Origin of the sequence: Paenibacillus massiliensis 2301065 = DSM 16942, assembly GCF_000377505.1 — a bacterium.
In the GTDB taxonomy this organism is placed as follows: domain Bacteria; phylum Bacillota; class Bacilli; order Paenibacillales; family Paenibacillaceae; genus Paenibacillus; species Paenibacillus massiliensis.
Map to the genome: position 1 here is coordinate 57,672 of NZ_KB898192.1, position 57,671 is coordinate 115,342.

Below are 57,671 nucleotides of genomic sequence, written 5' to 3' on the forward strand. Positions count from 1 at the left end.
TATTCTGTACACTGTTGATTTTAACAGATAACTCCAATCCTGTAAGGAATATTTTGATAGCGGTCGCTGGATTTTTTTTGGACTTATACTTCCCTAACTCTGCGAAAAACTGTGCTTGTCTTTCAGCAAGAATCGGACTTTTATAATATAATCTTTTCTTCTGAACTACCTGAAACGGAATATGTGCCGAGAATCGTTCCAGTATATGATCAATCTCAAAATTAAAGCGATTGGCTGTCTTCATGATATGTCCCAGTGCAACACTAACCTCCTCAGGACGCTCCGCCACAAAGTCTGCATACTCCTCAAGTACAGCAACTTCACCGGACAACAATCGGTATAACAGCGTGTTGGCCATGGCCCATTCGTTAAACTGCTGAATGTACCATAGCGCCACCTCATCCCGCTCATGAATGCAGGCTTCCCCATTGGCATATAACGAGACATATTGCATTGCCCCTTCGAAATCTTTAAGCTCGGCACTCACCGTTCCACGCATCAGCCAACCATACAAAATATAGGAGTAATACGGTTCCTTGGGCTGCCTCTCCCCAGAAGGACGTTCATATTGGATGCATGCGACCCGAAGCATTTGTTCTGCCAGTTGGTCTACCTGCTTCCATTTTCCACCTGTCATCATGACATTGATCAGTTCTCTCAGTGCCTCCACCTGATAAGACTCCTCCAGACGGTTCACATAGTGCCCAAACACATCAGCCGCTCTCAGGTTATCTTCCACGTTATTACTCAGTGAAATCTGGAACAGGCGATACCGACAGATCGCCAATCGCTCTGAATGCTGGTATCTTTCCGCTTCACTCACGCTCGAGTACAGCAATGCCGCAGCCTCGGTATGGTTTAGATCGAATAATTTCTCAGCGACTACGAATAACAAATGTACATTCCGCAGCTTGTCCAGCAATCGGCCCACCAGTCTTTCTAGACAGTCCAGACGGTCCAGCTCTGCACACCGTAATATAAAGGGTTCAATACGACGGAAAGTAATAGAGAACTCAATGCACTCCTCTACGTACAGATCAAACAGCGCATCCTCTGGCAGTTCCATGCCTCTTGTAATCTGTTCTAGCTGGCGAAGCGAAATAGGCTTGCTCCCTTGTATCAGACGGCTTAGTGTACCTGTATTCACACCAGAGATCTGGTGAAACTTGACGTAAGAGAGGTTGTTCTTCTGTAAGTATGTATGGAGTACTTCACGAATGGTATTTCCACCTTCCACTTCAATACCTCCTCTATCCATAGTCCAAAGTATAGCTTCTCGCAGCATCCATAAAAAGGTTCTGTAAGGGATTTTTTTACTTTCTATATACTACACAATGAATACTAATTACTGCAATATAATTCACGAATTATATTACGTTATATATACGTTCTTCCTCATCTATCATAGATGGTATACCAAATATGAGGAGTTATTGTCATTGAGGATCAAGGAAGCCAGAGAAGCCGCCGGGCTTACCCAAGAAGCGCTCGTACTCAAGATCAACCATACGATGAATTGTACGTTGCGCCACTTTCAAAATATTGAGTATGGTATTGTGATCCCTAGCGTCACTTTGGCGCTATTAATAGCACATGTACTGGAAGTAGACCCACGTGAGGTAGATGAGTGGAAGTTCAAAGCTGCTCAAGCTGATTCGTAATCATACCCACGCTGACCAAATTCACATGAGATGGAACGACTACCGATTCAGGTTGTGTAGCCTGCTCGGTAGTTTTTCTCTACGAAAGTGCTAGTTCCACGACTACAAATCTTCTCGGATATACCCCCATATACCAGCCCGACTCAGGATCGATGTAATGCATCTTATCTACTTGTTCCCTTTGCTTATTTCACGAAGCAATCGAATAAGTTCACCATGCTTCCGCGCTGAGCGTGGGTTAACCACAACGGGTACCGCATACCTCTGCCTTGTCCCTGCACTTCCCAATATCCTCTTGCCACTCTCGTTCTCCTTCGGACTAGCAACGGATTTCAGCTCAAGAGTGCAGCTCCCACAGATCCATCGCTCCTGATAAGGGCTGATCTGCACCTCGGACTGACAGAACACACACTCCTGTAGCTGGTATCGACGCATCATCATGTTTCCTGTATCGGTATCTGCAAAAAACTCAATCAACGTGCTCGGCCCCATCTCCATGGATTGACGTAATTCCACAGGAATCACAATTCTACCCATCCCATCAATAGCTCTGATCATTCCAGTTCTTGTGCCCATGTCGCCCTTCTCCTCCCTTTCCTGAAATATATTGTAAGGCGTCCTGTCATTTTTATTTCCAATATACTGGAGACAAGTATCAATTATGGTAATCATAGTTATATGTCTGTTTTTTATAACCAATTGCTTTGTCATCAAGAAAAGTGTAGGAGTACATGTCCATATACAAGTCCGATATTTCTATTACATCTATTTTATGAAATGTGAGAGCTGCCATTGTTTCTGATGGAATGCTTACTGGCTTTACTATCGGCTTGTTCGGAGTGGATGGCAGATAGAAGGGCTTTGCCGGTTGGGATAACTGCAATGGGATACTAACTGGGCCTTCCCTCTGCTACCGCTGGTGCATCTGGTTGTTTTCTACCTACAAGTCAAACTCACATTGCTAGTGTTTGTGTGCTATTAATTTTGACCTAGAATCTTTGATGCACTCAGGGACATTGAAATCTGCCACGATTAATGGCCATGGCCAGAAAATTAGTAGTATGTTTATCAGAATAAATGTATATCCCAGATGAATTCTGTCCCCCTTCGGTGCGAACCCCAAGCTCACATGATTTCCCTGGGGGATTCGCACCTCAGTTTTTGTCGAAAACGAGTCGAATGTGAACAAGATTTGAACACGCTTCTAAGAAAGCAGCACTTATCCTTTTTATTTTCACGTTTATGCGTTAGAACCAGGAGTATAAACAACTTCGTTACGTTGTTTTTCGCTGTCGCACTCTACATGGGTGCGTGGATTGAAATTCAGTGTGGTCTTCAAACTTCAGAGACTCAGGATTGTCGCACTCTACATGGGTGCGTGGATTGAAATTAATGATACCATTTTAATCACCTCTATGATTTAGTCGCACTCTACATGGGTGCGTGGATTGAAATTGCGTTGTTCCACAAGTAAAGCATTCAGCGCTTGTCGCACTCTACATGGGTGCGTGGATTGAAATCAACTACACCAACACGAAGGGCGCTCCTGGACACAGTCGCACTCTACATGGGTGCGTGGATTGAAATCTTGATGTCACGGTGGGAGATATCTTAGAGCACAAAGTCGCACTCTACATGGGTGCGTGGATTGAAATTGTACGAAGTTACTCACTACCGCCGCCCCCTCTCAGTCGCACTCTACATGGGTGCGTGGATTGAAATATGGCCTTTTTGAGTAGACCAATCAGTGAATCGGGTCGCACTCTACATGGGTGCGTGGATTGAAATAAAAAACCAATCATTTAACAATCTCCGTAAGCGCGTCGCACTCTACATGGGTGCGTGGATTGAAATGTAACACTCCTAATGGTCCTGTTGTTGGCTATAACGTCGCACTCTATGTGAGTGCGTGGATTGAATACTGGAGATAGCCATACCGGATTCCATGACAATTCGAAGTCGCACTCTATGTGAATTCGTCGATTGAAATGAGTTACAGATCGTTTCCGTGGATTCATCCGGACGTCGCACTCTACTTAAGTCGCTGGATGTTCTTTACCTTAATAACACCATTAGAAGGTGTAACTTCCTATCAACTACCGAATTATTATTAAAACACGCTAGAAAAAAGGGCTTCTTCTTCCCTTTGAACTGTGACCCGTAAAATGGACACCTTGAAAAAAGTGACCTCTTACGGGTCATTTCTGTTTGAATCGGAACATTAAGAGAATTGTAAGGTAACTTTCATGGGATTAAGAGCAGGACCTTCAAAGATTTTTAGCGAAGAAGAGACAACTCAAGCCGTTACCAATGGACATTAAAAAAGATGACTCCTGATGAATTCAGAAGCCATCTGTTGGTTACCTAAGCTGAGGCTTTATTCTCACCGGGCCCACAACTAGTCTACAGTGCATGTAATGCTAAATCAGCTTTTGCTGTATACTTTATTGTTTTTACGATAATTATTCTATTTTTGCAAGACATTGATACCAAATTCAAGATCTCCACGTTGAAACCTTTTAAGATGAAATGCCATGTTGTTAACCTTACAATCATCTTACACAACGACAAGCAAAAGCCACCGAGGCTTCCAACCTATTAACGGTGGTTTTTTGCGCTATACCAGTGAATCTAGTACACTTTGACTCTATACGTATAGTTTAATTTCTTAGAGGGGTGAGCCAATATGATGAAGCCGAATGTTCAACGCTTGTTATTCTCCGGATTAAGTCTGCTGATTCTTTCCATCGTTGCCACTGCGCTAGCTTTTTACTTGGATGGCCAAAGAGGTGAAAACCTTCCGTTTTCATTGTCGCCCAATGAATCCGTATTAGTCTTTGTCATCGCTGCTTTATTTTTAGTGTATCCCGTTGTATTGCTCGCATTTGCCTTACCTTTTTTCCTGCTGAAATCCTTTCAAGTCCGCTTCTCTATTCGTGCATTGATTTATCTGATGACGGGCATAGTTGCCATGCTTATTCCTACAATTTTACACCGCTACGGCTATTTCTATCTTGGAATCGCCTTGCTCTTTGCGGGGTTGGATTTTCTGTGGTCAAAGCAAGGGAAAACGAAATAAACAAATTCTTTAGGTTGTAATTCCTTCTCTTATTTTTCCTATGTAGATGAAAGGAAAAATAAATCTGAAAGGAAGATGCAACATGGCAAACTATGAATACTATACGTGGAAACTTATCCCGGCCTCATTGAGGGAGCAAAACATTATCAAAACATCGCTTAGCAACATCAAAACAGAAACGATTTTGCGGCCAGTAAACAAGACTGCTTACGTTGGTATCAATGGCGGGTTTTTCGAAGCGACTGACGGATACAGTAGCCCTCCTACCGGAGGTGCTTCTATCGTTTATGTAGCCGGGGAAGAAAACCAAACGGTCACTTATAAGGGCCGAACATTGAGTAAGAATTACATGTCGAACACCTCAGTTAATGGGAACGAGATTTCCCGAAAGTCTGCTGTCTTTTATCGGGATATGAACGGTAACCTAAGAGCCAGACACCTTTACATTAAAAATGTAAATGAGGTGTATCAGTATTATCCGAAGTCCATGGTGGAAATGGTTATTGGCGGGAATGACTATAATTTGGAAAGCTGGGGTGGATCCTCTATTAAAGGCGAGCTAGGATACTACCTCCCAATTAATAGAACGATTTTAGCCTGGAAGAACAATGATGCCTATCTCATTGCCGGGCATGGCAGTGTACCATTTATGCGAGATATTATGGATGATCTCGGGCTTGATGCGGTTGACTCTATTATGCTGGACGGATCAGGTTCTACACAAATGCAAGTAGGTAGCCCCCTTAAGAATCCAATCGATAGTGATCGCTACGTTTATAATATGATTCGTCTTAAGAATACCTAAATAACTTGAAAACATAAGTTCTTTGAAATTGCCTAAGTGGAGCCCAATACCCACTTGGGCATTTTCTCACTACATATAAAAAAGGGAAACGCTACAAGAGCAGTTCCCAAGTTGTATATTATTTAGATCTATACTGTTTCATTAATTTCATTAGATGTTCTAGCTATTGAAAGAAAAACATGTATATTTGTGCTGAGATTCGTATGTGAAGCATTAGGCCTTAGTTAACTGAAACAGTAACAAGGGATTAATGAACATTAATATAGTATCTTGGAAAGGAAGCAAAAAAGACGGACTGTCAGCATTTTTGTAACGTACTTTTTCCCGATTATTACCGTTTAACCATTTAAAGGAGGAATGATGAATTTGAATACATTTACACGCCGAGTGTTAGCTGTAGGGATCGTTGGCCTTATGCTTGTAACGGCCTGTGGACAAGAAGCTAACACAGATACTTCTAGCACGAATCCAGAAGCCAGCAAGCCTGCAAACCAACCACCTTCAGATCCCCATACTCAGCAAGACACCTCAAACGATCCTGATCCAGAACAGCTCATTGATCCTTCTACCAAAGCGTTTAAGGAAATTACAGAAGCTGAGTTCAAACCAGAGGTATCTATTGATTTTGAAGCGTATAAAAAGAGCTTTTTTGATGAAGAGATTATTACCAAATTAAAAGAAACACTTGAAGCCGTTATTGCCCAGGATAAGGAGAAATTTCAGACACATTTGCAATCAGGGTACAATCTTGACTCACTATTTTTTGATGACAAAGATGCTCAATATATGTTTTATGATCTGGATATCCTAGAGAAATTGACAATAGACGGTCGCGAGCACATTCATGTAGGCGTTCGATATGCAAAAAAATCATCAGACGGCTCTATCTACAATACAGGAAATACCGTTTTCTTTACTAAAAACAAAGAAGGACAATGGGGGATTGCCAACATCGATTAAATCAGCTACAAGGTTTATGCCGTCTTTACTGTTACATGTCTAGATTACTTCCAAACTGCGCCTTCAATTAACCACCTAACAAGCGTCTAGGTCTAGCAGATGTTGTCGATAATGCCGCACGTGGCGGGCCGCTATCTCAGCCGGGGATACCTGAATGATCAGGGGACGGCTTCTCCCGTTTTATCATGCGTTGTAGTTTTTAGACCAATCTCCCTTACGTCATTGTCGAACGGAACTAACTCATACAAGTCACGAACATCACAACCGATGGAATCGGCAATTGATATGGCAATTTTGAGCGGCATCACCCTCTTGTTTTCAATAAAGTCGTAAACTCGTTCCGGTTTTAAGAGCAAGTCTTTTGCCAGCCATTCCGCTGACTTTCCGGATTCCATCAATCGTTCATTCAGTAAGCAACGTCCTAGTTCAAATTTCAAGAAGCGATTACCTCCCGCATAAGTTAATATTTATCCTAAGCGTTGTCCATTGTCAGTATGAATATACTTCATAAAGGGATGAAGTTCCCCGTGCGTCTGGCCAATCGGGGCTATCGTTCCCCGTTAGCGTAAGGACCTTGCTTCGTTCCAAGACTTTACTGAACGTAGAAAAAGTGAACTGTACTTGATCATTTCCAAAGACTCTCTCATCTCGTATTGGTTGAGACTTCTTTCATTAATCAGATACTCCCCAAGGAATTCCTCCTTAACAAAGAAAGAATAGCGGCTCAATGCCTACTACTCTTTACTATTCCGACCTGATCCGTTGCTAGTTCCTAGTTCAATCTAGCATGCATCTTCCAGTGACGGACAGTAATTTAGGAAAAACATTCCTTGTGTTGGGCTACTTTCGCCAGGGCATGGCCATGACAAAGAAAAGTACCACTATGGGTGCTTTTTCTTACTCTCTTTAATTGCAATAACCGCAATTACCAATATAAGTAACGCCACTGTACTTAGGATTATAAAGAAAAAATAAACACTCTGGTTCAAAAAAGTAAACACAATCACAATTAAACCAAGAACGGAAATCAGCTTATAAAACATTTTACCAATGTTCGATAATTCTGTATCATGATCAAAATAATTCTTACCCGAAACAACAAGTATTGAGAGAGCAAAAAAGATTAAGTTTATCAATGTAACCAGGCTTACTAAAGTAGTGAACAAATACAATTTAGGATCCGTAAATATAAAATCAATTAAATACTCGCGTGAATACCAGCGGCTTCTTCTAGGTGGAGGGATAACAGTACTAAGGTAGTATGTAAGCCCGCTAAGAAACAATGTAATAAAGAACTTTATAACATAGCCTTTTTTTTGAGTAATGAAATGAAAGTATTTTATAATGTAGCCTTTAATTGATTCGACCAAAAGTATTCCACGCTCCTACATCGTTTCCGTCTTATATTAGGACGTTATCAACATCTTACTCCCTTTGGATAATTCGGTCTACTACAGAATAGCCTGCCTGCCCATCCTCTCTATACGTACCCTTTGCTTTTCTCTGGCTGTTTTTATCTGAGTTCCGGCTTCCGTTTATGTCTTCTTGCCATGGCGACGCTCACCCCTTGGCTAGTGATCATATTTTGCCCCCCACTACTAGAACTCAACTTATAGTCAATATCGCAGCCCTTGGATCACTCCAAGCAAGTAACCACTTCGGTGCGAACCCCAAGCTCACATGAAATCCCTGGGGGATTCGCACCTCAGATTTTGTCGAAAACGAGTCGAATGTGAATGAATTGTGAACACGACTGTGTTTTAAATCGTCTAAATGCCTCCAATGTAATGGATATACGGTATAATAGATTCTGGATACATCGTGTTTACGCTGTTTTCCGCTGTCGCACTCTACATGAGTGCGTGGATTGAAATTTATTTTAGTATACATAATATCTAATGAAATGCCTGTCGCACTCTACATGAGTGCGTGGATTGAAATTTTCAAGATGATGCAACATTTAAGCTCAATTATAAGTCGCACTCTACATGAGTGCGTGGATTGAAATTACCTCAATATGGAATAAATAATATTAAAGTAGATTGTCGCACTCTACATGAGTGCGTGGATTGAAATTCCTAACCTAGAAAAAGCTAGTTCTGGAATGTTAAAGTCGCACTCTACATGAGTGCGTGGATTGAAATTATGCTTTGGTTACGCAATTAGCAGGAAGAAGCTTGTCGCACTCTACATGAGTGCGTGGATTGAAATTGATCGGCAACGGGGCCAGAATCAAGAGCAGTAACGTCGCACTCTACATGAGTGCGTGGATTGAAATCAGCTATGGGGCAGGAGCTTGTCAACCGTTCGCCTGTCGCACTCTACATGAGTGCGTGGATTGAAATCTTCCATGTCGAAAGCTCCCTTCATAAATTAGTTGTCGCACTCTACATGAGTGCGTGGATTGAAATACGGATAGCTCTTCGGGTCGTCGCGATCCACCATGGTCGCACTCTACATGAGTGCGTGGATTGAAATTGAGCGACTGCGCTCCCAAGACTCTCCAGTAACGGGTCGCACTCTACATGAGTGCGTGGATTGAAATACGGATAGCTCTTCGGGTCGTCGCGATCCACCATGGTCGCACTCTACATGAGTGCGTGGATTGAAATTGAGCGGCTGCGCTCCCAAGACTCTCCAGTAACGGGTCGCACTCTACATGAGTGCGTGGATTGAAATTCCACTAGTGGAGAAAAGCCAGATTACATTCCTGAGTCGCACTCTACATGAGTGCGTGGATTGAAATATTGATGTAATTGATACGGAGACTTACGAATCAAGGTCGCACTCTACATGAGTGCGTGGATTGAAATCCGGTTGCATTCGTATTACCTTTGGGCGCTCCCCTGTCGCACTCTACATGAGTGCGTGGATTGAAATCCGAGTGACCGCTACCCTGAGACTGCTCAGCACATGTCGCACTCTTCATGAGCGCGTGGTTCAATATCTCCTTTTACGTGGAAACAGATGACGAGACGATAACCGCAATCTTGGTATAGAAAGAACTTACACGCGCCGATGCAGCGGAGGGTCGGAGGATTTCTGGAGAAACGGAGTGGTCGCCTTTCAAGCCCGATTTCGACTACGCTGACTTTGATCCATTCAGGAAATCGGGCTTGAACAGCGATCGAAAGAAACCTCCGAGCCCGTAGCGATTCCCTCAGAGAACAAAGTCATTTAACAAAATCATTTAGGTAGCCTATCTCTTTTAAAGCAACAGACGCTTTACCAACCCCCTCCGTTCGTGGTATTCTGTTACCAAATAACTTGAAACGCTTTGACGGGACCAGTAAGAGTACATGCGGTGCTCAGAGAGTAAATTCCACAGGCTGAGAGAATTTACCATCCGTATCCTCCGAACCCTACCCCCGAGCGGCCTGCACAGCAGGACGTTACCTGACGTTACAGGCAGAGTCGGATGATATTCATCATCAATAAAGGTGGTACCGCGGAAGCTAGAACTTTCGTCCTTTGCATTGGCAAAGGATGAAAGTTTTTTTGTGTTATGCCCACTTTCGTATGTACTCCCTGCCTCAGTGGAACAGTATACAACATTTCAGTAAGCTAGAAGGAAGTGGTTACAATGTCTTCGCGCGTAGTGGTCAAAATTGGTAGCAGTTCCTTGACAGAACCAGAGGGTGGCTTGAATCGCGCTGCAGTCGAATTTTTTGCGGCAGAAATAACGCAGCTGCGCTCGGCTGGGCATGAGGTGCTCCTCGTCACATCCGGGGCGGTCGCAGCAGGTTTTCGGGAGATCGGCTATCCGACCCGTCCCAAGCAATTGCACGAGAAGCAAGCAGCAGCGGCTGTCGGTCAGGCATTATTAATGCAGTGCTATCAGCAAGCCTTCAGTAGACATGACATCACCACTGCCCAAATTCTGTTGACCCGAAGTGATTTTCTCATTCGCAAACGGATGAACAATGCCGGCTTGACTGTCGAAGAGCTGCTGCGGCAGCAAGTGGTCCCTATTTTCAATGAAAATGATACCGTCTCTGTCGATGAACTGAAATTCGGGGATAATGACATGCTGTCCTCGCTGGTCGCCAATCTGGTCAAAGCCGCTCACCTGGTCATCATTACGGATACCGACGGACTGTACAGTGCAGACCCCCACAAAAATCCAAATGCTGTCAAATATGAGCGGATCGGTGAAATTACAGCTGAAATTCACGCACTCGGCGGTGACTCAGGTTCATCTGTAGGTACAGGTGGCATGCGTTCCAAGATCGAAGCGGCCAAGGTGGCCACGCGCGGAGGTGTTCCCGTCTTCGTAGGCCGGGTAAAGGAGTCAGGTGATCTCATGCAGGCTGTCATGGGCAGCGGCAAGGGAACTTATTTTGATACGACACTCTCCTCCCTTCCAATGAAGAAGCAATGGCTGGGCTTCATGTCTACACCGCTCGGCTCCGTGCATGTGGATGCTGGGGCCGAGAAGGCGCTGGTATATGGCGGTCATAGCCTGCTTCCAGTCGGGGTAGTCCGGGTAGATGGTACCTTCCATGCGGGTGATGTGGTGGAGGTCGTTGGGCCGGAGGGCAAGATTCTGGGACGCGGCATTGTCAATTACGATGATAGCCAGCTGAGCAGTATCGCAGGTCTCCCCAGCGGGGAGATCGTGAGCAAGCTCGGCTCCATCCACCGCCTGGAGGTCATCCATCGGGATGAGTGGATTACATTATAGAATGAAGTATGGATTAGGTCGCAATGGCCTGCTAATTATACAAATATAAGGAGGATTACAAGATGACCGATGTATTAGGCAGTGAAGTTACCAAGAGTGAAGTATTGCACAAATCGCGGCTGGCAAAAAGCACTACAGCGACCTTGAACCTGTTGACAACAGAGCAGAAAAATCAGGCTCTATTAGCTATGGCAGACGCACTTGTGCGGGAGCATGAGGTGCTGATTGTCGCCAACCAGGAAGATCTGGAGCGCGGACGCCAGAATGGCACCTCAGAGTCCCTTCTCGACCGTCTTAAGCTGACGGAGAGCCGGATCGAGGGCATCGCAGAAGGGCTGAGACAGATTGCGGCATTGCCAGATCCTGTAGGGGAAGCAATGGATGAGTTCGAGCGTCCGAACGGCCTGCATATTCGCAAAATCCGCGTACCACTCGGGGTCATCGGCATCATCTATGAAGCCCGTCCGAATGTAACGGTGGATGCTGCCGGATTATGTCTGAAGACCGGTAACGCTGTCGTCTTGCGTGGTGGCTCCTCCGCTCTATCCTCCAACCGGAAGATTGTTGAGATTATGCATACGGCACTTGCCTCGACGGCTGTTCCGCCTGAGGCTTTACAGCTTATCGAGGACCCTAACCGCTCCTCGGTTGATGAGATGCTCAAGCTGACAGGCGTGCTGGATGTCATTATCCCGCGCGGGGGCAAAGCACTGATTGATAATGTCGTGCAAAATTCCAAGGTACCTGCAATCGAGACTGGTGCTGGCGTCTGCCACACGTATCTGGATGCCACGGCTCCTGTTGAGCTGGCTGCCAGCATTGCCTTGAACGCGAAGGTACAGCGCCCATCCGTATGCAACTCCATGGAGACACTGCTGGTGCACCGTGACTATGCTGCATCTCACCTCGGAGCGCTAGCACAACAGTTCGTCGATGCGGGTGTAGAATTGCGCGGCTGTGAACAGACAAGACAGTTTGTCCCGAATGCCCGTACAGCTACCGATGAGGATTACGCTACCGAGTATAACGATTATATTTTGAATGTGAAGGTTGTCTCTTCATTAGATGAGGCACTAGAGCATATCGCACGATTCGGTACCATGCACTCCGAATGTATAGTTACTGCGGATACGGCGATGGCGGAGCGCTTCCTGCAAGAGGTAGATGCTGCTGCGGTCTATCATAATGCTTCTACTCGTTTCACCGATGGCTTTGAATTCGGATTCGGTGCCGAGATAGGCATCAGTACACAGAAGCTGCATGCACGCGGACCTATGGGACTGCCAGCGTTGACATCAACCAAATTCATTGTTCATGGCAACGGGCAAATTCGCGAATAACAAGTACGAAGAATAGATGCTGCATGTTTCATATGTGCGGCCTCGATCTCCGTCATACAGCTTTTCACGATAGTAAGTGAAGATCAGTTGCCGAATTTGTTCTCTGGACCTGATTCCATTCTCCTATTGGACTGTACTATTGCATGGATAGCCATTACAATCGAAGGATGCAGCACTATTTTCAAAATTTAGGCAGGGGGTACCACCAATCATGTGTGAAGCATCTTCCATTAAACCACTCATTGACAGTAAAGTCGCCTTTATGGGCGCTGGATCATTAGCAGAATCACTGGTACGCGGCATGATCAGCCGCTCCGTTATTCGTCCCTCGGACATTACCATGATGAATCGCAGCAATGCCAAACGTTTGGCAGAGCTACAGGAGCGATATGGTGTAGAGACCGTTGGCGATGAGCAGGCAAAGGATGAGCTCCTGCGCACCAGTCCAGTGATTGTACTGGCAATGAAGCCTAAGGATGCTCGCGCATCGTTGCAGCATCTGGGCCCACTGCTTTCTGAGCATCAGCTCGTAATCTCGGTTATAGCGGGTCTCTCCATTCGCACGATTCAGGCCTTGCTCGGACGCAAGCAGGCGATTGCGCGAACGATGCCGAACACCTCCAGCTCGATCGGACTGGGCGCCACTGGCATTACCTTCTCCAAGGAGATTACCGATGACCAGCGCAGCCAGGTCATGATGATGTTCGAGTCCGTAGGTACCGTCAGCGTAATCCCTGAGGACAAAATGGAAATTCTGACCGGGATCTCGGGTAGCGGCCCAGCCTATGTCTACTACCTGATGGAGGCGATGATCGCCGCAGGAATTCGTGGCGGACTCTCTCCACAGCAATGCCAGGACCTGACGGTGCAGACGGTGCTTGGCGCAGCACGCATGGTTCAGCAGACTGGTGAGGAGCCTTCTGCTCTTCGTACCAAGATTATGTCGCCCAATGGCTCTACCGTAGCGGCACTTCATGCATTGGATGAGGGGGATTTCTTCGAAAATGTCATTGCAGCGGTGAACCGCTGTGCCGAGCGCTCTCGTGAAATGGGTGCCGAGCTGGAGGTGCATGAATGAGCTATTGCCAAGCTACGTACCGGGTATACGACGACCACACAGATTTTAACAAGAAGGCTCAGTCCATCGCAGTCGGCATGACTGTCGGCAGCTGGACCGAGCTACCCCAAGCACGTCGCGAGGCTATGAAGCAGCATCTGGGTGAAGTCATAAGCGTCGATATCCACGATGAAGGACCAGGGCAGCGTTATGCAGATATGACCATTGCCTATCCTGATATCAACTTCAGTCGAGACATTCCAGCGCTGCTGGTCACTGTTTTTGGCAAAATTTCAATGGATGGCCGCATTAAGCTTACGAACCTTGCTTTCTCGGATGCGTTCCTGTCGGCCTTCCGGGGACCCAAGTTCGGAATCTCCGGATTGCGCAATGAGCTCGGTGTCCATGATCGTCCCTTGTTGATGAGTATTTTCAAATCCGTGATTGGCCTCGATCTGCCTGAGCTGCGTGAGCAGTTCTACAAGCAGGCCCTTGGTGGAGTGGATCTGATCAAGGATGATGAGATCTTGTTCGAGAATGAGCTGACGCCGATTGAGAAGCGTGTAGAGGCTTGTATCCAGGCTGCGGAAGAGGCTCGCAAGGAGACGGGTAAAAAGCTGCTGTACGCTGTGAATTTGACCGGTCCGACCTCCCAGCTGCGCAAGCAGGCTCTCAAGGCCATTGATGCTGGTGCGAATGCCCTGCTCTTCAATGTGCTGTCCTATGGCTATGACGCACTGCAAGAGCTAAGTGCCGATCCGGACATTCGAATACCCATTGCTGCACATCCAGCGTTGGCGGGGGCTATGTACCCTTCACCTCACTACGGCATCTCGCCCTCCGTCCTGCTTGGTCAGCTGATGCGACTTGCGGGCGCGGATCTGGTCTTGTTCCCATCTCCGTATGGTTCAGTGACCATGCCACGTGATGAGAATATGGCTATTCGGGATGAATTGGTTCGTACGGACTTGCCTTTGCAGCCAAGCCTACCTGTTCCCTCTGCCGGGATCCATCCAGGCCTGGTGCCTCTGATTCTTCGTGACTTTGGTACGGATGTGGTCGTGAATGCCGGCGGTGGCATTCATGGACATCCGATGGGCACGGAGGCTGGTGGACAAGCCTTTGTTCAAGCGATCGCAGCTGCTGGGCAGTCGATCTCGCTCGCGGATTATGCAGAGTCACATCCAGAGCTGAAGGCTGCTCTTGAGCTATGGGGGGGAGAGCGTTGAGCCTTAAGCGCAAGCCAGTCATTTTCTGTGATTTTGACGGCACCATTACCATGAGCGACAATATTGTTGCGATCATGAAGCATTTCAGTCCTCCTGGCTACGAGCCGATCATGCAGGATATTCTGGATCGTCGCATCACGCTGCTCGAAGGGGTAAGTGCCATGTTCGCACTTATCCCCTCCTCTCGCAAGGATGAGGTCATTGATTTCGTGCTGGGTCAGGCAGGCATCCGTGAGGGATTTGACACGTTCCTGCAATATATTCGCAGTCAGGATATTGAATTTTTCGTGACGAGTGGCGGAATGGATTTCTTCATTCAGCCGCTGCTTGCGCCGTTCGATATTCCGGCCGATCATATCTACTGTAATAGTGCGGATTTTACGAAGGAAGGCATTGAGATTGTCTGGCCGCACACCTGCCAGCCACCATGCGAGAACGGCTGTGGCATGTGCAAGACAACAGTCATGCGACGTTATCCGCAGGAGCACTACACGCGTATTCTTATTGGAGATAGCCTGACTGATTTTGAAGGAGCCAAAATAGCCGATCTCGTCTATTCACGTTCAATATTGACGACCAAATGTCAGGAGCTTGGTGTTCCCCATGTTCCTTTCGAGACGTTCCATGAGATCGTGAATGATCTGACAACTAAGCTTGAGCAGGGAGTGCTGTAATATGAGTCTATCTAATGTTCCGGCTGAGGACAAAAATCGTGTGCTTGGAGAACTGGCGGATATCAAGGATCTGTTCGCTGCACGCAACTGGTTCCCTGGCACCAGCGGCAATCTGTCTATGCGTGTAGGTGAGTTCTCACCCGAGAGTTTCCATTTCGCAGTCACTGCCAGTGGCAAAGACAAATCCAAGCGTACACCAGAGGATTTCCTGATCGTAGATCAGAATGGCAAACCAGCAGAGAACACGGGTCTGAAGCCTAGTGCGGAGACACTGATTCATTGTGAAATCTACCGTCTGACGGGCTGCGGCGCTGTGTTCCACGTACACACAATCTTCAACAACCTGATCTCCGAATACTATGGGGAGCAGGGCCATGTTCCTGTACAAGGGATCGAACTCATCAAAGCTTTTAACATCTGGGAGGAGAACGCAGCCATTCAAATTCCTGTGCTCCCTAACTATGCGGACATCCCTTCTATTGCACGCCTGGTGCCGGATGTCCTGCACGCTGCCATCCCTGGCATCCTGCTACGCAATCACGGTATCTATGCCTGGGGGCGTGATGCCTTTGAAGCGAAGAAGCATTTGGAGGCCTTCGAGTTCCTCTTTGAGATTGCTTATCGCCGTCTACTACTTGAAAAGTAAGTCATCAAGCTCCATAATACCCAGCCCGCCGAGAGGCCATGTGCTCAACATGCTCTCGGCGGGTTATTTTCATGATGCAGAATTTTAGCTTTATAGCCCCTTTCTATATAGCTTTATAGCCCTGTATCTAGCTTGCTGTGCTCTTTGTGCTCAGTTCACTCTGAACCACGCACTCTCTCTAGCTTAATACATATACTTACTACTTTGTCCGAGGCTATCTTTACTAATTCTAGCTTCTGCTCCTACAGTACTCATAGGTACTCTCTCCTACTCCCTCACCCAACTTATGGATCGACTAACCACTTCTCAGAGAGCTTATAGACTCCTTCTGACTGATCAAGAGAATGAACGGTTACGTCTCGTTGTAGGTCTTATTACTGAACATTGCAAAAAAGGGGGTGCAGCAGCATGAATGATCGAGAAATTTTTGAGATGTACAAAGAGCATGTATATTATTTCTGCTACTATTTGTTGAAAAATCAGGCAGATGCAGAGGATGTATCCCAGGAGGTCTTCATAAAAGTCATTCTGGCTGATCGAACAAACGTGCGAAATATGAAATCATGGATTCTGCGTATTGCGGCCAATGAGTGTAACCGTGTTATGAAAAGGCGCCAAACGGGCTGGATGAAGGAGATTCGCAACTATTTGCTCTCCAGAACTCAGCATTCCAATCAAGTGGAGGATCAACTGGAGCATAGAGAAACCAAGCAAGCACTTCAAGGCTTATACAGTCAACTGCCGGATAAGCTCAGAATGGTCGTCATTCTGCGATATTTGAATGAATTGACCGTGCCAGAGATTTCCCAGGTCATGAATATACCCGAAGGAACCGTAAAATCAAGGTTATTCAAAGGTCTGAAATTGCTGAATCGTATGGCTGATTCCCAACTAAAGGAGATGATTACGAATGAGTCCATTTACCAAAAAGGATGAACAAGTGCCTCAGCCGGATTACGATCTGATGTGGGCAGCCATAGAAAAAGCAGCATACAAGCGACAACAAAACCCAAATACCGATCCAGCAGCCCGCCCTCAGCGTGGAAAGCTTGTTCCAGTCAGTCTGGTATTTTCTTGTGCTCTACTTATTGCCATCCCAGCATTCGCTGGTGTAGCGATCAATTGGGATAAAATTGGCGGTCGTAGCGTAACCAATGCCTTAAATCATGGGGTTGGACAGCAATATGATCTTGAGTCGTCAAGTTCAGGAGTTACCATGCATTTGAACGGGGTTGTAACGGATGGAGACAAAATGAAAATGCTCGTATCCTTGGATACTCCTGATGAGCTGACCTCTTACACTGGATTTTCCACCGAGAGCAATACCTTAACTAGCCAATCCAGTGACAAGACCAAGGTAACTGATTCTTTATATTACGACCCTGACAGTAAAAAGCTGATTGGTATCTATGAAGCACCCGATACACTACAGGATGATACAAGAGACTATCGGTTCGAAGCACAGAATCTCGTATTCTATGTTGAGCGGGAGATTCCTTTACAAGCCCGACCACAGTCTGGGGATACGTTCCATACGGGTGCCACGCAGTACCCTACTATTCAGGTCGAGTCAATCCGGCATACCTCTAGCCAGACGGTCATTCGATATAAGGTTGCTGCGGAGCCATCTGACTCAGGACGAGGTGCCCCTCAGTTGGTTGTAGGAATGGACGGTCAGGAGAAGACGGCCATCCCCACCTATATGCCTAACACAGGATCGGACGTATATATCGAGCAAGTATTCGAGCTATCCGAAGCAGAGTGGAAGCGCTCGGATGTTCGTTTTACTTTTATAGAAGAAGCGCGCCGGATTGCCGGGACTTGGACATTTGATTTTGAGGCAGATGGTAAAAAAGCAAGTGAGGCTATGTATACGAAGAAGCTACAGACTAGCCCTGAATTCCTGGCAAAGACAGGTCTTACTTTAAAGGAGCTAGTAGTTACACCACTAAATATACAAATCCATATAGACCAAGAGGATTCGCTAAAGAAAGGAATCGTGCATTATAACACGGCTCAGTTGGTTATAGGTGATAGAATCATCACCGGCTCGATTGTAAGGGGGGGTTCCGGAAGCAATCAGCATATATTACAATTTGAATCCCCAGAATGGTACAAGGATTGGTCGGCTGTTCCTATGCAGCTTCAATTGAAGGACGCTGTCATTGAGAAACGGGATACCTCAAAGAATTGGGCTACGCTGAACACGCCGACGGCAGAAAAACAGTTCACTACAATAGATGTGGACGGCATTGAAATTCAATTTGCGTACTACATTGATGGCGAGGAATTGATTGTGGAGTCCTCCTCCCATTCTCCTAGCTTCAAGAGGGTTAGTCAGACTACGTTACGCATAGAAGGTACAGAAGTAGTGCCTGAGATCCTTCCTAGAGGCATGGTACCTGCTGAAATATTCATAGATCACTACAAAAATGTGCCATTGGACGAGAAAATTGAATTGAACCCTGGAATCTACAGATACAGCGACCCAAGCCGGGATACGGAATTAGACCTTAAATATAATTAGGCAGTCAATAGTGTAGCTTAACGATAAAGAATCAGGATCTTGTCCTCACCGTGAGGACGTACCTGATTCTTTATCCCTTTTCTTACGAACTTACGACAAAATAGACTCGTCTGAAGGCCCACGGCACTTAAAGGCAAAAACAAGCATAAACGCAGCTAAAATGGAACAGATCAAGTACATCGTAGAATAAGAGAACAAGTCTGCTATCGGTCCCAGGAGCACTCCACCCATGGACACACCTAAATCAGCCATTGCAATAAATAAGCCTATTAAAATATTTCGATTCACTTGAGGTAACACGAAACTCAAATATGTAGTTAAGGTTGGATAGATCAGGGCTTGAGCCACCCCTAAAAAGAACGCACCCACATAAAACAATAAAGCACCCGCGATGTTTGAAAGGCTTATACATTCTACACCTATGGCAAGAATCAGCATGATTCCCATCATAAAAGATGAATGCCATTTTCCGTCCGATGGAATCTTTTTCCTTAGGACAAATCGAGTAATTACAATGGTTCCTGCCTGAAGCATAAGGAAGATCGCCGCACTACCTTTATGAATTTGCCCCGCATATAGCGGTATAAAAGTGGTTACCGCCCCAAATACAAGAGAAGCAGTAAACATGATAACACTGCATCGAAACAAATGAGGATTTTTGATCAATTGGCTATAGGACGACAGCATCCCCGTTCCTAAGCTCTGTTCTTTCTTAGCCAGTTCGGCTTCCTTTGGTCCAACCTTGGTACTAAAACCCGTGATCCCAGTAAGTACAGCTATGCTAATCATCGCCATTGCAAAGTAGTCTATGTTCTCTACCCTCCACATACCTACCGCGAGCAACGGTCCAAAAACTCCAGGCATGGACGCACACAGTGAATACATGGATATGCCTTCAGAACGTTCTTTTTCCGGTAACTCTTCTATGATTCCAAGCTGTAGCGACATGGAGAAAAAGGCAGTACATACTCCTTGCAGTACCCGAGCAAAGAAATATCCTCCAAGACCCGCAAAGGTATAAATGAGCAGAGCTAGACCATTAATGACTAAGATGACGCGCAGTACCTTAATCGGCCCATAGCGCTGAATCACTTGGCCTGCCCAAGGTCGAAAGACCATGGTTGTCAGCAAATACGCTCCCATAACAATTCCTATTGTTGTATTGGTAGCGCCTAAGGAATCACCTTTTAAAGGTATGATCACATTCAGGATTGAATTGGCGCTGAAGTACAACAGTGTCAGCAAATAAAGTCGTAGAAACGGTAATGATAGTGCTCCCTTCACTACAAGGTCCCCTTCCTTATCGATACCATTACAGTGGGAAATAACTATACGTCATGCCAGTACCTTTCGCAAAAGCTCTTTGGCGTACAGAGACTGGACATGCTTCAATTCAGAGGTTGCGACCACCTCTTCGATTCGACCATTGCGGATAATCATGATACGATCACATAGGTAAGCAGCGGCCTGAATATCATGGGTGATGAAGATATATCCCATCGCATAGGTCTCCCTTAAACGCTTCAGCAATTCCAATACCTGCATTTGGACTGAACCATCCAGGGAGCTTATAGCTTCGTCGAGTAGAATACATTCCGGTTCGGTGATGATTGCTCTTGCAATACATACTCGCTGCGCCTCACCACCGGATAACTCATGCGGGAATTTGGCCAGGTAAGAATCATCTAATCCAACTTGATGTAGCACCTTACCCATATCTTCAGACTGTAGAGAGCTCCCCGTAATGCTCAAAGGCTCAAGTAGCACTTGCTTTACCGTGTAAAAGGGGTTCATGGAAGAGGTATAATCCTGAAAGACAGCGCTGATGGCTCCACGCCTTGTTCTGCGATCTGTAACAGATTTACCCCCAAAAGAGATCATGCCGTTATCCGGCTTTTCGATACCAAGCAGCAATCTCCCAAGTGTGGATTTTCCGCTACCACTTTCACCAATGATGCCAAGGCATTCGCCTTTTTCCCATTCGAGGTTCATATCAAATAGCACCTGATGTTGCGTTCTGCGTAACAGACCGTTCTGCCGATATGATTTATTCACATTCTTAACCTTTAGCATGCTCTGCACCTCCCCCCATCAATTGGTTGTAATGCAGATTAAGCGCCTTCTTGGAGGACACAAGGTAACGGGTATATGGATGGCCCGCTCCAGCAAAAATATCTTCTACTGAGCCCTGCTCCACAATCTCCCCGTCTTTCATCACCATCACGTCATCTGCAATCCGTCTAACCACGCCTAGATCATGTGATACAAAAATCATCGAGCTGCCGAATCGTACACGAAGCCGCACGAACTGCTCCACAACTTCGTAAGCCGTTACAGCATCCAGTGCCGTCGTTGGCTCATCGGCAATGATGACATCAGGCTCAAGCACAATGGCAAGAGCGATCATCACCCGCTGAAGCATCCCTCCTGACAATTCATGCGGATAGCGACGCATAACCACACTCGGCTCCTTAAGGCCCACACTTGACATGGCAACGGCAATGCTGTTCACCATCTCGCTACGCCGCCAATTAAAATGGACGGACAGGATCTCGAACAGATAGGCTCCAATCGATCTGGAAGGATCAAATGCACTCATGCCATTCTGCATGATCATACAAAGCCTTCTTCCCCTGTATTGGCGTAATTCCTTCGTAGAAAGTTCCGACAAATCAACTCCATTCAGTACAATCCGTCCCGACTGGCGAATTCCGGGTCGATTAAGTCTTGTCAGCGCCTTGCATGTCAGTGATTTTCCACTGCCACTCTCCCCGACAATAGCCAAGCATTGCCCCTGGACGAGGCGGAAAGAACTGTCGGGAACGAGCACTTGTCCCGTTCTGTCATCCCATATTTTCAAATGCTCGACCTCAAGCACAGTTGTCATAGAATCAGGCCACCTCTTTCTTTTGCAATCCTGCTAAGATCCCGCCCGATCGCACTTTAATATGCCTTCCTCCCGTCATCAGCTTCGGATCAAGCGCTTTCTGCAGAGAATCCGAAAGAAAGTTAACCGCTGACACGACAAGGATAATGGCTACGCCTGGAGCAACCATCAACTCAGGACGAATGAACATAACTGCTCTAGCTTCATTCATCATCATGCCCCACTCCGCATGAGGAGCCTGAATACCTAGGCCTAGAAAGGACAGTCCTGATATTTGCAATATCATGGATCCAAATGCGCTACTGGCAATCACAGCAATATCCGGCAATGCCACGGGTGCAATATGTCGAACCATAATACGAAAGTTGCCTGAACCCATGACTTTAGCAAACTTAATATAATCGGCGTCGGCAAATTGCATGACTGAAGTTCGAATAACGCGTGCAAACCAAGCCCATTTCATCAGCACAAATGCCACTAAGATATTAGTTAGCCCGGCTCCCATCATGCCGATGATCGCAAGTGTCATGACATAGCCTGGGAACGAAAGCATGATATCACATACCCGCATCAATAAAGCATCTGTTCTTCCCTTGAAGTAACCTGCGACAAATCCGATGATGATACCAATACTTGCTGAGGCGGCAAGGGCAGCGAGTACCCACAGCACGCTAGGACGTATGCCATAGATCAGGCGCGAAAGAATGCACCGACCCAGATGATCGTTACCTAGCCAATACTGCCAAGATGCTCCAGCGAATCGCAGATCCATATTTACCTCGTTAGGCGCATGTGGAGCTATGAACGGTGCACATGCCCCTATAAGCAGCGTGGCTCCTATGAAAACAAGCGAGAGAGCCGCTAGCCTGTCCTTCATTAATCGTACAAGCAGCTTCATTTAGAACTCCCTCCTTAGCTGAGGATTCATTACGGCATTAATCAAGTCTGACACTGTATTGAACAGCACAAAAGCAACAGCAAGTATCAGCACATACGCTTGGATGATCGGAAAATCTCTACCAAGTATCGAATTGACAGTGAGCGTACCCAGACCAGGCCAGGCAAAAATATTCTCGACAACAACAGTGCTGCCCAATATGACCGGAATCGCGAGACCAAACACGGACACCGCAACCTGTAATGAGTTCCGTAGCACTTGCAGGGTTATGCGGTACTCCGACAATCCGTTGGCTCTACCATACAAAACGTAATCTTCATTGAGATTGCTGAGCATGGAACTCCGAATCGTGCGGAAGTAGATACCTGCGTAGCCGATGACGATCACTGCAACTGGCAAAATAAAGCTGCTATAGGATTCCATTCCATTCGTAGGCAATAAGTCAAGCTTAACAGCAAAATACCATATCATGAGTGAGGCCAACCAATAAGCTGGCATAGATGTAAGCAGGAAGGAGAGACCCCTCACTGAAAAATCCAGCCATTTACCTTCCCTTAAGGCACATGCCACACCAAGTCCAAGTGATAAGATAATAATGATGAGCGAAGATACGATGGTTAGCTGTAGCGTGTTAAATAATGCTGGGCCCAGCAACGACCACACTGGCTTGCCCGTTACGTAAGAGTTGCCGAAATCCAGTTGCAGACAATTTTGCAGCCAATCCCAATATTGCACTAGAAACGGACGATCCATTCCAAGTTCCGTTCTTGTCTTCGCAATCAGCTCTTCGGTTATTGTCGGCACGCCTTGTGCATGTAGAACGACCTCAACCGGATCCATTGGTGATAATTGATTAAGCAAGAACGTTAGAAATGAAATGACCACAAGCAATGGAAATGCAACGGCTATGCGTTTAACGATATATTCAGCCATAATTCCTGATTTTCACCTCACATTCATGTATGCTCTACAGCTGCAGCTTATTTAAAGCTGAATTTCTCAAAAGGAAGTTCAAATTGTGTTTGCTTGAAAGAAATCCCTTGCAACTCCGAAGGCGCAACTACCGTAACGCTCCCGTTGGTGAGCGGAATAAACACGGCTTCTTCATGGACAGTCGTAAGAATATCCTTATAGAGCTGTTTCCTTGTCTCCTCATCCGAAGAGATCATGACCTCATCAATTTGTCGATACAATTCCTCCGCCTGTGGAATACCACTCGTCGTATAGCGATAGGATGATTCCGCTGCAAATGCAGTAATCGTACTTTGCGGATCATAAGCGAGGCCCCAAGTCTGATTAAATAGAAGATCATACTCGCCCGTCGATCTCCGGTTTGCAATGGAAGTCGACTCTTCCCCGAACAGTTCCAGATTCATACCGATTTTGAGTGCTTCACTCTGTAGCAGCTCCGACTGCGCCTTTTGCGAGGATGAGTTAATATCGTAATACAGCTTCATGGACAATGGCTTGCCGTCCTTCATTCTTAATTCTGCTCCACTCATATTCCCCCAGCCTGCCTCTGTCAAAAGCGCAGCAGCCTTATCGGGATCGTATTCTCTCTTTGGAAGCCCAATATCTGCATAATTAACATTGGATGAGAACAATGTATCTGCGGGAGTTTCCGTGCCACTGAATATGGTGCGTGCGATCGTCTCGCGGTCAATAAGGTGCCATATGGCTTCCCGTACCGCTTTTTCATGGATTGGACTATCCTTATGACTACTGTTGGCCACAATCATTTTCGTGTTCATCGGCTCGCTACGAACGATTTGATAAGCTCCCGAATCGACAAGACGCTGCATCGCATCCACAGCAACGCTATCGGTACCTCGGTCATCCGTGAAGACAAAATTAACCTCGCCTTTCTGCAAAGCCAGTAATGTCGTCTCTCCTGCAGGTAGTACCTTGGCTGTAATCGTCTTCAGCTTTGGCGCTCCACCCCAGTATTCTTGATTCGCCGAGAAACGAGCAAATTGTTCCGTCACATGCTCAACAAGCTTATAGGGACCCGTACCGTGATATCCCGCTACGCCATCTTTTGTCTCTCCGTTAAGGAAATCCTTTGGTGAGAGAAAAACGTATGGGCGTGTCATTGATAACTCAAGCAACGTCGGATAGTATCCTTCCTTCAAAGTTAGCTGAACAGTATGCTCATCAATGACAGCAACTTGATCCAGCTTGGTAGATAGCTTGACCCAAGCGTGCTTGTCTGCGTTCCGCTGGACGGCTTCAATGTTTTGCTTAACAGCTTCGGCATTAAAAGGCTCTCCATCATGGAACTTTACGCCTTGTCTCAAGTGAAAGGTGTATACTTTACCGTCATCTGATATTTCCCATGATTCAGCAAGTAAAGGCTTGATCCCATCTGCAGTATTCTCCACAAGCGATTCATACACCATTCCTTGTGCTGCCATCAAGCCAGGATACAAGTGCGGATTCATATCGTTAATATCTTTTGCGGTGGCAAAAGTCAGCTCAGCTGCCTTCTCCTCAATTCCCTCACTGTTCTTCCTACCCTCACCACATCCAACTAAAAACGCTATAAGCAGCATGGATGCTAACAGCATAGCCAATCTATTTCTCTTCATTAAAATTGACACTCCCCTTTTATATAAATAGTAATAATTACTATTAACCAACTCCTTGATTGTAATAATAACTATTATCATTTGTCAATTCATTTTTGTTCGATTTTGAAATTTTAAGAACAACACTATCGACGTACTTTCACAGAAGACAGACCGCGTTTAGTAGGAGTTTTTCTTACGATAATCGAATTGTTCAGCTCCGCTGAAAACTTATAAATTCTATTATCTTAAAAAACAGTTGACGATTTTCCAATATATTACTATGATATTAGCGAACTTAATAGTAAAAATTACTATTTGATTCAATGCGTGGTCGTTCCACACGATGTCGGGAGGTTCGCCGGATGAAGTTGGAGATTGAATTTGTTAAATGCAACACCGCTGATAATATGACAATTCTCGTCGTAAGTGAGTTGCCCCCAGTGCAGCTTGCTCCTATTGCCTCCCAATTAATGAGTTACGGTCACCTCTACGCCGAACAAGTAGGTTATGTTGAGGGCTCTGCACATCATGGCTGTGCCGCCAAGCTTCAGATGGCAGGAGGTGAATTTTGTGGAAATGCTTGCTTGGCCTTAGGAGCACAGCTGGCATCAGCGAGAATGTTGCTTCCAGGTGAAAGAGTAGAGGTCATGCTGGAGACTTCGGGCTCATTACGGCCAGTTACATGTCAGGTAGAAAAACTATCCAGCGGATACCAGTGCGAGGCAAGCACACCTATTCCCAAAATAGTAGAGTGCTCCTCCTTCGCTTTTGAAGGTCTCCATCTTGAAGCTGGTATCGTTCGATATGCTGATTCCTTCCACCTCTTGATCGACCTTGAGCAATTCGAATTAGATGCTCCAGCTGCCGAACGTTTGGCAAGGCTTGCAGGTATCGTTACAGGGGCAGATTTAGTAGGCGTTATGCTGTATCGTCCTTCAACGCATGAGCTAAAACCACTCATTTTTGTCCCTGCCCTTGATAGTCTTATCTGGGAGCAAGGCTGTGGCTCAGGTACAGCATCACTTGGATGTTACCTAGCGTGGAGCACACGTAAATCCATTGATATCCCAGTGCTTCAGCCTGGCGGCATCATTCATACGAACGTATGCTGGCATGAGAAAAGCATCAAAAGTGTCCACATTAAAAGCAAGGTCGACATTGTTGCCCAAGGTAAAACCTACGTCAATATCGCTAATTAACATTCATTTCTGAGGAGGTAATGGATTGTAATGGATCAAATCTTCCGTCCACTTATTCAATTCCGGGATCAATTTGAGCTGGCTGCTGCGAAATATGACGGGACCCTAAGACACAGTCTGGAGCTTCAACAGACCATTGATGACTATTCCGCCTTTATTATTGATGAATCTAACCAACGACTTTGGAGAGAGCTCGGAGAGCAAAATAGAACTGAGCTTCGAGAGATCGTAAACCAATTACGAGATACATCAGCTCGCTGCGTAGCCATCATGGAGAAATATCGAGCCCTTAAGCTACTTCATGACGCTGATGACAGGAACGACTACTTTCATCATATCGAGAGCTCTATCAAAAATGAGTTTGGCTGCTTTGATGTATCTGCCGATTCCAGAGTGTTGCTGGTTGGATCAGGCTCCTTTCCGATGACGCCACTACTGATAGCCAAACAAATAGGAGCTGAAGTTATTGGAATCGACCTAGATGCTGAAGCAGTTGATTTAGGCAGGAAGGTCATTGAGCGGCTGGGGCCCGGCCTACGAATTCGACTAGAGCATCTGTCATTGGAAAGCTTGGAGGATATCCATATGGTTACACACATCATTTTCAGTTCAACCGTATCCGTCAAATATGCCTTACTTGATTGGCTGCATGATGTCACTTCTCCTCATGTTGTCGTAGCCATGAGGTATGGAGACGATCTGAAAAGCCTCTTTAACTATCCCATGGAAGAAACAGATTCACAGAAATGGAAGCTCGCCGATAAGGTGGCTCAGCCTGGGCGCATATTCGACGTGGCTCTATATACTAAGATAGTGACATTGAATCCCGTTGGAGGTGCACGTTCATGAATCTCTTTGGTAATGTCCTTGTGGCAGGAACAGGGCCTGCAGCCATACAACTAGCCATATTATTCAAGCGCTGGTGCAAGAGCCATGTTGGTATTGCGGGGAGACACTCTGTTCGTTCCGCCCCTCTATTCGAAGCGTTGCGAGAAAGTAATGGACAACTTGTCGTCGAAGTAAGTAGTGTCAAGCTGGAAGCACTCACTGGTAAAGATCAGGTGGATGAATTTTTTTACGGATACAAAAATGTGAAAGGTCCCTGGGATACGTTGCTGTTGACTGTGACCGCGGATGCCTATATACCGGTGCTAGCACAGCTCCAGCCCGAGCTTCTGGATAACTTGCGTTGTGTGGTGCTTCTGTCCCCGACATTTGGGTCCAATGCACTTATCCGTCAGTATCTGAAGGAGCAACGCTGTAACGCTGAGGTCGTCAGTTTTTCCACTTACATTGGAGATACGCGTCTCATGGCAGACAAGCCTCCTGGGCATGTGCTGACCACAGCAGTCAAGCGTAGGGTCTATGCAGGGTCCTCTACGCAGGCCTCCCAATTCGTAAAAGCATTCCTGAATCTATACGCCCAAGCAGGTATCGAGCTGATCGGAGCGAATTCAGCACTTGAAGCGGAGGCACACAACATCTCCTTGTACGTTCACTGTCCATTATTTATGAACCCTTTTTCTCTTGATACTATTTTCAACCCATCTGATACTTCAAAATACGTATACAAGCTATTCCCGGAAGGGCCCATCACACCGACTCTCATCCATGAGATGCTTCTCCAATGGAAAGAAATTTCAGTTCTTTCCCAGAAACTAAATCTGAAAGAAATCAATCTGCTGCGTTTTATGGTTGACGATAACTATCCGGTCCGACCAGAAAGCCTCTCACGACAGGAGATTGATCAATTTGCGGAGCTTGATTCCATCCATCAGCAATACTTGCTTTACGTCCGCTATGCATCGCTACTTATCGATCCATACTCAGAGCCCGACCAACACGGTAAATACTTCGATTTCTCGGCCGTTCCCATTCGGCCTGTCTTTGTAAACCACGATGGCGCCTGGGATATTCCACGCATGCCAAAGGAAGACTATTATCGAATTAAAATCATTCAAGGTATCGCCCGAGGCGCTAACGTGCCATGTCCAACTGTCGATACATTCATTGAGCGCTATGAGCAATATCTAGTGAAATCTAGTCGATTACTGAAGGAATATCCGCTATCTGACGACTTCATACCGAAGTCTTTCGAAGAAGATATAAAGAGAATTTGCATGGAGTTGCCACTATCGAATTAGAATAAGGCTTGAGTGTAGAGGGATTGGTGTAATGCGAATAGCCAGGGAATGAGTAGCTCATCTCCCTGGCTATTCGCTATGCATTTTCCATTTATAAAAAGTAACTCCATTAAGAACAGTCTACTGTTCGCTCCTGTTCAAGCAGCGTATACGCCTCAGCACAATACTGCAAGAGAAGACAGAAAGATCGATTATGCCCGATAAAAAAGGAAGACAAGTCATACCGATGTCATGAGGGCTCGAACGTTACTAGTAGTCGATGCCTCATTCGCCTCATGGCAAATTGCACGAAATCATCGCTTTTCTCTGATGCTAACAGCGTTATGTACGCATACAGTGAATGGTCTTCTGGTTCATCGAGTGGGCTAACTCCTGCGCAAGAGAATTCGGTGTGAATATGCAACTTCTTGAGCGAGACGAGTGTGAGAAACATCTCCGTATCAACTTCCATATTTCCGAGTAATACGGTTTGCTTAGCCCGCCTTCTAGGCCTGGTAGATTCTAACCAGCTCGTAAGCTCCCTCTCTCTCCTGTGCCATAATCTTTCGGAATGGAGGCTAAGCACCTTCTCCTCTTCGTTCTTATTTATCAAGTATGTCAACAGGCTCAGTCCTCCTCTACCCAAAAGATCCCCTCACGATCAAGTTCAACCTTCTCCAACTGCTGCTCAAAATCAGGATCAGGCCTAATAGATCTGAACACTTCCCAGTCATGGTTCGCAGTTTTTATGTACACGGTCCATTTTTTTAATTCCATACGAAACTGTACGATAGCTGATCTGATCCATTCTCGCCCGTTAGAATACGATCGTTCCTCAAATAAAGTTAGTTTTCCCTCATCCCACTCATACTTTAATCGTACAGAGGAACGAACCTCTGGAGGAACTTTAACTTCAATGTAGCCATCTAAAATCGCTTCAATTCTTCGGGCCGTAAATAGATCCACGACCATCACCTCATATTAAGCAATTTTTCCACTTGCGCATCAACGTTCATTCCCAAATAGTTCTATCATAGCGTTATTTGGGAATGAAGGTAGCACTAGTGGGGAGCCTTTACCAACTCGACTTCTTCACGCCGGGAATTTGTCCTTGGTGAGCCAGCCTGCGAAATACAATACGCGACACCTTGAATTTGCTAATATACCCTCTTGGTCGCCCCGTTACCGAGCAACGATTGTGTTGACGGGTTGGTGACGAGTCGCGTGGCAGTTTTTGTAAAGCTGTAAAGTCTCCCTTTGCCTTCAATTCTTTGCGTTTTTCGGCATACTTTTGAACCAGAGCTTGTCGTTTCTGCTCTTTAACAATCTTCGATTTCTTAGCCATTTTTATTCCTCCTTTATAACTGATCTAATCTCATTCATTAACGCGTTTCACGATGTAGCGTGTATTTTTTTAGTCGCGGACAATATTTGCGCAACTCCATGCGCTCAGGATGATTCCTCTTGTTTTTGGTGGTCGTGTAATTGCGGTCGCCAGTTTCGGTGCAAGCCAAGGTAATCACAACTCTCATTTTAATACCCCTTTACTTTATTAGTAATTATTACGATTAATTAATCGTACTATTCCTTTTCCTCTTTGTCAATCTCTCCATTAGTGCCGACCCACTGAACACACGGTTCCTCCATCATAAACTCACAGAAATACCCGCCCTTCTCATTGCACTGGCCTTCATTTTGGTGCAATGAGATACTCAGTCTTGTGGCCGACACAAAAACACCTCCAAGCTGTCCTCCACATCTTACGATATGGAAGTAGTTCTTGAAGGTGTCTAGATTTATCTCATGGTAATGGGAATGCTGCATTATCACTTTACAGGGCGGTCCAGCGAAAATGTCTCTCCCAGCTTGGCATATGCATTGCCAGCCAAACGACTGACGGGCGCCAGCGCTTTGGCCTGAATGTAGGTGTTCTCATAGACGTCCGTGGACAAGTGATACTGTACCACGCGACCGATCAGGAGATCACAGGCTGGTAGCTCCGGCGTGCCTCCAAGCGCAATAGCCTGCTCCAGGACACATTCCATTCGAATTTTGGCCTGCTTGAGCCCCGGTACCTGAATGGCACTGCTTGGAATCGTCTCCAGACCCGCTGCCTCTACCTCGCTCTCGTCGGGCTGCAGCGGCGCGGCTGTGCGGTTAGCAGCCTCCACATTGTCCTCGTCAGTGATGTGGACGACCCATTCTCCGCGCTCTATTGCGTTTCTAGCCGTATCCTTGGACACCCCCTGCACTCGCTGAACAGAGACAGAGATGAGTGGCGGATCTGAGGAGACGATAGAGAAATAGCTGAATGGAGCAGCATTCACCACACCCGTGCTGGAGAGCGTTGTCACCCAGGCTACGGGCCTTGGGATGATGCTTCCTGTAAGTAGCTTATAATTTTCACGATCGGTCAATGTGACCGGATCAATCGTAATCATCGACATCGTATCTCTCCTTCGTTCAATCCACTTGTTGTACGAGCATTATCCACAGTGTAACATACCACAATTCGATTGGATATTGCACGATGTTGACGAGTGACTTACGAGTAGCCGAAGAGTGTTTGTCGAGAGATAGCTTAGGGATCATGCCCTTCTGCCCCATTTTAATCTCACATACTCGCTTGATGCGAACAACGGTCAAGTACTGTCGCTCTATCGACTGGACGTGCGGCGAGGCTTATCCGTAGAGCCGCCGCTCTGCTTCTGTAACAGCTTGATTCCACCAACTATGAGCAAGATTGAGACGATAAGGGTCTTCAAATGCCTGTCGATGCGATCCGATAGTCTCCATTCGGGAAAGCGTATGTCGAGGGAAGGAACAACTGCATTTGTCAGGATATAATACAGCCCAAGTAACAAGAGACTTGCACCAATCCAGTGCCGATACAACTGCCAACCTTCGAATATGGGCCGATCTTCTAGCTTCTCACTCCCATATCGACTAATCAACTGCAAGCTATCAAAGAAGCTATAGCACCATACGATCGGGATGAGGAACAGGAAAACGGACAATCGCAGGACATCCAGCACGTAAATTCCGCCCAGAAACAGCACCATAAGATGCAGACCACGCTTTTGCAGACCTAGGTACATATGTCCTGCTCCTGGCAGCACGGATAGGATCATGGCAAGAATCTTGCTACGCTTACCATCACGGCGGCCCTGATTCAAATCCTCAAACACCGTCTGATCGTTCAATACTTCCCCGCTTAGCTTCATATGGACCAGCTTGACCGCATCAAACATCGAATACAGCCAGATTACCGGCATCAATACCAGAAAAGCCAGAAAACCATCGGTATAAGCCATCAGACTATCAATAAATAGCAGCATGGCTCCCAGCCCAAAGAATGCCAGCAGAAAGGACAAGCCTCTTTGCATCAGGCCGAGATGAAAATGACCCAGACCAGGTACGAATGACAGCAAAATCGTAATTAGACGCTCATGGTCCATCCCGCGGTGGTTATGCGGGTAAGATGAGGACAATGGTACGGGCCGCGCGCCTTGAACTCTCTCTTGATCACTTGCTGTGTGCCGCATCTCATCCGCTATATGAGGACCATACTCTGAACCAGCACCTACAGGATATGGTGCCCCATAGTAGGGTATATGCTGATTCATAGCGCTCTCTGGCTTGTAGGTCAATAGCACAATTAGCATATGTAGCATGCAGAGGCACCATAATAAGAACAGTCCTACCAGTGCTACTATAAAATAATCCTGTGACCCTGATACCAAGGACAGGAAGACACCGCCCCCCATGCCTGATACGATCAGACAAAAATAGATAAAAGCAGCCAATCTACGATTCCAATATAAAAAACCTAACCCAGGAATCACATTCAACAAAAATGCTAGCAAGCGGCTACGCTCTGGCGTTGGCATTGCGATATTCCTCCTTATTCATGTTCATAACCCTGCTCATGTTCATATCCCTGCATTATGGCATCCTCTTATCCCAGCATTTACTAAGATTCGGGGGTATCTTTTAACGACCCTGCACGCGGTCCAGCCAGCCTGTCGCAGCCATCATGACTTCTTCACTAACCGATTCAGCAGTGTGAAAATCAGACTGTGCGCGCAGTGACTCTGCGGGGGAAAGCTGATCAAAGGCCCCGGTGTAGGAGCATATCAGTGTAATACTGGCTGCGATGGCGTAATGAGCCCATTTTCGGTGATACCAGCGCTTCACCCTTTCGTGACGCGGGATGACCTCAGTGATCTTACTCGTCTCAGTGATCTCGGTGGTCTTCGTGGTCTCAATAGCCTTAGCCTGCTTTTGAACCGTCATAAATTCGTACTTGTCGGCCATACCAGTAGTTTCGTCCAGTACTGCAGCTTGGACCAGTCCGATAGCCGTGGACGCTTTTTCAACATGGGGAAGAGTCTCAGGGAGGTACCCAGTACCCTTAGTTCCCACCATGTCCGTGGTAGCTGGTAAGCTAGCCATTATTCGATCCGCAAAGGCGGTGATATCGCCCAACTCTGGCAGGACATCCGCTTTCTGCTCCTGCTCTAGCTGCCTCAGGTAGGCTGTCACCACTTCTTCCTGATCCATGAGCATGCTCTCGAGACGATCTTCCTCCTCCGCTGATGCTTGCCCCTGAATATAGCTTTTCCAGTCGTCTTCCGATGTCTTGTGTTGATCGCTCATGCCCACTCCTCCTCTGTCCAGTTCGCACGTATCCACTGTCTGGCCCTGTATAATCGTGATTCTATCGTCTTTGTGGCAACCTGCATCTCCTTGGCCATCTGTTCATAACTCTTGCCCTCTATGTAGAACGCCGTGATAATCTCCTTATGCTGTCTGGGCAAGGCTGCAATCCTTGCTGCGAATTCAGCCGTTCTCTCCTTCTGGAGCACTGTCGCTAGAATGTCTTCGTCATCCGTAAGGAGCTGATCCCAGCCTTCCAGAGGGTCCATTAACTCCGCAGGTCTGCGATTTCGTTTGCGCTTGGTATCAATTGCCTTGCGCACGGCGATGCGGGTAAGCCAAGTCTTGAAGCCTTCGTCTCGGTATTGGGAGAGAGAGACAAAGACTTGGACAAATACGTCCTGAGCTGCATCCTCGGCTTCCTTCTCATCATGCAGCACGGAATAGGTCACATGGTACACATGTCTGCTAAAATGATGCACCAGTTCCCTGAAGGCCGTACGGTCCCCTTCACGAATCCGGTCAATCATATCTTCTACTTCAATCATCCTCTCCCCCTTCCCATATAGATAGACGCTCCCCGATGCGTGTACCCCTGCATTATGTATGATTTTTGTTAAAAAAAGACCGACCAGACATTCCTTCGTGGAATACCGGTCGGCCTGTAAGCTTATTTTAGATCATAGTACTATTATAAATTTTCAGCGGAGCTGATCCATTCGACTATCGCACGAAAGACTTCAGCTACACACGGTATGTCTTTTGTGAACATACGTCCGATAGGCGTTTTTCTAGATCAGCACTAGCCTCTGATGCCTCATCGACCTCCGCCTCTGAACTTCTGGGCATAGGCCTTGGCATCCTCCGGTGTACGAATTCGATTGCGATTCCATTCGAGCAGAATGCGATCAATGTAGCGGAAATGTACTTTACCAGTAAAGACCGCCTCCTTCAATGCCAGCAAAATCAGCTCTTCAGGATATTGATCATGATCTATCCAACCGCCAATAGTCTCGTATTCCATCGGAGACAGTGGTCGGCCGAACTCCTTCTCGAAAATCGTGAACAGATTACGTTCACCTTCGTGTGCACCCGCTGTAAACAGGTCATCAAGCTCGGTTGAGTCCTTTGTAGGTCTCTTACGCTGCTGTTCGTTGTAGAGATAGGTAGCAAGCTTATGGTATACCCCTGCCAGGTTATAACGCTCATATTGTACGTCTGAGCCTTCATAAGCCACGCTATCAATGCTAATCCAGCCTTCGTGGATCAGCTTCTGCAGCAGCTTACCAATCCCGTCAGCCGTTAATCCCATACGACTCTGAAGCTCGTCGAGTGTCGGGAACTCATTATGCTCCTGCTGGCGGAAGGCCATCAGCTGTAGCAGCAGCATGGCCTCCGTATCCAGTAGACGCAGGCTACGGTAGTAGCGCAATAGTGCATGGGGAATCTGAACCGTTCCGTCCTCCAGCACGAGCGCTGCGCCTTCTACCCATGCAGACTGCTTATCCTGTTGTCCGTGCGGTCCATAGTTCATCATCAATTATGGGTACAGGCGGTATAGCATCCGCGGGAAGGCAATCGTCTCACGCACATGCTCCAGACCGCAGATCCAAGCTACTGTCCGTTCCAGACCCAAGCCGAAGCCCGAATGCGGCACCGTACCATAAGTACGCAGATCCATGTACCATTGGTAAGCTTCGCGTGCAAGATTATGCTCGGCAAAACGCTCATCCATCAGCTTCGGATCATCTATGCGCTGGGAACCACCAATAATCTCGCCATAGCCCTCTGGAGCGATCATATCGGCACACAGCACGACTTCTGGACGATTCGGATCAGGCTTCATGTAGAAGGCCTTGATCGCAGCCGGATAATGGGTAATGAATACCGGCTTGTCGTATTTCTCGGCAATGGCTGTCTCATGCGGAGCACCAAAGTCTTCACCCCAAGGAATATCAAAGCCTTGTCCTTGCAGGAATTCAATAGCCTCATCATAAGTAATGCGCGGGAATTCACCTTGGATATTCTCCAGCTTGGAGATATCACGTCCCAGGGTCTCAAGCTCAGGACGACAATTCTTGAGTACCGACTGAACGACATGACTTACGAATTGCTCCTGGATTTCCAGGCTTTCTTCAAGCCCAACGAAGGCCATCTCTGGCTCAATCATCCAGAATTCAATCAGGTGGCGACGTGTCTTGGATTTCTCAGCACGGAAGGTCGGACCGAAGGAGTAGACCTTACCCAGTGCCATGGCTGCAGCCTCCATGTACAGCTGGCCACTTTGTGTCAGGAATGCATCTTCATCAAAGTATTTAATATGGAACAGCTCTGTCGTTCCCTCTGCAGAAGACGGAGTAAGAATTGGTGGGTCCACCTTCGTGAATCCATTACCGTCAAAGAACTGCTGCACAGCCCGGATAATCTCTGCACGGATGATCATGATCGCGCGCTGCTTCGGCGCACGCAGCCACAGATGTCTGTGGTCCATGAGGAAGTCTACACCGTGCTCCTTCGGTGTAATTGGATAATCCTCTGTAATATGAATGATCTCAACGCCTGTAACCGTCATCTCGTAGCCGGATTTGCTACGTGGCTCTTCGCGAATAATACCTGTCACATACAAGGAGCTCTCTTGGGTCAAGCGTTTGGCATCATCCCATACCTGCTCAGGCACTTCGCTCTTCACAACTACACCTTGAATGTAGCCGCTTCCGTCACGAAGCTGCAAAAATTGAATTTTGCCGCTGGAGCGCTTGTTATGTACCCATGCACCAACGCGTACCGTCTCGCCTACATGACGGCCCACTTCCGAAATTGTACTCTTTAACGTCATTGTCTATCTCTCCTCATAACCGAAAATAAGAAAACCTCTCTCGCAGCCTTTCCAAGGAAGACAGACTGCGTGAAAGAGGTAGGTTTTCTTGAAAAGCAGCCCTGCCCGTTGACAAGGACAGGAGCCACTTGATCTTCATGCTTCGTATACCGTATATTTCCTATACCAGACGGAATGTATCACGTGCGATAACCAACTCTTCATTCGTAGGCACGACCAGCACCTCGATCTTGGAGTTCGCTGTGGTAATACGGCGTGGCTCTCCGGAGCGAATGTTGTTCAGGGATTCATCGAGTTCAATACCCAGGAAGGTAAGCTCCTCCAGCACTCTCTTACGAAGTATAGCAGAGTTCTCCCCGACACCCGCTGTGAACACGATGACATCAACGCCGTTCATAGCTGCTGCATAGGAACCGATGTATTTGCGTACGCGGTACGTATACATGTCAAATGCCAAAATGGAGTTCGCGTCGCCCTTCTCTACGCCATCCGTGATCTCACGCATGTCACTGCTGATTCCGGAGATGGCAAGCAATCCGCTATGCTTATTCAGCATGGAGTTCACTTCATTGACTGTCAACTCTTCCTTATTCATGACATAAGGAACGATCGCAGGGTCCAGGTCACCACTACGTGTACCCATCATCAGACCTTCAAGCGGAGTCATACCCATAGAGGTATCGACGGAATCCCCGCCTTTAACTGCTGTAATACTTGCTCCATTACCGATGTGGCAAGTGATGATCTTCAGATCCTCAAGCGGACGACCGATGAACTTAGCCGCTTCCTTGCTCACGTAGTCATGGGATGTTCCGTGTGCTCCATAACGGCGCACCTTGTATTTATTGTACAACACTCTTGGGATCGCGTACATATAGGCTTTCTCAGGCATCGTCTGATGGAAGGCTGTATCAAATACAACCACCTGTGGAATACCTGGCATATTCGACTCTGCAGCGTTGATTCCCAGCATGGATGGCGGATTGTGCAGTGGAGCCAAGTCGAACAGACGACGGATCTCCTTCTTCGCCTCATCTGTCACGAGAGCAGACTCCTTAAATGCCTCTCCACCATGCACTACACGATGGCCGACCGCATCGATCTCATCAATACTAGCGATTACGCCATACTCTTCACTAGTGAGTGCGTGCAGTACCTTACGGATTGCAGTCGTATGCTCCAGAATCTCACTGACCTCAGTAAGTTCATTTTTGCCAGTCGGCTTATGTGTCAGAATAGAAGAATCCATACCGATCCGCTCAACCAGACCTTTCGCCAATACGGATTCATCTGTCATGTCGTACAATTGATATTTAAGTGAGGAGCTACCTGCATTGATTACTAGAATTTTCATATCCGGTCACCATCCTTGTCATACTTGAAGAAGCCTTCTCCTGTCTTAACACCCAGATTTCCAGCTCTCACCATCTTCTTGAGTACGACGGAAGGTCTGTACTTCAGCTCGCCGAATTCACGGAACATACGCTCCAATGCTGCAAGTACGGAATCAAGACCGAAGCGGTCTGCCATCTCCAGTGGACCGTGTTGGAAGCTGTAGCCGATGCGCATTGCGTCATCAATATCCTGAGCAGAGGCAACGCCCTCTTGCAGGACATGAGTTGCTTCGTTAATAAGCAAGCAAATAATCCGGCTGGTTACAAACCCCGGAGATTCATATACCATGACGCCGTTTTTCTCAAGCAATGTCTCAACGAAATACTTCGTATGTTCAAAAATCCCGTCCGAAGTCTTCAGACCACGGATAATCTCAACCAGATCAATGCGGGATACAGGATATATAAAGTGCATGCCAATAACGCGTTCTGGATATTCCGTTACACTTGCAAGCTCAGTCAAGCTCAGCGTAGAAGTGTTACTTGCCAGGATGATGTGACTAGGACATACATGGTCCAGCTCCTTGAAGACGACCTTCTTGGCTTCCAGATCCTCTGTAATGGTCTCAATAACCATATCACAGCTGCTCAGTTCAGCCAGATGTGTAATCTTTTGAATGCGGGACAGAATCAGCTTCTTCTCCGCCTGGGTAATTGCCCACTTCTCCAGTTGCTTGTCCAGACTTGTCTCAATCATGCTGTAGGCATGTTCCAGTCGCTCTGTAGTTTTCTCAAGCAGCAATACATCAATACCTTTGGCTGCCAGCATTTCGGAAATGCCTTGACCCATAGTACCGCCACCAATGACGCCGATTTTTTTAAATTGCATGGTCTTCTGCTCCATCCTTTCAAGGCCTATATCGTATATTGTATCCTTCCATGTCGAAAAATACATTTGTAAGACCCAATAGATAATAATATCTTAGCACGGAACAAAAGTAAAAAAAAATAACCAGCATAAAAAAATTATGCTGGTAGAAGGGCATTTTCACGAAATTGACATCTGAATTGCTCCCCATTGAGAACTTCTTCACGCATCAGAATGTCAAGAGAATTGTCGAATATTGGCCGATGCTGTTCCAGTAGCTCCAATGTTCTTGTATGAAGAGCGTTCAGAATTTCACTATTCTCACGCATGAGCTCCTGCTTGGTCATCATTTCCATATTTATAATCCCTAACGAAGTCAGTCCTGAGGTCATCATCGTCTGAACGATCTGGATCGCTTGCTCAAAGTCATTGCTGGAGCCTGTGCTACGACCACCATAGTACATCTCCTCCGCCGCTGCTCCAGCCAGCGAGATCATAATCTGCTCCTCCAGAAATGCCTTTGTGTAAAGGTAATGCTCCTGCTGCGGATTATGACGGACATATCCCAAGGCCTTACCACGTGGACTCAGCGCCACCTGCTTCACGCTGCCGGGACGTACAATCTCGGCCATAATTGCGTGGCCCAGCTCATGGATAGCAACCCGCTTCTTCTCCTCTGCGGTCGATTCACGGTCTGTTTTCTCACCCATCATAACCTTGTCAATCGCCATGGACAAATGCTGCTGGTCAATGACCGCCTCATTTTGCCGCATCGCATAGATCGCCGCCTCGTTCATAACACTTTCCAGCTGCGCACCGGAGAAGCCGTAGGCCTCCTCTGCAATTCTGCTGAGATCCACATTCTCCTTGATTGGCTTGTTCTTCGCATGCAGCTCCAGAATATGCTGTCTGCCCTTCTTGTCAGGTAGATCCACCTGAATATGACGGTCGAAACGACCAGGTCTCAGCAGGGCACTGTCCAGCATTTCCTTGCGGTTCGTAGCAGCTATAAGCAAGATCCGCGGCGTCTCAGAGGAATAAATCCCATCCATTTCCGTAAGAAGCTGGTTCAACGTCTGATCGTACTCCCTTTGCTGACCACCCTCACGCTTGCCTCCAATAACATCAATCTCGTCAATGAAGATAATGGCGCTGTCCTTCTTGTCTTTGGCGGCACGGTTGCGTGCTTCGCGGAATAGATCCCGAATCCGGCCAGCACCGACACCGACATACATCTCAACAAATTCACTACCAGAAGCCGCGACAAACACAGAGTTCGTATACTGTGCTGCAGCCTTGGCCATCAGCGTCTTCCCTGTTCCCGGAGGCCCCGTCAGCAATATCCCTTTAAGTGGACGAATGCCGAAGCGGGATATTTCCTCATGACGCACCAGAAAATCCAGCGCCTCGCGAAGCTCCTGCTTGGCGCTCTCCTGACCACCGATCTCCTCGAAGGTCAGCTTCGCAGGACCAGCTTGCTTGCGTTTCTTATCCTGAGCAGCTCCTACAGCAATCCCTCCACGCATGTGAAGCATCAATAGCAATCCTCCAACGAGCGCTCCTGCCAGGAGCAGAGGGAATATATTAATTCCGATGAAAATCAGAAATATAAGCACTACGGGAACGGTACCAATCAACGTCTCCTTCACCCATCTAGGCATTCGGCCACACCCCTATCTTCTGCGATTCACGAGGTAAAATGATATATTTGCTGGCTTCACCATTTTGAAGACGAATATAGACGTTCGCATCATCCATATTGGTATCAGCCTTGATCTCTCCCTGCTGCAATCCGTTAATGGTTGCAGGAATGTCCGTATATCTCTTGCTATCCATAGCTTCTGCAATAGGAAACATCGCTTGAGACCACAGCTTGTCCAGCTCCTGGTCCGAATGATCCTTAATGTCCAGCTTCAGTCGCTTGCTCCCGAGTACAGAGCTGCCGTCCTCCTTCACAGCCTGAACCAGTCCACGAACATCTGTGTCAGGTTCAAGATCAAGTTTCAAGGTGACCTCGGATTGGTTAATATCTACTTGAGCACTTGTTACACCAGGGTATTGGGTAACAATCTTCTGTAGTGGTTGGTGCACAGCTACCTGGCGATACAGGAACCAGCCACCGAATAATACGGAAGCGGATAGAACTGCTGCCAGCGCTATAGGTACAATGCGCAGTTTCAAATTAACGTCCTCCTCTCAGGTAATACAAGATTCATTTCTACTAAGTATACAGTATGGCTGGACGACTCTGCATCTTTACACATGGTCTGCACACAACAATAGACTATGCCAGCGATACGACCACTCCTCTTCGATCGGTATCTTCCAAGCACATCCTATAGACTCTTCTATTTACAGATCTCCGACTGTGATTTTCAAGTTCTGATAACAACGCATAACAATAAGCAACAAGCAATCATAACTCCTTGCCTCTCAAACAAGTGCAGCATCAGTATATACTAGAGTATATCACATGATATATCAATTAGCTAAAAGCAAAGTATGTCTATTTTTCAAAATTTAAATATGAATCTCTTAAAATGGAGCCAACAAAAAAAGAGCTGTCCCAGAAAATCCTAAGATTTTCCAAAACAACTCTTGATTTTGACTAAAGTGACCTTATGTGATCCAGCTAACGCATTCGTCAAATGCCAAATAATACCATTTCCACATGCTTGAGAACGTCTACTCACTCAGCTATTTCCCTGGAAGCGTATACCCCTGGCTCACTTCAGTTCCATCCTGAAAACGATAAAAACGATAGCGATAACGGTCGTTCTCCTGATACATGAGTTGCCATACATACTGATTGTCGTACACGCCAGGCCGGAGGCTAATGATATCCACATTCGGCAGATCACTCTCGATCCGCGCCCGCATTTGATCCTCATTTATACCCTCATTCAATAGCTCGGTATGGACGGAAGCATCCTGTTTTACCGTATCAGGTGCGTTCTCCACCGGCTCGAATGGAACCCATACCATCACCTGCTGACTGTCGGCATTCGTGCCCTCAACGGTCCAATACACCGAATCCCATACGGATTTCCATGAAGCATTTACTGACACGATCTTCGCATCCTGCCGTGCCTTCTCCACTGCTGCATTGCGCTCGACACGCTGGTCCTGTGTAACATAGGAGTAATAAGCATAGATGCCTGCGAACAGCCACAGCAGGACCAGAATGATGCCTGTGAGCCATTTCCTCTTGTTCTTCAACCCGAACTTCCTTTCCGGATAAAAAATAGATTAGCGCGCCAGCAGCCCCTCGAATGCTGCCTGGGCTTCATAACGAATTCGCTCCTCATCCAGTGTGAGGCAGCTTCCATCCTTAAGCACTTGCTTGCCATCTACCCACACATGCACAACGTCCTTGGCACTCGCAGAATAGACAGCATGCGAGATGAGATCCGTACGAGGCAGGAAATGTGGCTGATCCATGTCCAGCGCAATAAAGTCTGCCTTGTTGCCCGCTGCCAAGACTCCTACTTCCTTCAGCCCAATCGAAACTGCACCGTACTCTGTCGTCATCCGCAACGCCTCAGCTGCCGGTACGGCTGTAGGATCGCCAGACACACCTTTATGAATAAGCGCAGCCAGACGCATTTCCTCGAACATATCCAGATTGTTATTGCTGGCTGGTCCGTCCGTGCCCAAGGACACCTTGACGCCTGCACGAAGTAGATCTGGCACTCTGGCTACACCGCTTGCCAGCTTCAGGTTGCTGCCTGGATTGTGAGACACACCCACGTCATACTGTGCAAGCACCTGAATCTCCTCGTCGTTCAAATGAACAGCATGGGCGACCAGCGATGGTCTGGAGAAGAAACCAAGCTTCTGAAGATGCTCTACTGGACGTGCACCATACTCTCTTACATTCTGCTCTACTTCTGCGAGCGTCTCTGACATGTGTGTATGGAGCGGAAGGTTCAGATCATGAGCAGCCTGAACGAACTGCTCGATGAAGGCTGGTGGACATGTATAAGGAGAGTGCGGAGACATCATCGTTGTAATGCGTCCGTCCGCCTTGCCATGCCAATTCTTTGCAAAAGCAACGGCTTCATTAAGCTTCATCCGCTGCTCTTCCTCTGAACACAGACCGATGGCTCCACGCATCAGACAGGCACGAATACCGGACTGCTCAGCGACTTTGGCGACCTCATCCATGTGATCATACATGTCCAGGAATGTCGTCGTACCTCCCTTAAGCATCTCAAGCACCGACAGGGAAGTACCCCAATATACATCCGTAGAGGTGAATTTCCCCTCCATGGGCCACATTTTTTCCTGCAGCCATTGTTGTAGCACCATATCATCTCCATAGCCACGCAGCAACGACATAGCCGCATGACCATGTGTATTCACAAGTCCAGGAAGGAACAGCAGGCCTTTGCCATCGACAACAGGAGTATTCTCTTCTCCATCGGGGATGGTGGGTCCGATATATGTAATTCGGCTATCCTCTATAATCATACAGCCTTCAATGACACCAGCATCTTGCCCGTTAACTGCAAAATGTCCGTTTTTGATCATCCATTTATTGCTTGTCATGTTCCTTCTCTTCCTTTCCATCCTCCAAATAATAAGCCAGGCTCAGCAAATCTGTCGTAAAATCTGTCGCGTGAATACGAATGTGCCGTGGAGCCTTGAGGATCGTAGGTGCAAAGTTCAGGATAGCTTCGATGCCGCTGTCAATCATCAGATCAGCAACACGCTGTGCTTCAAAATCCGGCACAGTAATAATCCCGATTCGGATATTTAGCCGCTCAACCGTCTCCTTCAGCTCTTCCATAGGCTGCACCTGCAGCGTGTTAATCTTCGTTCCAACCTTGGTAGGTAGAGCATCGAATACGGCTACAATCTTCATATTGTCCTTCAGATATGCATTATAGTTGGACAACGCTTGCCCGAGATTACCTGCCCCAACCAAAGCCACGTTAATCTGCTGATCGATTTTGAGTATATGACGAATAATCTCAATCAGATAGGTGACATCATAGCCAATGCCCTTTCGTCCAAAGTCACCAAAATACGCAAGATCCTTGCGGATCTGGGCCGGATTCAGATCCAGCTTCTGGCCCAGTTCCTGCGAGGACACCGTAGAGATTTCACGCTTTTGCAGCTCATTCAAATATCTTAGGTAAACAGGGAGCCTACGAACGACGGCTTCCGAGATTTTATCCGATTTCATACTTGCTCCTCCTAGTCACAACGGTCTGTATAACTTTAAATTCTAATTTGAACAAAATTTATCCTTGTACCGGCTCATGAAGCCAATCCGCGATTCGCGGAACCATCTGCGTAGTTGGCATATGCTCCATCTTGGGTCCTGGAAGTGAATACAGGAAATGCTTCCCGTAATATGACTCCAGCACTCGCGTATCATAGAGAATGACCACGCCGCGATCCTGTCCCGTCCTGACCAGACGACCAAAGCCCTGCTTGAACCGTATGACAGCCTGCGGCACGGATAGCTGCATGAATGGATTCTTGTTCTGCTGACGCAGCAGCTCACTCTTGGCCTCCAATAACGGCTGATTGGGCGGCTGGAATGGCAGACGAACGATGGCAAGGCAGGTCAGTGCATCCCCAGGAATATCGACCCCTTCCCAGAAGCTGCTTGTACCTAGCAATACGGCCGACTTGGCCTCCTGAAATCTGCGAGTTAACCTCGAACGGCTTCCACTGTCCACACCCTGACCGAGCACCGTAATGTCACTGGCTGCCAGCGATTCTTTGAGCGGCTCATGCACCTGCCGAAGCATACGATAAGAAGTGAACAGCACAAGCATTCTTCCTTTGGTTGCCTGAGCTGCCTTACTCAGGGACTGCACCAGCGTACTTACGAACAACTCATCACCGATGCTACCCTTGACACTTGGGAAATCCCGTGGGATGACGAGAAGTGCCTGCTCTCTGTAATTGAAAGGAGATGGCAGCATCGACGTAAGAAGCCTGCCGGTGTCAGCCGCTTCCTGTAGCCCTAATTGGTCTATCATGTACTGAAAGGATTTGTCGACCGAGAGTGTCGCAGAAGTTAATACCACACTGCTCTTCTTATCAAAAAACATCTCCTTCAGCTGACGACTAACATCCACCGGAACTGCATAAAATTGCAGGGATTTACTGCGGAACTGACCACTTGCCTCCAGCCAGTATACCGTAGTCTCATCCTCCATTTTCATGAAGAAGCGTAGATTCTCACGGAAGCCAGCCAGATCCTTGAACAGTCCCTTCAGATCAATCATGAGGCTCTCTGTGCCGAAATCCTCCAGCTCATCCTCCACTTCCTGTAGCAGCCTGTCTCCTTGACGAATGAGCTCGCCGAGGATCAAATAGATCTGCTGCTCCAGTGCCCCAGCATCTGACCAGCCCTTGGGCTTGTCAGATGGCTTCAGGCGTGCCGAGAATTGCCCACTCTCTCCCGGCGAGGCATCCGAGCGCTCAGGCAGCATTGCGAATAGCATCTCGCTCAGCTTATCCCATGCTTCCTTCGCCTCCACAGCCTCACCATACATGCTGTCAATCGTGGAAGACCAGCCAGTGGCCTGTTCCATACCGGATTGATTCAGCATTTGCCGTAGCGCTGGCAATTGACCTGTCTTACTATCCTTGAATAGTCGGGTCAACGGATGAATAAATGTGAAATATTTCATATGAAGTCCCAGGTGCTTGCCTGCTACCTCTTCCAAATGGTGCGCTTCATCAATGATCAGATGCTCATAGCTGGGCAACAACTGATGACTGGCCTTCACATCCGTGAAGAGCTTGGAGTGGTTCGTTACGATGACATCTGCTGTACCTGCTTCGTGGCGAGCACGATGGTAGAAGCATTTACGAAACCAAGGACAGGATCGGCCAAGACAGGAATCCGAATCACTTGCTACCGTCTCCCAGAAGTCCCCTCCTCGACTGCTAAGGTTCAGCTCTTCATCATCGCCGGTCTCCGTCATCGTGAGCCAGACAATCATCTGTGCAGCTGTGATCAGGTCCTCCTTGGGTGTCGCGAACTCTCTCTTATTTATTTTATGTTCAAACTTCCGCAGACACAAATAATGTCCACGTCCTTTGAATATCGCAGCCCGGAACGGAAAGTCCATAACCTGTGTCAGCAAGGGAATATCACGCTCACGAAGCTGCTCCTGCAAGTTGATCGTATGCGTACTAACAGTCACCTTCTGGCCTGTCTTCACACTCTGATACAAGGCTGGCAGAAGATAACCGAGAGATTTCCCCGTACCTGTACCTGCCTCAATCAACAAATGCTTATCCTTCTGAAGAGCCTCCATCACAGTAGCGAACATCTGGTTCTGCGCTTCTCTCTCCTCATATTGCTTCAAGGTAGACCGCATACGCTCCTGCACGCCTTCAAGAAATTCCTCAAAAGTCACACCGCTGAGTGGACTAGCTTCCTCAGGGTCTCTAGGTGTTGTTATGTCTGTCCAGTCCTCAATCTTGAGCGCGAGCTGACGATAGAAGCTATAACCGTTCAGATCCTGATCTGTCTCGCGTTCACGCTGTTCACGTACACCTTCAAAAAACCAGCTAAGATCACTGTCCTCATTTTGGAACAGCTCGCACAGTCGCTGAATCGTAATGAGCGGCAGCGCCTGCAGATCCTCTAGACACTTGATGAATACCTCGGCGGTTGCCTGCGCATCACTGTCGGCCTGATGTGGCCTGTCATGCACGAGACCAAATTCCGAGGATACATACCCCAACTGATACGAGCCCAATGACGGAAAGAAGATCTTCAGGAAATCCATTGTATCCAGAATACGTCCTTGGTAAGGCAAATAGCCACAGCGATCAAGAGCACTTTGTAAAAAATTGAAGTCAAAGGCCACATTGTGCCCGACCAGCACCGTATCATTTAATAATGGAACCAGCTCAACCATCATATCTTCAAGCTGCGGGGCATTGGCTACATCTTCATCTGTGATGCCAGTTAAGCCCGTAATGAATGGTGGAATCGGCTTTCCCGGATTTACATAAGAACCGTATATTTGGGAGATGCTTAAATCATGATCTATAATAGCAAGCCCGACTTGAATGATATCATCCGTGGACTGGGTTCCTGTCGTCTCAAAATCCAATACTGCAAATTTCATTTCAACCTTAATCCCTTCCATCAAATGAATTTTCTTTCCACCCATAATTAGTATACATCGGAATGGACTATGGTTCGATAAGCATACCAAAAGTTTGAGCTATTGAACAGGCAACAACAAAATAGAGCGATGCAAGGCATCGCCCTTAATGGTTCAGATTCAAGAAAATCAGGCATGGAAAGGTTCGCCAAAGCGTAAATGATCGGAGTTGGTTCGGCATGCTTCCATATTCTGAAGCGCCTCTTGCAGAGAAGGATCATAATTTAAGGCCAGTTTGAAGTATTGCAGTGCTGCCTCGACATTGGAGCTCTTGGTCTCTGCACAGCCGAGTGCGTTATAAAGTACAGCCTTTGTCTTTGCATCGCTGGTAAGCTCCAACGCCTGACGAAGCCCACTAGCAGCCTCCTGGAAATAGTCGTTATACAAATTAGATATAGCTCTGTACATATGTGCCATCAGACTTTGTGGGTATACAGCAAGCACCTGTCCAAATTGCTCCGCTGCCTCCCTGTACATCGTCAGACGGAAATATCCGATGCCACGAGTACACGCATCAAGCGTTAGCTCTGGATAGGCATCCTCATCCGAATGTACAGGATCAGCGTTGTTCTGCTGCTGTACTGCACGCATATCACTCATCTTCTCTTCAAATGCTAGCCATTGATCAATCATGGAGTCGCTCATCCGACGCAGCAGCCCCCATTTATACATCAATTCTTCCTTTCGAGGGCCTTGGGCAGAAGGGTAATATTTCACGATTTCATCTAACATGTCGTTCATCTCTGCGAATACATGCTTGAACATACCTATGCACGCCACCCTTCACAAGATGATGGAATTCACGTCGTAAGGTGACCAGATGCAGATCGGCGACGTGTACTCACATTTTTCGCTCAAAGCCCTCGTTTCATCCGCCCCTCTGCTGTTACATGATGGTAGCGTGCACTTCCTCATGCATGGTCTGTACAGCACGGTTCTTATCATCAACGAATACTACCGTTGGTTGGTATGATTTGGCTTCTTCATTGCTCATACTGGCATAAGATATAATAATGACATTATCTCCAGGCTGAACCAATCGAGCTGCTGCACCATTCAGGCAGATGACGCCGCTGTCCTTGGGACCACGAATGACGTAAGTCTCTAATCTGGCACCGTTATTGTTGTTCACAATCTGGACCTTCTCGTTCTCCAGCAGATCAGCCTGCTCCATCAGCGTTTCATCTATGGTTATGCTACCAACATAATTCAGATTGGCTTCCGTGACCGTTGCCCGATGAATCTTGGACTTCATCATCGTTCTATACATGGGACAGAACCTCCGCTTTTTGTAATCTCATATTGTCAATCAGGCGAGTACGGCCAAAATGTACTGCAAGTGCCATGATGACATCTTCCTCAATTTGCTCCAATTGCTGCGTTAGCTCCAGTGGTTGAAGAGACGGGAAGGTCAAAATTTCAACATAATCAATCCGCGCTAGTGGCGATTGGTTAATCGTCTGGCGCAGAATAGCATCAAGCTCCCCGACTGTCGATGCCTCATGCTCCGTCACAGCCTCCTGAGCGGCTCGTAGCGCTTTGAATAGTGATAATGCTTGAGAACGCTCCTCTGCACTCAGATAGACGTTTCTGGAGCTTAATGCCAGTCCGTCACCCTCTCGAACGATTGGGCACGGTATAATGGTAACATTCATATTAAGATCCATTACCATTTGCTGGAGCACGGCCACCTGCTGCGCATCCTTCATGCCGAAGAAGGCTTTGTCAGGCTGTACCATGTTGAACAGCTTAGCTACCACCGTGGTCACACCGTCAAAATGCCCCGGTCTGGACGCCCCACAGAGGCGGTCCGTCAGGCCACTGACACGAATTTTCGTCCGTGTAGGCTGCGGATACATTGAATCTACTGTCGGCATGAACAGGATATCCACTCCTTCACGCTCTGCAAGAGCAGCATCCCGTTGTTCATCCCGCGGGTAGCTGTCAAAGTCTTCATTAGGCCCGAACTGAATCGGATTCACAAATATGCTGATCACCACAATATCCGACTGCTCTTTGGCGGCTCTCATCAGGCTGGCATGCCCCTCATGCAGGTAGCCCATAGTAGGGACGAAGCCTACGCTGCGCTCTTGCACTGCTCCGTTAGGACGGCGAAGCTCGCTTAGCAGACGACGTAATTCCTGTACATCCTTCACAATCCTCATTTGCTCGTCACCTTCTCTGGAGTCTTCTCGCTCGCTACTTTACCGTAGAGTGCTTGAACTACGCTGTCATCAGCCGTAAATACATGCTCCTTGGCTGGAAAGCTCCGATTTTTGACTTCATTTACATATTGCCCAATACTTTGCTTGATCTGCTCGCCAATGTCGCCGTAAGTCTTCACGAAACGCTTAGGCATATAATCGGACGTATATTTGAGGACATCGTGGTACACAAGCACCTGCCCGTCACAGTCTCGGCCTGCACCGATTCCAATGGTCGGAATTTTCAACTTTGATGTAATGGCAGCCGCTACTTCTTCGGTTACGAGTTCCAGTACAATACCGAAGGCACCAGCCTCTTCCAGAGCCTTGGCATCTCGCATCAGACGCTCAGCATCCGCAGCATCCTTGCCTTGAATACGATAGCCGCCAATCTGATTCACGGACTGTGGTGTCAGACCGATATGCCCAAGCACAGGGACTCCTGCCTGGACCGTAGCACGAACCGTGTCCGCAATCTCCGCGCCGCCCTCCAGCTTGACCGCATGGGCATGTCCTTCCTGCATCAGTCTGCGGATCCCCTGCAGCGCTTCTGTTATACCGCTGTGATAGGTCATAAAAGGCATATCCGCAACAATAAATGTATGTTCAGCTCCACGTGCCACAGCGCGCGTATGGTAGACCATATCGTCGAGTGTCACCGGAATGGTGGAATCGTAGCCCAGCACGACATTCCCTAATGAGTCACCTACGAGAATGATATCGACAGCGGCCTCTTCCGCAAGCCTCGCGGAAGGATAATCATAGGCTGTAATCATGCTCAGCGGAATTCCATCCTGCTTCATTTTTTTCATCTTCACAATGTTCAGTGGTTGTGCTGCCATTGTTTTGTTGCTCCCTTCAGTTCTTTTTTTGGCAAAGCAAAAAAACCTTTCAACACGTAATGAAAACGCGTCACAAAGGTCCGAACAGCCAAAAAAGAGTCACTCGCGATCGTCCCTTCTGTCTCGGTCCTGTTCGGCTCAGAGCAGAATCCAACGCGGGCCAGCAAATGAAGTATGTTGGTCAGCTTTGTATGGATGGGCAATGCCCCGGAGTGCAGTTCGGCTCAATCCGATACCGCCTCCGTTACATTATAACAAAGCATGTAGCATAAATCCATCCTGGAAGTAAGTTACATTTTGTATAAAGTTACGCTTGATTCGCTAAGGCTTGAGCTCTATTTCTCCCGAAAATACAGGCACCACTTGACCATCATCCAGACGCAACAGCAAGGCACCACTCGTATCCAAGCCCATAGCTGTGCCTTCAACAGTCTCTCCTCGGATGACAGAACGAATTCTACGCCCAAGTGATACCGAGAGCGCCTCCCAAAGGGCTGCAATTGGTGTGAATCCCTGTTCTGCATACAGATCATACAAGCTCTCTAGCTCAGACAAGATCGCCGCGATCAGCTCCGTGCGATTGATGACCTTACCTGATTCCAGTCGTAGCGAGGTTGCTACGCCTTTTAGCTCTTCTGGGTAATCCTCTGCCTCCAGGTTCACATCAATTCCAATCCCTGCAATGCAGTACCTTAGTCGTTGGTCCTCAACAGCGGACTCCAGCAGAATACCACATAGCTTACGACCATTCACAAGCAGATCATTCGGCCATTTGATCTCAGCCTGCACACCTGTGCATTGCCGAATGGCCCGACATACAGCCACACCCGTCACCAGCGTAAGCTGTGAAGTATACTGAAGCGGCTGTTGAGGTCGGAGAACTATGCTCATCCAGATGCCTTTTCCCGGTGGCGAGAACCATTTCCGACCGAATCGCCCGCGACCTCCAGTCTGCTCCTCTGCAAGCACAGTCAATCCCTCAGCCATCCCGGACTCCGCGAGCTCCATGGCCACCTGCTGCGTCGAGGCTGTACTCATCAGCACACGTAGCTCTTGCCCGAATCGCCGAGTGTCGATGGCTGTAGCCAGCTCTCCCTGCTGCAGCCACTCGGGACGGCGCGACAGGCGATAGCCAAGACGAGGGGATGCATCAATTTCATACCCCAGCTTGCGGAGCTTGTTTACATGCTTCCAGACCGCCGTACGACTAATATCCAGCTGGCGACTGATATCCTCTCCGGAAATATCACTGCCTTCCGAGTCCAGCAACAGGCGTAGCAACTGCTCATGCTTGTTCATCGTTCATCACCCGCTTCGCTTCTTCAATTAGAGCCTCACGCTCATTTTTCAATTCCCCACAGGCTGCCTTATACAATAAACGAGCCATGAGCTGTCCCAGCCAAGGTCCTCCGCGACGCTCCAGTATAGCCGCCAATTCCCCGCCTGTAATCTCCAAATCCTTCAGTTGAAGCACCGGGGCTGAGCTCAGCCATTCCTGCCCACGTGCCGTGATTAGCTCCATATGACTTCGGGCTTCCAAATAAAGCTCACGATACTCAGTCGGCATCACCCGTTGCACCTCAAGCCAATCCTCTGCTGCTACAGGTCCATATTTTAGAATCAAGCTGATCCACAGCCGATGCAGCCCAACTGCTGGTGTCGCTTGCTCCATGATTGCATTCATTATTCCGTGCTGAAGCGAGGCCTCCATGCGTAGCAGAGCGATTGCACGCTCTCGCACTTCATTCGAACAGGTCCACCCTCGCAGCACTGGGTCTAGCTCTTCTGCCGGTACACGCGTAGACCATGCCAGCATGCCCCAGCGCAGAGGAGGTGCCAGCTCATCCAGACGTGCCAGCAGAGCTGGATCGACCTGCTCCCATGGTGTAGGGACCTTCGTATAGCTGAGCAGGCCAGAACGTCGCAGCAACTCAAGTCCTCTTAGAGGGTCTGGGCCTTCCAGTAGCTTCTCGATCTCGGTGCGCACACGCTCCATTGCAATATGCTGCAGAAGTTCTCTTTTGTGAAGCAAGGCCTTCCACGTGTTATAAGCGATACTGAAGCCAAAGTTTGCCGCAAATCGCACACAACGAAGCATGCGCAGAGCATCCTCCTCGAATCGCTGCTCAGCCTCGCCTACACAGCGAACAAGCTCCAGACGAATGTCCTCTTCACCTGCAAAGGGATCGACTCTTGTGCCATCAGGCCTCATTGCAATAGCATTCATCGTAAAATCCCGTCTTCTTAAGTCCTCGGTGATCTCCTTGACAAAGGCTACGTCCGCAGGTCTGCGGTGATCCTTGTAGTCGGATTCCGTTCTGAATGTAGTGACTTCATAAGGGTTGCCCTCAAGCATGACTGTAACCGTCCCGTGCTGGATCCCCGTAGGAATGGCATCTGGAAAAAGATTCAGTACCTGCTCAGGCTCCGCCGCCGTCGTTATGTCCATATCATGCACGGGGCGCTTTAGCAGCTCATCGCGTACACAGCCACCTACAAAATAGGTCTCATAGCCTGCTGCTATCAGCGTATTCAACACTTTTAATCCATTGCTGACCATATCGGGGTCAGCGTAACGCCAACCATACATAGCGTTCCCACCTTTACTGCTGTAATCCGCAAGCGTTACTACCGATATTAGGAGCCTGCCCCATCAAGCCTGAGCTTTCAGCTATGGCAGATGTGACACATGGCAGGTCGGTTACTTTTTTAGCCATTAATCGGCTTCAAAGCAGACGTCTCAAGTCCCAGTACCCGGTAGTAAATATCTTCATACTGCTGAGTGATTAATGTATCGCAAAATACGGTCCGTGCGCGTTCAAGGCAGGCTTCTCTGAAGTTTGCCGCGAGCTGTTCATCCGTCAGTAACTGAATGGCATAGTCCGCCATGCGCTCTGTATCGCCAATTCCGGCCAGGAATCCAGTCTCTCCATGAACAATCAGCTCAGGAATTCCACCAGCCGTCGATCCTACTGTCGGTACGCCGCAGGCCATGGCCTCCAGACCAACCAATCCGAAGCTCTCCTTCTCCGAAGGAAGCAGGAGCACATCTGCCATTGAGATGACTTGTGCAATTTCGTCCTGTTTGCCAACAAAGAACACCTCGTCCTGCAGTCCGAGCTCTTCAATCTTGCAACGAATTTTCGGCAGATCAGGGCCTTCACCTACCAGCAGCAGCTTGGATTTCACCTTTTGCTGTACTCGGTAGAAGATATCCAGCACATCGCTGACACGCTTAACCGGTCGAAAATTCGAGATATGCATCAGAATCTTTTCATCTGGCCGTGCAAAATCCCTCCGCAGGGAAGCCGCATCTCTCGGGAAATACACCCGCTTGTCCACAAAATTGTAGGTCAGATCAATCGGACGCTCGATATCCAGCACATCAATTGTCTCTGTAATCAGATCCTGGGATACAGCCGTAACCGCATCGCTCTGGTTGATAGCCAGCCTGATGAGATCCTTAAGCGATTCATCCTGAGCCAGGACCGTAATATCCGTACCATGAAGGGTTGTTACTACCTTTAATTGATCTCCGACCATCTGCTTCGCAAGAAAGGCACATACCGCGTGTGGTACCGCATAATGGACATGCAGAACATCCAGATTCTTCATTTGCGCGACCTGCGCCATCTTGGTAGCGAGCGACAGATCATATGGAGGGTATCGAAACACGTAATAATCGTTGACTTCAACTTCGTGATAAAAGATATTCCGATGGAAATGTCCACCTAACCGAAACGGAATCCCATTCGCAATAAAATGAACCTCGTGACCACGCTCGGCCAATAGCTTACCTAGTTCTGTAGCAACTACGCCTGATCCACCCAAAGAGGGATAACAGGTGATACCAATTTTTAATTTGCGATCCATGTTCCAAGGTCACCTCTTTTTCCTACACTTAAATTAAGTTCTATATGTACCATCCTTGTACGAAACAATGACGGGTCTATTCCCGAAAAAAATCCCGCTGTAACGTTCAAAAGCGCTACCCGCGGGAATGAAAATGTTCAACTACAATCGGTGTTTTGCAGGCAAACCCTTCCGCCAGCTGAATCAGCGAACGCTGCCCGAGTAAGGAATCTCTGGCACGCACGCGCTGTAGATACCCCTGGTTCAGAGGTGTTGCGACTACATCATCACCTTTGGCAGGTGCATCGAATTGGGAGCGATAGCACATCAGGCTCTGCTCCTTGAGCTCATAATGCTCGGTTACATCTACGATGACATCGGCCTGTCCAAGGTCATTGATAAAGTAATAGTACAGCTGTTGTACATGTACTGCTGGCAGCTCTGGCATATACCTACGCAGCTTCGCGTTGAAGACAGCCTCATCGACCAGCTTACTGCACATCACATGATCCGGATGCCTGTCCTCCCAGTATGGTGAAAACACGATGGAAGGAGCATGACGGCGAATTTCTGCTGTTACTGCAGCAATATGCTCTGGTGTTATGTACAGTCCACGATCGGGCAGTCCCAGATTGCTTCTTGTCGTCAGTCCCAAGATTCGCCCAGCCTCGTTGGCTTCCTTCTGCCGAAGTTCTACAGTCCCGTTAGAGGACATCTCGGCACGAGTGAGGTCACAGATTCCTACCCGCATTCCTGCCGACACATGCTTCGCAATTGTACCTGCCATTCCAATCTCGGCGTCATCCGCATGAGCACCGAATATCAAGATATCCAGACTCATGCGTCCCCAGCCTCATCTACACCAGGCTTGTATTTATGCACCAGGTTGCGCCAAGCAAAGTCTCCCCGATCTACAGCCTTTACGAGAATTTCAGCAGTCGCAATATTGGTCGCAAGCGGAATCCCCTGTACGTCACACAAACGCAGCAAGGCCGTGATGTCAGGCTCGTGCGGCTGGGCCATAAGTGGATCGCGTAGGAAAATGATCAGATCCATTTCATTTTGTGCGACAAGCGCACCAATCTGCTGATCTCCGCCTAGTGGACCGCTCATGAAGCGGTGAATCTTCAGCGAGGTCACATCCATGATACGTTGTCCGGTTGTACCCGTAGAGTACAGCTCATAATCCTTAAAGACATGCTCGTAGGCTGTCACAAAATTAACCATTTCGTCTTTTTTTCTGTCGTGAGCGATAAATGCAATTTTCAGCATAGATGTGTACCCTCTCTCATCCAGTTAGATACTAATCAATAAAATGCTCAAATCCATACACCATTCCAGTGCGCTCCATTACCTTTTGAATACCAATCTTAACCCCTGGCATGTATCCAGCACGTTCGTAGGAGTCATGACGAATTTTGAGCGATTGCCCATAGTCACCGAACACAACCTCCTGCTGAGCGAATACACCTGGTAATCGAACACTATGAATACGAAAGCCCTGATAGTAGCCTCCGCGCGAGCCTTCAATTGTCTCTTCCTCATGCGGATTACCCTGACGGAGCTCCTGACGCTGCTCGGCAATCATCTCCGCTGTCTTCACTGCAGTTCCGGAAGGGGCATCAAGCTTGTGATCCCCGTGATACTCAATAATCTCAAGATGCGGGAAATATTTAGCCGCTTGGGCAGCGAATCGCATCATCAGAATGACGCCAATGGAGAAATTGGGGGCAATCAGCCCACCGATCCCATGCAGCTTGCATTGCTTGTCCAATTCTTCAATCTGCTCAGGCGTGAAGCCCGTCGTCCCCATGACAGGACGTACGCCATGCTGGATGGCAAGCAGCGTATGCTTGTATGCGAATTGTGGGGTTGTGAAGTCCACCATAACCTCCGCACCACTGCTTGCCAGTGCCGACTCCAGATCTTCTGTTACGAGCACTCCGGCTGGCGCTAATCCAACCATCCCTCCTGCATCCATCCCAACCTCGGAACGACTCACTGCAGCAACAAGCTCAAGCTCTTGATCCTGCAAAGCCAGCTTAACTACTTCTCTTCCCATACGTCCGCCGGCTCCTACAACTGCTACTCTAATTTTATCTGCCATATTTGCATCTCCTTTTGCTGCTGTCTGGAAGTCGTTAGTTTCATCTTCATCAGGCCCGAGTCAATGGGGCTCATGTCCGGTATCCGCCTCTAATTTGCGACGGTGCATATCTACTAGCAGACGATTCAACCTCTCCTCATGAGGAAGAAGGGCTTGCGCCTCCTGAATCGCACGAATAGCGTCATCGTATCGGGATAGCTCTCCATAGGCTAATGCCGTCAGTACAAGCGCATCCCCGCTTAAAGGGTCTAGTCTTACAGCCTCCATCAGGAGAGATAAGGCCAAATGCGTAATCGCCTGATCATGGCGCTGATCTCCTTCAAGGAGCCTGCGGGCCTCTGCTGTATATTGCCTAGCTTCCAGGGCGTGCAAATGAAGCACATATTCCTCTTGCCCGGGCGCCAGCTGTATAGCTCTTCTTGCGCATTGAACAGCCTGATCCAGGTGATTGCTGCGGGCATGAGTGACGGAGCATCGGTAGTGATGGCTGGCAACATGGGGCTCCTGGGCAATAGCCTGTTCAAAATAACGGATTGCCGCTTCAAAATCGCTGTTCAATATGCATTGGTATGCCTTCTGAATGCAATCATCCGCCTTCATGCTGCCGCACCTCCGAATTCCGGTTTAGTACAGCATATGTAAGGATAGCCTAATCGGTGTCCTTTTTGGTCCAGCGATTTGCGTCGCGTGTGTTAAATTTGTGCAACACTTTATCGTGGGCCTGTGTTAGGTCAATGCCAAGGGAATTGGCAAAGCAAATGGTGATAAACAATATATCCCCAAGCTCCAGTTCAATGGAGTTATCTGCTTCGTCCGCCTTCTTCGGCTTCTCACCAAAGGAATGATTCACCTCGCGCGCGAGCTCTCCCACTTCCTCCGACATGCGTGCCAGCATAGATAAAGGACTGAAATATCCTTCTTTGAACTGCGAAATATACTGATCAACTTCACGCTGCATGTCTGCAAGTGTTTTGTCCATGAATCCAATCTCCTTTTAGCAACTCACTATCACTATAGAACGAACAGTCGCGCTAAAGCTCCAAATTCCAATAAGAGCTGCTTGAACTGGTCGTTACGATGGTTTATCCATATGTTATCGTAAAGAAGATTTGAAAACAAATATTTTTTATCTTCCATGAACAAGGTATACTATGTAAGGTTGCCCGGAAAAATATTCTACAGGCAACGCCAAATTATTAACAGTGAGGGATAATATGAAGACGCTAAAGTCTCTGGAGCCTTTTAAAACCATACTACCAATCGTGCTAGGTGCTGCTGTATTTGCTTTTGGAATCCTGTATTTCATCATTCCTAACAAACTGATGGAAGGCGGAGTAACAGGCATAACACTATTGCTGAACTATGCCTTTTCCATCTCGCCATCCCTGTCCACCCTTCTTCTTAATATACCTCTCTACATGATCGGGTGGAAGGTTCTCGGCGGAAGACAGATGATCTACACCGGGATCGGCATCGGAGCGCTAACCTTCTTCCTGTGGCTATTCGAAAGAATGATCAAGGCTGGCTGGATCGAGCCTTTTGCAACCGAGCATGATATTTTACTAGCTGCATTATATGCAGGTGTAACGCTGGGGGCCGGGTTAGGCATCGTATTCCGCTTCGGCGGCACTACTGGCGGCTCTGATATTATAGCCAGAATATTGAATCGTCGGTATGGCTGGAGCATGGGACAAATTATGCTTGGCATTGATGTCATTATCATCGGGACCTCATTACTCTATATTCCCAAGGAGAAGATCTTGTACACACTGGTTGCTGTCTTCATCGCTTCCAAGGTCATTGATTTTATTCAGGAAGGGGCCTATTCGGGGAAAGCCTTCATGATTATCAGCGACCATGCAAATGAGATTGCCTCCATCATTACCAAGGACATGGAGCGAGGGGTAACGATCATTCCAGCGATTGGCGCCTATTCACAGCAGGCCAAGTACGTCGCTTATTGCGTTGTCTCCAGACAGGAAATTCGTCGCTTACAGCAAATCGTGAAATCAGTCGATCCGCGAGCATTCATGATTATTAGTGAAGTTCAGGATGTCCACGGTGAAGGCTTTAGAGAAGAGTAATGAAAAATTGCCCCAAGGCTATAAGACATTATTGTCTCATCGCCATTGGGGCAATTGCTGGTAGAACACCTATTAGCTCCTGAAGCGTGGCTTCCAGGGGCTTTCTCCATTATACTTGCGATAAGCTGCGTAGCTTAGTGCGCAGGATAGCAGGATGGAGATGGCCAGCATGGCATTGCGACTGTCAGCTATCGGGACAAAGCTGGCGAAGGCCGATGCGTCCTTTTCTCTGCCGAATAACACGTTTAACGTCTCACTTCCACTGCCCATGGCAGACTGAAGTGCAGTAATATCTAATGGCTGCCGATCCGCAACTCCCCGCATATACGACATCCAGGAGTCCATTCGAACCACCGCAGCAGACGACCCGCTCACAACGACGGCTGTACGAATGGT

At 47.7% G+C, this 57,671-nt stretch carries 55 protein-coding genes, 1 pseudogene and 2 CRISPR repeat arrays (2 of these 58 cut by a window edge); of the genes and pseudogenes, 17 read left to right on the forward strand and 39 right to left on the reverse strand.

The window, feature by feature from the left end:
* Positions 1–1,237 carry the 5' portion of a hypothetical protein gene (locus tag D328_RS0116655; RefSeq protein ID WP_018886162.1) on the reverse strand. It extends 113 nt beyond the left edge of the window, so 1,237 of the gene's 1,350 nt are visible here — the first part of the coding sequence; it begins with the start codon at positions 1,235–1,237; its stop codon lies beyond the left edge, outside the window.
* A 202-nt stretch (positions 1,238–1,439) separates the two neighbouring features.
* On the opposite strand from D328_RS0116655, the gene D328_RS0116660 reads away from it, so the two are divergent.
* Positions 1,440–1,661 (forward strand): helix-turn-helix transcriptional regulator, encoded by a 222-nt coding sequence (locus tag D328_RS0116660; RefSeq protein WP_018886163.1) that lies wholly within the window; start codon positions 1,440–1,442, stop codon positions 1,659–1,661.
* Positions 1,662–1,829: 168 nt separating this feature from the next.
* Here the strand turns inward: D328_RS0116660 and D328_RS30345 are convergent, their stop codons facing one another.
* The gene (locus tag D328_RS30345) at positions 1,830–2,237 is read right to left on the reverse strand and encodes an AbrB/MazE/SpoVT family DNA-binding domain-containing protein (RefSeq protein ID WP_018886164.1); all 408 of its coding nucleotides are present in this window, start codon (positions 2,235–2,237) and stop codon (positions 1,830–1,832) included.
* Between the two features lie 715 nt (positions 2,238–2,952).
* A CRISPR array of direct repeats spans positions 2,953–3,651; the repeat unit is 32 nt; unit sequence GTCGCACTCTACATGGGTGCGTGGATTGAAAT.
* A gap of 309 nt (positions 3,652–3,960) precedes the next feature.
* Between D328_RS30345 and D328_RS31900 the strand changes: the two are divergent.
* The 4 genes and pseudogenes from D328_RS31900 to D328_RS0116680 all read left to right on the forward strand — a co-directional run.
* Positions 3,961–4,029 (forward strand): annotated as a pseudogene (locus tag D328_RS31900) (hypothetical protein); the annotation flags it as partial.
* Positions 4,030–4,347: 318 nt separating this feature from the next.
* Positions 4,348–4,740 (forward strand): hypothetical protein, encoded by a 393-nt coding sequence (locus D328_RS0116670; protein WP_018886165.1) that lies wholly within the window; start codon positions 4,348–4,350, stop codon positions 4,738–4,740.
* A gap of 82 nt (positions 4,741–4,822) precedes the next feature.
* Entirely contained in the window at positions 4,823–5,545 is a 723-nt protein-coding gene (locus D328_RS0116675; RefSeq protein WP_018886166.1) for a phosphodiester glycosidase family protein, read from the forward strand.
* 366 nt (positions 5,546–5,911) lie between these two features.
* Positions 5,912–6,505, forward strand: coding sequence for a hypothetical protein (locus D328_RS0116680; RefSeq protein ID WP_154659153.1), 594 nt, complete (start codon positions 5,912–5,914; stop codon positions 6,503–6,505).
* 158 nt (positions 6,506–6,663) lie between these two features.
* On the opposite strand, the gene D328_RS0116685 is transcribed toward D328_RS0116680, so the two are convergent.
* Entirely contained in the window at positions 6,664–6,942 is a 279-nt protein-coding gene (locus tag D328_RS0116685) for a hypothetical protein (protein WP_018886168.1), read from the reverse strand.
* 1,405 nt (positions 6,943–8,347) lie between these two features.
* A CRISPR array of direct repeats spans positions 8,348–9,452; the repeat unit is 32 nt; unit sequence GTCGCACTCTACATGAGTGCGTGGATTGAAAT.
* Between the two features lie 636 nt (positions 9,453–10,088).
* Here D328_RS0116685 and proB point away from each other — a divergent pair.
* From proB to D328_RS31580, 8 genes are all read left to right on the forward strand, one after another.
* Positions 10,089–11,189: a glutamate 5-kinase gene (proB, locus tag D328_RS0116695; RefSeq protein ID WP_018886170.1), complete on the forward strand. Its 1,101-nt coding sequence runs from the start codon at positions 10,089–10,091 to the stop codon at positions 11,187–11,189.
* Positions 11,190–11,251: 62 nt separating this feature from the next.
* Positions 11,252–12,529 (forward strand): glutamate-5-semialdehyde dehydrogenase, encoded by a 1,278-nt coding sequence (locus D328_RS0116700; RefSeq protein ID WP_018886171.1) that lies wholly within the window; start codon positions 11,252–11,254, stop codon positions 12,527–12,529.
* 211 nt (positions 12,530–12,740) lie between these two features.
* Positions 12,741–13,607, forward strand: coding sequence for a pyrroline-5-carboxylate reductase (gene proC, locus D328_RS0116705; protein ID WP_018886172.1), 867 nt, complete (start codon positions 12,741–12,743; stop codon positions 13,605–13,607).
* On the forward strand, positions 13,604–14,815 hold the full coding sequence (locus tag D328_RS0116710) for a 2,3-diketo-5-methylthiopentyl-1-phosphate enolase (RefSeq protein WP_018886173.1): 1,212 nt from the start codon (positions 13,604–13,606) through the stop codon (positions 14,813–14,815). Before proC ends, D328_RS0116710 begins: the two co-directional genes overlap by 4 nt.
* Positions 14,812–15,489: a 2-hydroxy-3-keto-5-methylthiopentenyl-1-phosphate phosphatase gene (locus D328_RS0116715; protein ID WP_018886174.1), complete on the forward strand. Its 678-nt coding sequence runs from the start codon at positions 14,812–14,814 to the stop codon at positions 15,487–15,489. The genes D328_RS0116710 and D328_RS0116715 overlap by 4 nt, the downstream gene beginning before the upstream one ends.
* 1 nt (position 15,490) lies before the next feature.
* Positions 15,491–16,135: a methylthioribulose 1-phosphate dehydratase gene (locus D328_RS0116720; RefSeq protein ID WP_018886175.1), complete on the forward strand. Its 645-nt coding sequence runs from the start codon at positions 15,491–15,493 to the stop codon at positions 16,133–16,135.
* A 408-nt stretch (positions 16,136–16,543) separates the two neighbouring features.
* Positions 16,544–17,071, forward strand: a complete 528-nt coding sequence (locus D328_RS0116725; protein ID WP_018886176.1) for an RNA polymerase sigma factor — start codon at positions 16,544–16,546, stop codon at positions 17,069–17,071.
* Positions 17,046–18,662 carry a hypothetical protein gene (locus tag D328_RS31580; protein WP_018886177.1) on the forward strand — a complete coding sequence of 539 codons (1,617 nt, stop codon included), beginning with the start codon at positions 17,046–17,048 and terminating at the stop codon, positions 18,660–18,662. The genes D328_RS0116725 and D328_RS31580 overlap by 26 nt, the downstream gene beginning before the upstream one ends.
* 90 nt (positions 18,663–18,752) lie before the next feature.
* On the opposite strand, the gene cntE is transcribed toward D328_RS31580, so the two are convergent.
* The 6 genes from cntE to cntA are packed head-to-tail and all read right to left on the reverse strand — an operon-like array spanning position 18,753 to position 25,035.
* Positions 18,753–19,946 carry a staphylopine family metallophore export MFS transporter CntE gene (cntE, locus tag D328_RS0116735; RefSeq protein ID WP_018886178.1) on the reverse strand — a complete coding sequence of 398 codons (1,194 nt, stop codon included), beginning with the start codon at positions 19,944–19,946 and terminating at the stop codon, positions 18,753–18,755.
* A gap of 51 nt (positions 19,947–19,997) precedes the next feature.
* Positions 19,998–20,735 (reverse strand): ABC transporter ATP-binding protein, encoded by a 738-nt coding sequence (locus D328_RS0116740; RefSeq protein WP_018886179.1) that lies wholly within the window; start codon positions 20,733–20,735, stop codon positions 19,998–20,000.
* Positions 20,722–21,549 (reverse strand): staphylopine uptake ABC transporter ATP-binding protein CntD, encoded by an 828-nt coding sequence (cntD, locus tag D328_RS0116745; protein ID WP_018886180.1) that lies wholly within the window; start codon positions 21,547–21,549, stop codon positions 20,722–20,724. Before cntD ends, D328_RS0116740 begins: the two co-directional genes overlap by 14 nt.
* Positions 21,550–21,553: 4 nt before the next feature.
* Positions 21,554–22,447: a staphylopine uptake ABC transporter permease subunit CntC gene (cntC, locus tag D328_RS0116750; RefSeq protein ID WP_018886181.1), complete on the reverse strand. Its 894-nt coding sequence runs from the start codon at positions 22,445–22,447 to the stop codon at positions 21,554–21,556.
* Entirely contained in the window at positions 22,448–23,380 is a 933-nt protein-coding gene (opp1B, locus tag D328_RS0116755; RefSeq protein ID WP_018886182.1) for a nickel/cobalt ABC transporter permease, read from the reverse strand.
* Positions 23,381–23,427: 47 nt separating this feature from the next.
* Positions 23,428–25,035: a staphylopine-dependent metal ABC transporter substrate-binding lipoprotein gene (gene cntA, locus D328_RS0116760; protein WP_018886183.1), complete on the reverse strand. Its 1,608-nt coding sequence runs from the start codon at positions 25,033–25,035 to the stop codon at positions 23,428–23,430.
* Positions 25,036–25,379: 344 nt separating this feature from the next.
* Here cntA and D328_RS0116765 point away from each other — a divergent pair, with 344 nt between their 5' ends.
* From D328_RS0116765 to D328_RS0116775, 3 genes are read left to right on the forward strand one after another with little or no spacing between them, the layout of a single operon-like run.
* Entirely contained in the window at positions 25,380–26,216 is an 837-nt protein-coding gene (locus tag D328_RS0116765; RefSeq protein WP_018886184.1) for a hypothetical protein, read from the forward strand.
* Positions 26,217–26,246: 30 nt separating this feature from the next.
* A complete protein-coding gene (locus D328_RS0116770) occupies positions 26,247–27,065 on the forward strand; it encodes a class I SAM-dependent methyltransferase (protein ID WP_018886185.1) in 819 nt (272 codons plus the stop codon).
* Entirely contained in the window at positions 27,062–28,360 is a 1,299-nt protein-coding gene (locus D328_RS0116775) for an opine metallophore biosynthesis dehydrogenase (RefSeq protein WP_018886186.1), read from the forward strand. Before D328_RS0116770 ends, D328_RS0116775 begins: the two co-directional genes overlap by 4 nt.
* A 606-nt stretch (positions 28,361–28,966) precedes the next feature.
* Here D328_RS0116775 and D328_RS0116790 read toward each other — a convergent pair.
* From D328_RS0116790 to D328_RS0116930, 29 genes are all read right to left on the reverse strand, one after another.
* Positions 28,967–29,305, reverse strand: coding sequence for a DUF3024 domain-containing protein (locus D328_RS0116790; RefSeq protein WP_018886188.1), 339 nt, complete (start codon positions 29,303–29,305; stop codon positions 28,967–28,969).
* A 109-nt stretch (positions 29,306–29,414) separates the two neighbouring features.
* Complete coding sequence (gene rpsN, locus D328_RS0116795) at positions 29,415–29,684, reverse strand: 30S ribosomal protein S14 (RefSeq protein ID WP_018886189.1); 270 nt, start codon at positions 29,682–29,684, stop codon at positions 29,415–29,417.
* Between the two features lie 37 nt (positions 29,685–29,721).
* Positions 29,722–29,871, reverse strand: a complete 150-nt coding sequence (gene rpmG, locus D328_RS30715; RefSeq protein WP_081625296.1) for a 50S ribosomal protein L33 — start codon at positions 29,869–29,871, stop codon at positions 29,722–29,724.
* Positions 29,872–30,165: 294 nt separating this feature from the next.
* Positions 30,166–30,780, reverse strand: coding sequence for a flavin reductase family protein (locus D328_RS0116805; RefSeq protein WP_026281232.1), 615 nt, complete (start codon positions 30,778–30,780; stop codon positions 30,166–30,168).
* 216 nt (positions 30,781–30,996) lie between these two features.
* Positions 30,997–32,229: a hypothetical protein gene (locus D328_RS0116810; RefSeq protein ID WP_018886192.1), complete on the reverse strand. Its 1,233-nt coding sequence runs from the start codon at positions 32,227–32,229 to the stop codon at positions 30,997–30,999.
* A 103-nt stretch (positions 32,230–32,332) separates the two neighbouring features.
* The gene (locus D328_RS30350; protein ID WP_018886193.1) at positions 32,333–32,998 is read right to left on the reverse strand and encodes a hypothetical protein; all 666 of its coding nucleotides are present in this window, start codon (positions 32,996–32,998) and stop codon (positions 32,333–32,335) included.
* Positions 32,995–33,546: an RNA polymerase sigma factor gene (locus D328_RS0116820; RefSeq protein ID WP_018886194.1), complete on the reverse strand. Its 552-nt coding sequence runs from the start codon at positions 33,544–33,546 to the stop codon at positions 32,995–32,997. The genes D328_RS30350 and D328_RS0116820 overlap by 4 nt, the downstream gene beginning before the upstream one ends.
* Positions 33,547–33,815: 269 nt before the next feature.
* A complete protein-coding gene (locus D328_RS0116825; RefSeq protein ID WP_018886195.1) occupies positions 33,816–34,535 on the reverse strand; it encodes a DnaD domain protein in 720 nt (239 codons plus the stop codon).
* A gap of 3 nt (positions 34,536–34,538) precedes the next feature.
* A complete protein-coding gene (asnS, locus tag D328_RS0116830) occupies positions 34,539–35,834 on the reverse strand; it encodes an asparagine--tRNA ligase (protein ID WP_018886196.1) in 1,296 nt (431 codons plus the stop codon).
* 160 nt (positions 35,835–35,994) lie between these two features.
* Positions 35,995–37,188: an acetate/propionate family kinase gene (locus tag D328_RS0116835; RefSeq protein ID WP_018886197.1), complete on the reverse strand. Its 1,194-nt coding sequence runs from the start codon at positions 37,186–37,188 to the stop codon at positions 35,995–35,997.
* Complete coding sequence (locus D328_RS0116840) at positions 37,185–38,057, reverse strand: 3-hydroxyacyl-CoA dehydrogenase family protein (protein ID WP_025677815.1); 873 nt, start codon at positions 38,055–38,057, stop codon at positions 37,185–37,187. The genes D328_RS0116835 and D328_RS0116840 overlap by 4 nt, the downstream gene beginning before the upstream one ends.
* A gap of 137 nt (positions 38,058–38,194) precedes the next feature.
* On the reverse strand, positions 38,195–39,697 hold the full coding sequence (locus D328_RS0116845) for an AAA family ATPase (RefSeq protein WP_018886199.1): 1,503 nt from the start codon (positions 39,695–39,697) through the stop codon (positions 38,195–38,197).
* Entirely contained in the window at positions 39,690–40,217 is a 528-nt protein-coding gene (locus tag D328_RS0116850) for a hypothetical protein (protein WP_018886200.1), read from the reverse strand. The genes D328_RS0116845 and D328_RS0116850 overlap by 8 nt, the downstream gene beginning before the upstream one ends.
* A 516-nt stretch (positions 40,218–40,733) precedes the next feature.
* Positions 40,734–41,255, reverse strand: a complete 522-nt coding sequence (locus D328_RS0116855) for a cell wall elongation regulator TseB-like domain-containing protein (RefSeq protein ID WP_018886201.1) — start codon at positions 41,253–41,255, stop codon at positions 40,734–40,736.
* A gap of 30 nt (positions 41,256–41,285) precedes the next feature.
* The gene (locus D328_RS0116860) at positions 41,286–42,587 is read right to left on the reverse strand and encodes an amidohydrolase (RefSeq protein ID WP_018886202.1); all 1,302 of its coding nucleotides are present in this window, start codon (positions 42,585–42,587) and stop codon (positions 41,286–41,288) included.
* The gene (locus D328_RS0116865; RefSeq protein ID WP_018886203.1) at positions 42,574–43,227 is read right to left on the reverse strand and encodes a redox-sensing transcriptional repressor Rex; all 654 of its coding nucleotides are present in this window, start codon (positions 43,225–43,227) and stop codon (positions 42,574–42,576) included. The genes D328_RS0116860 and D328_RS0116865 overlap by 14 nt, the downstream gene beginning before the upstream one ends.
* A 58-nt stretch (positions 43,228–43,285) precedes the next feature.
* Complete coding sequence (gene dinG, locus D328_RS0116870; protein ID WP_026281234.1) at positions 43,286–46,147, reverse strand: ATP-dependent DNA helicase DinG; 2,862 nt, start codon at positions 46,145–46,147, stop codon at positions 43,286–43,288.
* A gap of 168 nt (positions 46,148–46,315) precedes the next feature.
* Entirely contained in the window at positions 46,316–46,951 is a 636-nt protein-coding gene (locus D328_RS0116875; RefSeq protein ID WP_018886205.1) for a hypothetical protein, read from the reverse strand.
* 121 nt (positions 46,952–47,072) lie between these two features.
* Positions 47,073–47,456, reverse strand: a complete 384-nt coding sequence (panD, locus tag D328_RS0116880) for an aspartate 1-decarboxylase (protein WP_018886206.1) — start codon at positions 47,454–47,456, stop codon at positions 47,073–47,075.
* Entirely contained in the window at positions 47,449–48,351 is a 903-nt protein-coding gene (panC, locus tag D328_RS0116885; RefSeq protein ID WP_018886207.1) for a pantoate--beta-alanine ligase, read from the reverse strand. The genes panD and panC overlap by 8 nt, the downstream gene beginning before the upstream one ends.
* Positions 48,348–49,232 carry a 3-methyl-2-oxobutanoate hydroxymethyltransferase gene (gene panB, locus D328_RS0116890; protein WP_018886208.1) on the reverse strand — a complete coding sequence of 295 codons (885 nt, stop codon included), beginning with the start codon at positions 49,230–49,232 and terminating at the stop codon, positions 48,348–48,350. Before panB ends, panC begins: the two co-directional genes overlap by 4 nt.
* Positions 49,233–49,553: 321 nt before the next feature.
* Positions 49,554–50,531 carry a biotin--[acetyl-CoA-carboxylase] ligase gene (locus D328_RS0116895; protein WP_018886209.1) on the reverse strand — a complete coding sequence of 326 codons (978 nt, stop codon included), beginning with the start codon at positions 50,529–50,531 and terminating at the stop codon, positions 49,554–49,556.
* Positions 50,518–51,822, reverse strand: a complete 1,305-nt coding sequence (locus D328_RS0116900; RefSeq protein WP_018886210.1) for a CCA tRNA nucleotidyltransferase — start codon at positions 51,820–51,822, stop codon at positions 50,518–50,520. Before D328_RS0116900 ends, D328_RS0116895 begins: the two co-directional genes overlap by 14 nt.
* A gap of 119 nt (positions 51,823–51,941) precedes the next feature.
* Positions 51,942–53,105: an N-acetyl-alpha-D-glucosaminyl L-malate synthase BshA gene (gene bshA / locus D328_RS0116905; protein ID WP_018886211.1), complete on the reverse strand. Its 1,164-nt coding sequence runs from the start codon at positions 53,103–53,105 to the stop codon at positions 51,942–51,944.
* A gap of 115 nt (positions 53,106–53,220) precedes the next feature.
* Positions 53,221–53,925, reverse strand: a complete 705-nt coding sequence (bshB1, locus tag D328_RS0116910) for a bacillithiol biosynthesis deacetylase BshB1 (RefSeq protein WP_018886212.1) — start codon at positions 53,923–53,925, stop codon at positions 53,221–53,223.
* Positions 53,922–54,356 (reverse strand): methylglyoxal synthase, encoded by a 435-nt coding sequence (mgsA, locus tag D328_RS0116915; RefSeq protein WP_018886213.1) that lies wholly within the window; start codon positions 54,354–54,356, stop codon positions 53,922–53,924. The genes bshB1 and mgsA overlap by 4 nt, the downstream gene beginning before the upstream one ends.
* 31 nt (positions 54,357–54,387) lie before the next feature.
* Positions 54,388–55,191, reverse strand: a complete 804-nt coding sequence (gene dapB / locus D328_RS0116920) for a 4-hydroxy-tetrahydrodipicolinate reductase (RefSeq protein ID WP_018886214.1) — start codon at positions 55,189–55,191, stop codon at positions 54,388–54,390.
* Between the two features lie 60 nt (positions 55,192–55,251).
* On the reverse strand, positions 55,252–55,791 hold the full coding sequence (locus D328_RS0116925; RefSeq protein ID WP_018886215.1) for a tetratricopeptide repeat protein: 540 nt from the start codon (positions 55,789–55,791) through the stop codon (positions 55,252–55,254).
* A gap of 49 nt (positions 55,792–55,840) precedes the next feature.
* Complete coding sequence (locus D328_RS0116930) at positions 55,841–56,170, reverse strand: nucleotide pyrophosphohydrolase (RefSeq protein WP_018886216.1); 330 nt, start codon at positions 56,168–56,170, stop codon at positions 55,841–55,843.
* A gap of 235 nt (positions 56,171–56,405) precedes the next feature.
* Here D328_RS0116930 and D328_RS0116935 point away from each other — a divergent pair, with 235 nt between their 5' ends.
* On the forward strand, positions 56,406–57,275 hold the full coding sequence (locus tag D328_RS0116935; RefSeq protein ID WP_018886217.1) for a YitT family protein: 870 nt from the start codon (positions 56,406–56,408) through the stop codon (positions 57,273–57,275).
* A 72-nt stretch (positions 57,276–57,347) separates the two neighbouring features.
* Here the strand turns inward: D328_RS0116935 and D328_RS0116940 are convergent, their stop codons facing one another.
* Positions 57,348–57,671, reverse strand: partial view of a sporulation protein YpjB gene (locus tag D328_RS0116940; protein WP_018886218.1) — the final stretch only. Its footprint extends 516 nt past the window's final position; 324 of the gene's 840 nt are visible here — the last part of the coding sequence; its start codon lies off the right edge, out of view; the stop codon is at positions 57,348–57,350.

What these genes read in the sequence shown, in the direction of transcription:
- bshB1 (WP_018886212.1), bottom strand. Translation starts at nt 53,925, where the DNA reads ATGAGTCTGGATATCTTGATATTCGGTGCTCATGCGGATGACGCCGAG.
- proC (WP_018886172.1), top strand. Translation starts at nt 12,741, where the DNA reads ATGTGTGAAGCATCTTCCATTAAACCACTCATTGACAGTAAAGTCGCC.
- rpsN (WP_018886189.1), bottom strand. Translation starts at nt 29,684, where the DNA reads ATGGCTAAGAAATCGAAGATTGTTAAAGAGCAGAAACGACAAGCTCTG.
- proB (WP_018886170.1), top strand. Translation starts at nt 10,089, where the DNA reads ATGTCTTCGCGCGTAGTGGTCAAAATTGGTAGCAGTTCCTTGACAGAA.
- D328_RS0116845 (WP_018886199.1), bottom strand. Translation starts at nt 39,697, where the DNA reads ATGCCTAGATGGGTGAAGGAGACGTTGATTGGTACCGTTCCCGTAGTG.
- dinG (WP_026281234.1), bottom strand. Translation starts at nt 46,147, where the DNA reads ATGAAATTTGCAGTATTGGATTTTGAGACGACAGGAACCCAGTCCACG.
- D328_RS0116840 (WP_025677815.1), bottom strand. Translation starts at nt 38,057, where the DNA reads ATGCAATTTAAAAAAATCGGCGTCATTGGTGGCGGTACTATGGGTCAA.
- D328_RS0116925 (WP_018886215.1), bottom strand. Translation starts at nt 55,791, where the DNA reads ATGAAGGCGGATGATTGCATTCAGAAGGCATACCAATGCATATTGAAC.
- D328_RS0116935 (WP_018886217.1), top strand. Translation starts at nt 56,406, where the DNA reads ATGAAGACGCTAAAGTCTCTGGAGCCTTTTAAAACCATACTACCAATC.
- cntD (WP_018886180.1), bottom strand. Translation starts at nt 21,549, where the DNA reads ATGACAACTGTGCTTGAGGTCGAGCATTTGAAAATATGGGATGACAGA.
- panB (WP_018886208.1), bottom strand. Translation starts at nt 49,232, where the DNA reads ATGGCAGCACAACCACTGAACATTGTGAAGATGAAAAAAATGAAGCAG.
- D328_RS0116700 (WP_018886171.1), top strand. Translation starts at nt 11,252, where the DNA reads ATGACCGATGTATTAGGCAGTGAAGTTACCAAGAGTGAAGTATTGCAC.
- D328_RS30345 (WP_018886164.1), bottom strand. Translation starts at nt 2,237, where the DNA reads ATGGGCACAAGAACTGGAATGATCAGAGCTATTGATGGGATGGGTAGA.
- D328_RS0116810 (WP_018886192.1), bottom strand. Translation starts at nt 32,229, where the DNA reads ATGCCAACGCCAGAGCGTAGCCGCTTGCTAGCATTTTTGTTGAATGTG.
- rpmG (WP_081625296.1), bottom strand. Translation starts at nt 29,871, where the DNA reads ATGAGAGTTGTGATTACCTTGGCTTGCACCGAAACTGGCGACCGCAAT.
- D328_RS0116675 (WP_018886166.1), top strand. Translation starts at nt 4,823, where the DNA reads ATGGCAAACTATGAATACTATACGTGGAAACTTATCCCGGCCTCATTG.
- mgsA (WP_018886213.1), bottom strand. Translation starts at nt 54,356, where the DNA reads ATGCTGAAAATTGCATTTATCGCTCACGACAGAAAAAAAGACGAAATG.
- panC (WP_018886207.1), bottom strand. Translation starts at nt 48,351, where the DNA reads ATGAGGATTGTGAAGGATGTACAGGAATTACGTCGTCTGCTAAGCGAG.
- D328_RS0116710 (WP_018886173.1), top strand. Translation starts at nt 13,604, where the DNA reads ATGAGCTATTGCCAAGCTACGTACCGGGTATACGACGACCACACAGAT.
- D328_RS30350 (WP_018886193.1), bottom strand. Translation starts at nt 32,998, where the DNA reads ATGAGCGATCAACACAAGACATCGGAAGACGACTGGAAAAGCTATATT.
- D328_RS0116775 (WP_018886186.1), top strand. Translation starts at nt 27,062, where the DNA reads ATGAATCTCTTTGGTAATGTCCTTGTGGCAGGAACAGGGCCTGCAGCC.
- D328_RS0116770 (WP_018886185.1), top strand. Translation starts at nt 26,247, where the DNA reads ATGGATCAAATCTTCCGTCCACTTATTCAATTCCGGGATCAATTTGAG.
- D328_RS0116740 (WP_018886179.1), bottom strand. Translation starts at nt 20,735, where the DNA reads ATGCTAAAGGTTAAGAATGTGAATAAATCATATCGGCAGAACGGTCTG.
- D328_RS31580 (WP_018886177.1), top strand. Translation starts at nt 17,046, where the DNA reads ATGAGTCCATTTACCAAAAAGGATGAACAAGTGCCTCAGCCGGATTAC.
- dapB (WP_018886214.1), bottom strand. Translation starts at nt 55,191, where the DNA reads ATGGCAGATAAAATTAGAGTAGCAGTTGTAGGAGCCGGCGGACGTATG.
- D328_RS0116725 (WP_018886176.1), top strand. Translation starts at nt 16,544, where the DNA reads ATGAATGATCGAGAAATTTTTGAGATGTACAAAGAGCATGTATATTAT.
- D328_RS0116805 (WP_026281232.1), bottom strand. Translation starts at nt 30,780, where the DNA reads ATGATTACGATTGATCCGGTCACATTGACCGATCGTGAAAATTATAAG.
- bshA (WP_018886211.1), bottom strand. Translation starts at nt 53,105, where the DNA reads ATGGATCGCAAATTAAAAATTGGTATCACCTGTTATCCCTCTTTGGGT.
- D328_RS0116875 (WP_018886205.1), bottom strand. Translation starts at nt 46,951, where the DNA reads ATGTTCAAGCATGTATTCGCAGAGATGAACGACATGTTAGATGAAATC.
- D328_RS0116860 (WP_018886202.1), bottom strand. Translation starts at nt 42,587, where the DNA reads ATGACAAGCAATAAATGGATGATCAAAAACGGACATTTTGCAGTTAAC.
- D328_RS0116820 (WP_018886194.1), bottom strand. Translation starts at nt 33,546, where the DNA reads ATGATTGAAGTAGAAGATATGATTGACCGGATTCGTGAAGGGGACCGT.
- D328_RS0116865 (WP_018886203.1), bottom strand. Translation starts at nt 43,227, where the DNA reads ATGAAATCGGATAAAATCTCGGAAGCCGTCGTTCGTAGGCTCCCTGTT.
- opp1B (WP_018886182.1), bottom strand. Translation starts at nt 23,380, where the DNA reads ATGGCTGAATATATCGTTAAACGCATAGCCGTTGCATTTCCATTGCTT.
- panD (WP_018886206.1), bottom strand. Translation starts at nt 47,456, where the DNA reads ATGTATAGAACGATGATGAAGTCCAAGATTCATCGGGCAACGGTCACG.
- D328_RS0116765 (WP_018886184.1), top strand. Translation starts at nt 25,380, where the DNA reads ATGAAGTTGGAGATTGAATTTGTTAAATGCAACACCGCTGATAATATG.
- asnS (WP_018886196.1), bottom strand. Translation starts at nt 35,834, where the DNA reads ATGACGTTAAAGAGTACAATTTCGGAAGTGGGCCGTCATGTAGGCGAG.
- D328_RS0116670 (WP_018886165.1), top strand. Translation starts at nt 4,348, where the DNA reads ATGATGAAGCCGAATGTTCAACGCTTGTTATTCTCCGGATTAAGTCTG.
- cntC (WP_018886181.1), bottom strand. Translation starts at nt 22,447, where the DNA reads ATGAAGCTGCTTGTACGATTAATGAAGGACAGGCTAGCGGCTCTCTCG.
- D328_RS0116895 (WP_018886209.1), bottom strand. Translation starts at nt 50,531, where the DNA reads ATGAACAAGCATGAGCAGTTGCTACGCCTGTTGCTGGACTCGGAAGGC.
- D328_RS0116930 (WP_018886216.1), bottom strand. Translation starts at nt 56,170, where the DNA reads ATGGACAAAACACTTGCAGACATGCAGCGTGAAGTTGATCAGTATATT.
- D328_RS0116900 (WP_018886210.1), bottom strand. Translation starts at nt 51,822, where the DNA reads ATGTATGGTTGGCGTTACGCTGACCCCGATATGGTCAGCAATGGATTA.
- D328_RS0116825 (WP_018886195.1), bottom strand. Translation starts at nt 34,535, where the DNA reads ATGATGAACTATGGACCGCACGGACAACAGGATAAGCAGTCTGCATGG.
- D328_RS0116835 (WP_018886197.1), bottom strand. Translation starts at nt 37,188, where the DNA reads ATGAAAATTCTAGTAATCAATGCAGGTAGCTCCTCACTTAAATATCAA.
- cntA (WP_018886183.1), bottom strand. Translation starts at nt 25,035, where the DNA reads ATGAAGAGAAATAGATTGGCTATGCTGTTAGCATCCATGCTGCTTATA.
- D328_RS0116720 (WP_018886175.1), top strand. Translation starts at nt 15,491, where the DNA reads ATGAGTCTATCTAATGTTCCGGCTGAGGACAAAAATCGTGTGCTTGGA.